Annotated in this window: 52 protein-coding genes (2 of these 52 cut by a window edge); 23 read left to right on the top strand and 29 right to left on the bottom strand. The window is 62.3% G+C overall.

All coding sequences use genetic code 11. The features are described from left to right. The 7 genes from ACQ4MS_RS10635 to ACQ4MS_RS10605 form a co-directional block, all read left to right on the top strand. Nucleotides 1-209 carry the 3' portion of an ABC transporter permease gene (locus ACQ4MS_RS10635; RefSeq protein WP_431099472.1) on the top strand. It extends 886 nt beyond the left edge of the window, so the window shows 209 of its 1,095 coding nt (coding positions 887-1,095); its start codon lies off the left edge, out of view; its stop codon occupies nt 207-209. Further along, nucleotides 206-1,120, top strand: a complete 915-nt coding sequence (gene nikC, locus ACQ4MS_RS10630) for a nickel transporter permease (protein ID WP_431099471.1) — start codon at nt 206-208, stop codon at nt 1,118-1,120. The genes ACQ4MS_RS10635 and nikC overlap by 4 nt, the downstream gene beginning before the upstream one ends. Beyond that, nucleotides 1,117-1,965, top strand: a complete 849-nt coding sequence (locus ACQ4MS_RS10625; protein ID WP_431099470.1) for an ABC transporter ATP-binding protein — start codon at nt 1,117-1,119, stop codon at nt 1,963-1,965. The genes nikC and ACQ4MS_RS10625 overlap by 4 nt, the downstream gene beginning before the upstream one ends. A 23-nt stretch (nt 1,966-1,988) precedes the next feature. Then, nucleotides 1,989-2,750, top strand: a complete 762-nt coding sequence (locus ACQ4MS_RS10620; RefSeq protein ID WP_431099572.1) for an ABC transporter ATP-binding protein — start codon at nt 1,989-1,991, stop codon at nt 2,748-2,750. A gap of 74 nt (nt 2,751-2,824) precedes the next feature. Beyond that, nucleotides 2,825-3,796, top strand: a complete 972-nt coding sequence (locus tag ACQ4MS_RS10615; protein WP_431099469.1) for a dipeptidase — start codon at nt 2,825-2,827, stop codon at nt 3,794-3,796. Nucleotides 3,797-3,823: 27 nt separating this feature from the next. Beyond that, a complete protein-coding gene (locus ACQ4MS_RS10610) occupies nt 3,824-4,270 on the top strand; it encodes an acyl-CoA thioesterase (protein ID WP_431099468.1) in 447 nt (148 codons plus the stop codon). Nucleotides 4,271-4,287: 17 nt separating this feature from the next. Beyond that, entirely contained in the window at nt 4,288-5,208 is a 921-nt protein-coding gene (locus ACQ4MS_RS10605) for an EamA family transporter (RefSeq protein WP_431099467.1), read from the top strand. Nucleotides 5,209-5,223: 15 nt separating this feature from the next. On the opposite strand, the gene ACQ4MS_RS10600 is transcribed toward ACQ4MS_RS10605, so the two are convergent. Further along, the gene (locus ACQ4MS_RS10600) at nt 5,224-6,141 is read right to left on the bottom strand and encodes a LysR substrate-binding domain-containing protein (protein WP_431099466.1); all 918 of its coding nucleotides are present in this window, start codon (nt 6,139-6,141) and stop codon (nt 5,224-5,226) included. A gap of 99 nt (nt 6,142-6,240) precedes the next feature. Here ACQ4MS_RS10600 and ACQ4MS_RS10595 point away from each other — a divergent pair, with 99 nt between their 5' ends. Beyond that, entirely contained in the window at nt 6,241-6,885 is a 645-nt protein-coding gene (locus ACQ4MS_RS10595; RefSeq protein ID WP_431099465.1) for an NAD(P)-dependent oxidoreductase, read from the top strand. 182 nt (nt 6,886-7,067) lie between these two features. Next, entirely contained in the window at nt 7,068-7,346 is a 279-nt protein-coding gene (locus tag ACQ4MS_RS10590; RefSeq protein WP_431099464.1) for a hypothetical protein, read from the top strand. A 75-nt stretch (nt 7,347-7,421) separates the two neighbouring features. Here ACQ4MS_RS10590 and pyrF read toward each other — a convergent pair whose 3' ends face one another. After that, nucleotides 7,422-8,258 carry an orotidine-5'-phosphate decarboxylase gene (pyrF, locus tag ACQ4MS_RS10585; protein ID WP_431099463.1) on the bottom strand — a complete coding sequence of 279 codons (837 nt, stop codon included), beginning with the start codon at nt 8,256-8,258 and terminating at the stop codon, nt 7,422-7,424. A 294-nt stretch (nt 8,259-8,552) separates the two neighbouring features. On the opposite strand from pyrF, the gene ACQ4MS_RS10580 reads away from it, so the two are divergent. Further along, on the top strand, nt 8,553-9,377 hold the full coding sequence (locus ACQ4MS_RS10580; RefSeq protein ID WP_431099462.1) for a cupin-like domain-containing protein: 825 nt from the start codon (nt 8,553-8,555) through the stop codon (nt 9,375-9,377). After that, nucleotides 9,280-10,179, top strand: coding sequence for a hypothetical protein (locus ACQ4MS_RS10575; protein ID WP_431099461.1), 900 nt, complete (start codon nt 9,280-9,282; stop codon nt 10,177-10,179). The genes ACQ4MS_RS10580 and ACQ4MS_RS10575 overlap by 98 nt, the downstream gene beginning before the upstream one ends. 97 nt (nt 10,180-10,276) lie before the next feature. Here ACQ4MS_RS10575 and ACQ4MS_RS10570 read toward each other — a convergent pair whose 3' ends face one another. From ACQ4MS_RS10570 to tsaB, 3 genes are read right to left on the bottom strand one after another with little or no spacing between them, the layout of a single operon-like run. Further along, entirely contained in the window at nt 10,277-11,077 is an 801-nt protein-coding gene (locus ACQ4MS_RS10570; protein WP_431099460.1) for a uracil-DNA glycosylase family protein, read from the bottom strand. Continuing rightward, on the bottom strand, nt 11,074-11,553 hold the full coding sequence (rimI, locus tag ACQ4MS_RS10565) for a ribosomal protein S18-alanine N-acetyltransferase (RefSeq protein WP_431099459.1): 480 nt from the start codon (nt 11,551-11,553) through the stop codon (nt 11,074-11,076). The genes ACQ4MS_RS10570 and rimI overlap by 4 nt, the downstream gene beginning before the upstream one ends. Beyond that, nucleotides 11,550-12,305 (bottom strand): tRNA (adenosine(37)-N6)-threonylcarbamoyltransferase complex dimerization subunit type 1 TsaB, encoded by a 756-nt coding sequence (gene tsaB, locus ACQ4MS_RS10560; protein ID WP_431099458.1) that lies wholly within the window; start codon nt 12,303-12,305, stop codon nt 11,550-11,552. The genes rimI and tsaB overlap by 4 nt, the downstream gene beginning before the upstream one ends. A gap of 166 nt (nt 12,306-12,471) precedes the next feature. Between tsaB and dacB the strand changes: the two genes are divergently transcribed. The 3 genes from dacB to cutA all read left to right on the top strand — a co-directional run bounded on the left by dacB (nt 12,472) and on the right by cutA (nt 14,822). Continuing rightward, nucleotides 12,472-13,992, top strand: coding sequence for a D-alanyl-D-alanine carboxypeptidase/D-alanyl-D-alanine endopeptidase (gene dacB / locus ACQ4MS_RS10555; protein ID WP_431099457.1), 1,521 nt, complete (start codon nt 12,472-12,474; stop codon nt 13,990-13,992). Nucleotides 13,993-13,994: 2 nt separating this feature from the next. Further along, on the top strand, nt 13,995-14,258 hold the full coding sequence (locus ACQ4MS_RS10550; RefSeq protein ID WP_431099456.1) for a SemiSWEET transporter: 264 nt from the start codon (nt 13,995-13,997) through the stop codon (nt 14,256-14,258). Nucleotides 14,259-14,423: 165 nt separating this feature from the next. After that, nucleotides 14,424-14,822, top strand: a complete 399-nt coding sequence (gene cutA / locus ACQ4MS_RS10545; protein ID WP_431099455.1) for a divalent-cation tolerance protein CutA — start codon at nt 14,424-14,426, stop codon at nt 14,820-14,822. Here the strand turns inward: cutA and ACQ4MS_RS10540 are convergent. From ACQ4MS_RS10540 to purE, 5 genes are all read right to left on the bottom strand, one after another. Next, nucleotides 14,819-15,442 carry a LysE family transporter gene (locus tag ACQ4MS_RS10540; RefSeq protein WP_431099454.1) on the bottom strand — a complete coding sequence of 208 codons (624 nt, stop codon included), beginning with the start codon at nt 15,440-15,442 and terminating at the stop codon, nt 14,819-14,821. The two genes, cutA and ACQ4MS_RS10540, sit on opposite strands and share 4 nt — an antisense overlap. Nucleotides 15,443-15,507: 65 nt before the next feature. Continuing rightward, a complete protein-coding gene (locus ACQ4MS_RS10535; RefSeq protein WP_431099453.1) occupies nt 15,508-16,347 on the bottom strand; it encodes a hypothetical protein in 840 nt (279 codons plus the stop codon). Nucleotides 16,348-16,394: 47 nt separating this feature from the next. Continuing rightward, entirely contained in the window at nt 16,395-17,390 is a 996-nt protein-coding gene (locus ACQ4MS_RS10530) for an L-threonylcarbamoyladenylate synthase (RefSeq protein WP_431099452.1), read from the bottom strand. Then, a complete protein-coding gene (locus ACQ4MS_RS10525; protein WP_431099451.1) occupies nt 17,390-18,661 on the bottom strand; it encodes a 5-(carboxyamino)imidazole ribonucleotide synthase in 1,272 nt (423 codons plus the stop codon). The genes ACQ4MS_RS10530 and ACQ4MS_RS10525 overlap by 1 nt, the downstream gene beginning before the upstream one ends. Further along, nucleotides 18,658-19,179 carry a 5-(carboxyamino)imidazole ribonucleotide mutase gene (gene purE / locus ACQ4MS_RS10520; protein WP_431099450.1) on the bottom strand — a complete coding sequence of 174 codons (522 nt, stop codon included), beginning with the start codon at nt 19,177-19,179 and terminating at the stop codon, nt 18,658-18,660. Before purE ends, ACQ4MS_RS10525 begins: the two co-directional genes overlap by 4 nt. A gap of 166 nt (nt 19,180-19,345) precedes the next feature. On the opposite strand from purE, the gene trxA reads away from it, so the two are divergent. Next, on the top strand, nt 19,346-20,245 hold the full coding sequence (trxA, locus tag ACQ4MS_RS10515) for a thioredoxin (protein WP_431099449.1): 900 nt from the start codon (nt 19,346-19,348) through the stop codon (nt 20,243-20,245). 105 nt (nt 20,246-20,350) lie between these two features. Here the strand turns inward: trxA and ACQ4MS_RS10510 are convergent, their stop codons facing one another. The 8 genes from ACQ4MS_RS10510 to def all read right to left on the bottom strand — a co-directional run bounded on the left by ACQ4MS_RS10510 (nt 20,351) and on the right by def (nt 28,783). Beyond that, nucleotides 20,351-21,259: a phosphoribosylaminoimidazolesuccinocarboxamide synthase gene (locus tag ACQ4MS_RS10510; protein WP_431099448.1), complete on the bottom strand. Its 909-nt coding sequence runs from the start codon at nt 21,257-21,259 to the stop codon at nt 20,351-20,353. Between the two features lie 109 nt (nt 21,260-21,368). After that, entirely contained in the window at nt 21,369-22,433 is a 1,065-nt protein-coding gene (fba, locus tag ACQ4MS_RS10505) for a class II fructose-bisphosphate aldolase (RefSeq protein WP_431099447.1), read from the bottom strand. 414 nt (nt 22,434-22,847) lie between these two features. Continuing rightward, nucleotides 22,848-24,281 carry a pyruvate kinase gene (gene pyk / locus ACQ4MS_RS10500; protein ID WP_431099571.1) on the bottom strand — a complete coding sequence of 478 codons (1,434 nt, stop codon included), beginning with the start codon at nt 24,279-24,281 and terminating at the stop codon, nt 22,848-22,850. A 242-nt stretch (nt 24,282-24,523) separates the two neighbouring features. After that, entirely contained in the window at nt 24,524-25,717 is a 1,194-nt protein-coding gene (locus ACQ4MS_RS10495; RefSeq protein ID WP_431099446.1) for a phosphoglycerate kinase, read from the bottom strand. 366 nt (nt 25,718-26,083) lie between these two features. Further along, nucleotides 26,084-26,419 (bottom strand): AzlD domain-containing protein, encoded by a 336-nt coding sequence (locus tag ACQ4MS_RS10490; RefSeq protein WP_431099445.1) that lies wholly within the window; start codon nt 26,417-26,419, stop codon nt 26,084-26,086. Further along, complete coding sequence (locus tag ACQ4MS_RS10485; protein WP_431099444.1) at nt 26,416-27,165, bottom strand: AzlC family ABC transporter permease; 750 nt, start codon at nt 27,163-27,165, stop codon at nt 26,416-26,418. The genes ACQ4MS_RS10490 and ACQ4MS_RS10485 overlap by 4 nt, the downstream gene beginning before the upstream one ends. Before the next feature lie 31 nt (nt 27,166-27,196). Next, a complete protein-coding gene (gene fmt / locus ACQ4MS_RS10480) occupies nt 27,197-28,186 on the bottom strand; it encodes a methionyl-tRNA formyltransferase (protein WP_431099443.1) in 990 nt (329 codons plus the stop codon). 75 nt (nt 28,187-28,261) lie between these two features. Beyond that, on the bottom strand, nt 28,262-28,783 hold the full coding sequence (gene def, locus ACQ4MS_RS10475) for a peptide deformylase (protein WP_431099442.1): 522 nt from the start codon (nt 28,781-28,783) through the stop codon (nt 28,262-28,264). A gap of 216 nt (nt 28,784-28,999) precedes the next feature. Here def and ACQ4MS_RS10470 point away from each other — a divergent pair, with 216 nt between their 5' ends. The 3 genes from ACQ4MS_RS10470 to ACQ4MS_RS10460 all read left to right on the top strand — a co-directional run bounded on the left by ACQ4MS_RS10470 (nt 29,000) and on the right by ACQ4MS_RS10460 (nt 32,041). Then, nucleotides 29,000-30,223, top strand: coding sequence for a LysM peptidoglycan-binding domain-containing protein (locus ACQ4MS_RS10470; protein WP_431099441.1), 1,224 nt, complete (start codon nt 29,000-29,002; stop codon nt 30,221-30,223). Between the two features lie 109 nt (nt 30,224-30,332). Next, nucleotides 30,333-31,469: a DNA-processing protein DprA gene (dprA, locus tag ACQ4MS_RS10465; protein WP_431099440.1), complete on the top strand. Its 1,137-nt coding sequence runs from the start codon at nt 30,333-30,335 to the stop codon at nt 31,467-31,469. 59 nt (nt 31,470-31,528) lie between these two features. Next, nucleotides 31,529-32,041 (top strand): DUF494 domain-containing protein, encoded by a 513-nt coding sequence (locus tag ACQ4MS_RS10460; RefSeq protein ID WP_431099439.1) that lies wholly within the window; start codon nt 31,529-31,531, stop codon nt 32,039-32,041. Nucleotides 32,042-32,098: 57 nt separating this feature from the next. Here ACQ4MS_RS10460 and ACQ4MS_RS10455 read toward each other — a convergent pair whose 3' ends face one another. The 5 genes from ACQ4MS_RS10455 to ACQ4MS_RS10435 all read right to left on the bottom strand — a co-directional run bounded on the left by ACQ4MS_RS10455 (nt 32,099) and on the right by ACQ4MS_RS10435 (nt 41,669). After that, nucleotides 32,099-34,576, bottom strand: coding sequence for a DUF1631 family protein (locus ACQ4MS_RS10455; protein ID WP_431099438.1), 2,478 nt, complete (start codon nt 34,574-34,576; stop codon nt 32,099-32,101). A gap of 28 nt (nt 34,577-34,604) precedes the next feature. Further along, nucleotides 34,605-35,558 carry a protein translocase subunit SecF gene (gene secF, locus ACQ4MS_RS10450; RefSeq protein WP_431099437.1) on the bottom strand — a complete coding sequence of 318 codons (954 nt, stop codon included), beginning with the start codon at nt 35,556-35,558 and terminating at the stop codon, nt 34,605-34,607. Nucleotides 35,559-35,597: 39 nt separating this feature from the next. Further along, the gene (gene secD, locus ACQ4MS_RS10445) at nt 35,598-37,469 is read right to left on the bottom strand and encodes a protein translocase subunit SecD (protein WP_431099436.1); all 1,872 of its coding nucleotides are present in this window, start codon (nt 37,467-37,469) and stop codon (nt 35,598-35,600) included. A gap of 66 nt (nt 37,470-37,535) precedes the next feature. Further along, on the bottom strand, nt 37,536-37,877 hold the full coding sequence (gene yajC / locus ACQ4MS_RS10440) for a preprotein translocase subunit YajC (protein WP_431099435.1): 342 nt from the start codon (nt 37,875-37,877) through the stop codon (nt 37,536-37,538). 225 nt (nt 37,878-38,102) lie between these two features. Further along, nucleotides 38,103-41,669, bottom strand: coding sequence for an indolepyruvate ferredoxin oxidoreductase family protein (locus ACQ4MS_RS10435; protein WP_431099434.1), 3,567 nt, complete (start codon nt 41,667-41,669; stop codon nt 38,103-38,105). A 183-nt stretch (nt 41,670-41,852) separates the two neighbouring features. Between ACQ4MS_RS10435 and ACQ4MS_RS10430 the strand changes: the two genes are divergently transcribed. Both ACQ4MS_RS10430 and ACQ4MS_RS10425 read left to right on the top strand, forming a co-directional pair. Further along, complete coding sequence (locus tag ACQ4MS_RS10430; RefSeq protein ID WP_431099433.1) at nt 41,853-42,338, top strand: Lrp/AsnC family transcriptional regulator; 486 nt, start codon at nt 41,853-41,855, stop codon at nt 42,336-42,338. 136 nt (nt 42,339-42,474) lie between these two features. Beyond that, nucleotides 42,475-43,131: a hypothetical protein gene (locus ACQ4MS_RS10425; RefSeq protein ID WP_431099432.1), complete on the top strand. Its 657-nt coding sequence runs from the start codon at nt 42,475-42,477 to the stop codon at nt 43,129-43,131. A 29-nt stretch (nt 43,132-43,160) separates the two neighbouring features. On the opposite strand, the gene ACQ4MS_RS10420 is transcribed toward ACQ4MS_RS10425, so the two are convergent. The 6 genes from ACQ4MS_RS10420 to ACQ4MS_RS10395 all read right to left on the bottom strand — a co-directional run bounded on the left by ACQ4MS_RS10420 (nt 43,161) and on the right by ACQ4MS_RS10395 (nt 52,663). Continuing rightward, the gene (locus ACQ4MS_RS10420; RefSeq protein WP_431099431.1) at nt 43,161-43,499 is read right to left on the bottom strand and encodes a hypothetical protein; all 339 of its coding nucleotides are present in this window, start codon (nt 43,497-43,499) and stop codon (nt 43,161-43,163) included. 34 nt (nt 43,500-43,533) lie between these two features. Beyond that, the gene (mltA, locus tag ACQ4MS_RS10415; RefSeq protein WP_431099430.1) at nt 43,534-44,790 is read right to left on the bottom strand and encodes a murein transglycosylase A; all 1,257 of its coding nucleotides are present in this window, start codon (nt 44,788-44,790) and stop codon (nt 43,534-43,536) included. A 105-nt stretch (nt 44,791-44,895) separates the two neighbouring features. Beyond that, nucleotides 44,896-45,522 (bottom strand): response regulator transcription factor, encoded by a 627-nt coding sequence (locus ACQ4MS_RS10410; RefSeq protein WP_431099429.1) that lies wholly within the window; start codon nt 45,520-45,522, stop codon nt 44,896-44,898. Between the two features lie 10 nt (nt 45,523-45,532). Next, a complete protein-coding gene (locus tag ACQ4MS_RS10405; RefSeq protein ID WP_431099428.1) occupies nt 45,533-47,626 on the bottom strand; it encodes a two-component system sensor histidine kinase NtrB in 2,094 nt (697 codons plus the stop codon). 10 nt (nt 47,627-47,636) lie between these two features. Next, on the bottom strand, nt 47,637-48,443 hold the full coding sequence (locus ACQ4MS_RS10400; RefSeq protein ID WP_431099427.1) for a carbon-nitrogen hydrolase family protein: 807 nt from the start codon (nt 48,441-48,443) through the stop codon (nt 47,637-47,639). Nucleotides 48,444-48,445: 2 nt separating this feature from the next. Then, nucleotides 48,446-52,663, bottom strand: a complete 4,218-nt coding sequence (locus ACQ4MS_RS10395; protein ID WP_431099570.1) for a YhdP family protein — start codon at nt 52,661-52,663, stop codon at nt 48,446-48,448. A 73-nt stretch (nt 52,664-52,736) separates the two neighbouring features. Between ACQ4MS_RS10395 and glnE the strand changes: the two genes are divergently transcribed. The 3 genes in view from glnE to ACQ4MS_RS10380 are tightly spaced (at most 44 nt apart) and all read left to right on the top strand, a layout consistent with a single transcriptional unit that may run on beyond the window. Next, nucleotides 52,737-55,544: a bifunctional [glutamate--ammonia ligase]-adenylyl-L-tyrosine phosphorylase/[glutamate--ammonia-ligase] adenylyltransferase gene (glnE, locus tag ACQ4MS_RS10390; RefSeq protein ID WP_431099426.1), complete on the top strand. Its 2,808-nt coding sequence runs from the start codon at nt 52,737-52,739 to the stop codon at nt 55,542-55,544. 44 nt (nt 55,545-55,588) lie between these two features. After that, nucleotides 55,589-56,347 (top strand): CerR family C-terminal domain-containing protein, encoded by a 759-nt coding sequence (locus tag ACQ4MS_RS10385; protein WP_431099425.1) that lies wholly within the window; start codon nt 55,589-55,591, stop codon nt 56,345-56,347. After that, a protein-coding gene (locus ACQ4MS_RS10380; protein ID WP_431099424.1) for an efflux transporter outer membrane subunit crosses the window boundary here: on the top strand, nt 56,334-56,408 show its 5' portion. It continues 1,458 nt past the right edge of the window; the window shows 75 of its 1,533 coding nt (coding positions 1-75); it begins with the start codon at nt 56,334-56,336; its stop codon lies beyond the right edge, outside the window. The genes ACQ4MS_RS10385 and ACQ4MS_RS10380 overlap by 14 nt, the downstream gene beginning before the upstream one ends.

Below are 56,408 nucleotides of genomic sequence, written 5' to 3'. Positions count from 1 at the left end.
CGTACGCGGGCTTGCTTGAAGGCTCGGTACTCACGGAAACCGTCTTTGCCTGGCCGGGTCTGGGTCTCTACATCACCAACTCACTGCAGAACGCCGACATGAACGCGGTGCTGGGCGGCACGATTGTCGTGGGGTCGATCTTTGTGGGCTTGAACCTGTTATCCGATGTTCTCTATAAGTTGCTGGACCCGAGGACGCGCATCCGATGACTTCAAAACTTGTATCCCTGCGCGACTGGCTCGGCACCGACAGACCCACTTCGCGCCGCCAGGCATTCATGGGCCGGGTGTACCACGGCTGCCGCGATTTTTCGCGCAACCGGCTGGCCATGCTGGGCCTCTTCATCGTGCTGGGGCTCGTCCTGGTGGCGATCTTTGCCGATGCGCTGGCACCTTATTCGGCCTACTCCGGCGACCTGCGTACCACGCGCTTGCTGCCGCCTTCGTGGGAGCACTGGTTCGGCACCGACGACCAGGGGCGCGACATCCTTTCGCGCATCATCATCGGCTCGCGCATCACGCTGATGGTGGTAGTCCTGGTGGCGGTGCTGGCCGCGCCGCTGGGCCTCATCGTCGGCACCGTGGCAGGCTACGCCGGCGGCTGGGTCGATGCGGTGCTGATGCGCATCACCGACATTTTTCTCGCGTTTCCGCGCCTCATCCTCGCGCTGGCCTTTGTCGCGGCGCTGGGCCCGGGCATCCAGAACGCGGTGATCGCCATTGCCATCACCTCCTGGCCGCCCTATGCGCGCATGGCACGGGCCGAGACATTGACGATACGCCAGACCGACTACATCGCCGCGGTGCGGCTGCTGGGCGCCTCGCCCTGGCGAATCGTGCTCGGGCACATCATGCCGCTGTGCGTGTCGTCGGTGATCGTGCGCGTCACGCTGGACATGGCCGGCATCATCCTCACGGCCGCGGGCCTTGGCTTCCTGGGCCTGGGTGCACAGCCGCCCATGCCGGAGTGGGGCGCGATGATCGCCAACGGGCGTCTCTATGTGCTTGACCAGTGGTGGGTGGCCGCCGCGCCCGGTGCGGCGATTTTTGTCGTGAGCCTGGCCTTTAACCTGCTGGGTGACGGCCTGCGCGATGCGCTGGACCCGAAGGCCGCCAAATGACGGATTCCACTGCGCCCTTGCTCGTCGTTGACGACTTGCGCGTCAGCTTTCCGCGCCGCGACGGCGGCATGACCGAGGCGGTGCGCGGCGTGTCCTTCACGCTCGGCCGCGAGCGACTCGGCATTGTGGGCGAGTCGGGCTCGGGCAAATCACAAACCGGCCGCGCCATCATGGGCCTGACTGCACCGGAAGGCCGCATCACGGCAAAGCGCCTCGAATTCTCCGGCGTGGATTTGCTCAACTGCCCGCCCGCCCAACGCCGCGCGCTGCGCGGAGGCCGCGTGGCCATGGTCCTGCAGGACCCGAAGTTTTCGTTGAACCCGGTCATGACCATAGGCGCGCAGATTGTGGAGACGCTGCAGGCCCATACCCGCGTCTCATCGGCAGAAGCCAAAAAACGCGCGCTCGCCGCACTCGAGTCAGTGCGCATCGACGACCCAGCGCGCGTCTACAAGCTGTATCCGCATGAGGTGTCGGGCGGCATGGGCCAACGCGCGATGATCGCGATGATGCTGATCGCAGACCCCGACCTGCTGATCGCCGACGAGCCCACTTCGGCGCTGGACGTGACGGTGCAGTTGCAGGTGCTGTCCATCCTCGACACGCTGGTGGTCGAGCGCGGCATGGGCCTGATTCTGGTGTCGCACGACCTGCGGCTGGTGTCCACTTTTTGCGACCGGATTCTCGTGATGTACGCTGGCCGCGTGGTGGAAGAACTCGCCGCCGGTGGCCTGGCGAATGCGCAGCATCCGTATACACGCGGCCTGATGGCCTGCCTGCCGCAATTGGGCGCATCGACACACCCGTTGGCCACGTTGGACCGCAAACCGGAGTGGGCGCTGTGAACGCCGCGGCTTCCTCCACGTCGCTGGGCCTGGAGGTGAGCGGCCTGCGCGTGGTGTATGACGGCTTTGTCGCGGTCGCGGATACATCCTTCACCGTGAACCCCGGCGAAAGCTTCGGCATCGTCGGCGAGTCGGGCTCGGGCAAGTCCACCGTGCTGCGCGCCATCTGCGGCCTGGCGCCCCGCACGACAGGTGCTGTCAAATTGCTGGGCCAGGACAGCGCGCCCGGCAGCAAGGCTTTCAGGCGGCAGGTGCAGATGGTGTTCCAGGACCCGTACGGATCGCTGCACCCGCGCCACACGGTAGACCGCATCCTGGCCGAGCCATTGGCCATTCATGGCATCGACGACGCGGAAGTGCGCATCGAACGTGCGCTCGAAGAAGTCGGCCTGGGAACCGGTTTCCGGTTTCGCTACCCGCACCAGCTCTCGGGCGGGCAGCGCCAGCGCATTGCGATTGCGCGCGCCCTGATCCTGGAGCCGCAGATTTTGTTGCTGGACGAACCCACCTCGGCGCTCGATGCTTCGGTGCAGGCGGAGGTGCTCAACCTGCTCGAAGAGCTGCGCCGGCGGCGCGGCCTCACTTTCGTGATGGTGAGCCACGACCTGGCTGTTGTCACGCATCTATGCGAGAGGCTGATGGTGATGCAGCGCGGCCAGACGGTGGAGATGGTGCCTTCAGCTGATCTTGCGGCGCATAAAGTCACCAACGCCTATACGCTGAGCCTGATGGAGGCCTCCACCGGCTTCAAGCGCCGTGCGGCCGAGGCACCGGTCGTCATGTAACCGTTACCGCGCGTGGCTGGCGCGCCGGCAGGCTGCGTGCTTTAATTTCTCCTCTAAACACCGATGCCGTCACCATGATCCACTGGGAAGCCCACGCCTGCCTGCCGCTGCACCCGGCGGCTGATTTCTCGCCGATGGACGACCTGCGCGCCGCGGGCGTCAACTACGTCTCCATCAACGTCGGCATGGACATGAACCCGGTGGCGCAAATCATGTCGGTGATTGCCGCCTTTCGCGCCCGCATCGCGGCCGACCCAAAGCGCTACCGGCTGGTCTCAAGCGTGGCCGAAATCCGCGAAGCCGCGGCGGCAGGCCAGCTCGCCATCGGCTTTGACCTGGAGGGCGCGATGCCGCTGCTGGAGCGGCCCGAGATGGTCGCTCTTTACCACCACCTCGGCGTGCGGCAGATCCACTTCGCCTACAACCGCAACAACAGTGTGGCCGACGGCTGCCACGACGAGGCACGCGGCCTCACGCCGCTGGGCGTACGCATGGTGCAGGCCGTGAATGAGGCAGGCCTCCTGATGGACTGCTCACACACCGGCCGCCGCTGCAGCCTGGACATCATGGCCGCCTCGTCAAAACCCGTGATCTTCAGCCATGCCAACCCGCTGGCGCTGGTCGAACACGGGCGAAACATCACCGACGAGCAGATCAGGGCCTGCGCAGCCACCGGCGGGGTGGTGTGCGTCTCGGGCGTCTCCGCTTTCCTGGGCACCCGCACTCCCACGGCGGACGACATGGCGCGGCACGTGGCTTATGTAGCGAGCCTGGTCGGAGCCCAGCACGCGGGCATAGGCCTGGACATCAGCTTCCGTCAGGACGAACTCAACGACAACCCGCCCGGCGACTACGACCCAACGTACTGGTGGCCCAAAGCGGCGGGCTACGACCGCGCCGTGCAGCGCATGACCTACACGCCGGTCGAGACCTGGAAGCTCCTGCCCGAAGCGCTGCGCCGTGTGGGCATGAGCGCGGCCGAAGTCGAAGGCGTGATGGGTGACAATATGATGCGTGTCGCCGGCGCCGCCTGGCCGAACGACTGAACATTCCGCAACAACCGGTAGTTACCCATGTCCTCCATCACCCTCCGATTCCTGGCCGAACCCAGCACCGTCAATTTCGGCGGAAAAGTACACGGCGGCACCGTCATGAAGTGGATTGACGAGGCCGGCTACGCCTGCGCCACCAGCTGGGCCAAACGTTATTGCGTCACTGTGTCGGTGGGCAGCATCCGCTTTCAGCGCCCCATCATGATTGGTGACCTCGTGGAAGTGCAGGCACGCCTGGCCTACACCGGCAACACCAGCATGAACATCGCCGTGGAAGTGCGCGCCGGCGACATGAAAGTGGGCCAGATGGAAGTCATTACCGAATGCCTGGTGGTGTTTGTCGCGGTGGACCTGGACGGCAAAGCGCTGCCCGTCGAAGCGTGGCAGCCCGAGACACCCGGTGACATCGCACTGGCGCAGCGCGTGAAGTCGCACCTGGATGCCGCTCGCGCCATGCAGCTGGGCTGACTCCGCGTCTTGCACAGATGCAGCCCAATGCCCTGACCGGCCGCGACCTGGCGGCCGCACTGGTGGTGGTCGTCCTGTGGGGCGTCAATTTTGTGGTGATGAAGTTCGCCCTGCGCGACTTCACGCCTTTTCAGCTGGGTACGGCCCGCTACGTGTTTGCGGTCCTGCCGTTGGCCCTGCTGATTCGTCCACCCAAAATCGCCTGGAAATGGATAGTGCTTTACGGCCTCTTTCAGGGCGTGGGCCAGTTCGGTGTCCTGTTTCTTGCGCTCAAGGTAGGCATGACAGCGGCGCTGGCCTCGGTGCTGCAGCAGACCCAGGTGTTCTGGACGGCACTCTTCGGTTTTGTGTTGCTGCATGAGCGCGCCAGCCGGCCGTTGCAGGCAGGCCTGGTGTTGGCCGCCGTGGGCCTGGCCTGTTTTGCACTCAACTACATGGGCACAGATGGCGCCGGCGCCACCACCCCGCTGGGGTTTGTGCTGACGCTGTGCGCAGCGGCGATGTGGGCCATGTCCAACATCGTGGCGCGGCGCGTGCAGCAGACTTACAGTGATTATTCGCCGCTGGCCTTTGTGGTCTGGAGCAGCCTGGTGGCGATACTGCCCTTTGCCGCCCTGTCCTGGGCCTTCGATCCTGCGGCGGTGCGCTGGCACTGGATGGAAGCGCGTGCCTCCAGTTGGGCCGCTGTGGCCTACCTCGGCTGGGCGGCCACCATTTTGGGCTACAGCCTGTGGACCAACCTGCTCAAGCGCCACCCGGCCAACCGCGTCGCGCCCTTCAGCCTGGGTGTGCCGGTCGTCGGCCTGGCCACCGGCATGCTGGTGCTGGGCGAAGTCGTCACGCCCTGGCAGTGGGCCGGCACTGCGCTGGTGGTGGCGGCGCTGGGCTGCGTGATGCTGGGCGGGCTGGTGTTCAGGCCGCGTCCGCAACAGACCTGACGCCTACGAACCTGTTTACGGTCTGGGGTTCTTCCCGCCGCCAAACCAGGCCGCCAGCAGCTCCAGCGTGTGGCGCACCTTGGCCGGCTGCTCGCCGCGCCGCGGCGTCACAGCGTAGACCGGAACATCCGACATGCGCCAGCCCGGCAGTATCGGCAGCAAGCGGCCTTCGGCCATCGCTTTGCGGTCGTCTTCACTCACGCCCATGCTGATGCCCCAGCCGGCCATGGCCAGCGCATGCAGCGCCGTGACCTGCGAGGCCTGCACCCGGCCTTCCAGCCTCAGGGTTTCTCGCTCGCCGGACGGGCCCTGCAGCTCCAGCATGTCCGGGCCGCTGCCATTGGGTTTGCTGGCCAGCCAGTCGTGGCGCAGCAAATCCTGCGGCGCCGCGGGCCAGCCACGTTCGGCCAGGTAGGCCGGCGAAGCGCAGAGCTGGCGCGTCATATCGCCCAGCTTGCGTGCTACCAGGCTGGAGTCGGCAAGCTCGCCCACGCGCACCGCGATATCCACGCGTTCGCCGATCAGGTCAACCAGCTTGTCGTCCAGCAGCAGGCGCAGCGTGAGCCGGGGGTAGCTGCGCAGCGGCGCCAGCGCCGCCGCCAACAGGCCGCCAAAGCCGGCCGGCGCGGCCAGGCGCAGCTCGCCTTCAGGCTCGTCGCGCAGCCGCACCAGCGCCTGCTCCGCCGAGCGCGCAGCCGCCACCATGGCAGCGCAACCGCCGTGGTAGCGCTCACCCGCCTCCGTCAACGTCAGGCGCCGCGTTGACCGGTGCAGCAGGGCCAGGCCGAGCGACTGTTCAAGCTGCCGCAAATGCTGGCTCACAGCTGAAGGTGTCATGTCCAGTTGCCGTGCAGCCGCGGTCAGGGATCCCTTGGCAACCACCTCGGCAAAAATCGCCATGCGCTTGAGCTGGTCCATGGATTTATCACTCATTGATTAGCCCTACTTCATAGTGTTAGCCAATTTTGACCTCTATTCAGCGTGTTGTGAAGCGGGCAAACTACAGGCTTCTTCAATTCCCCAGGAGTTTTCATGAACATCGCATTGATCGGCGCCACAGGTTTTGTCGGTGCGCCCATTCTTTCCGAGCTGCTGAGCCGAGGCCACCAGGTCACGGTGCTGACCCGCAACCTCGGCAAGATCGCACTGCAAAAAAGCCTGACCTTGGCCGCCGCGGACGCGTTGCATGCTGACCAGGTCGCCAGGGCCGTGGCGGGCCACGATGCCGTTATCAGTGCCTACAACCCGGGCTGGAATGAGCCAAAGATTCATGACCTGCACCTGCAGGCCAGCAAAGCCATCGTCGACGGTGTCAAGCAGGCGGGTGTCAAACGCCTGCTTGTGGTGGGCGGCGCTGGCAGCCTGTATGTGGCGCCCGGCCTGCAGCTGGTGGACACGCCCCAATTCCCCGCTGAATACAAGCAGGGTGCGCTGGCAGCACGTGAGGCACTGAACCAGCTCAAGCTCGAAACCTCGCTGGACTGGAGCTTTGTCTCGCCTCCTATTGGCCTGGCGCCTGGCGAACGCACGGGCAAGTACCGCCTGGGGGCAGACGACCTGCTGCCCGGCCAAGGCGACACGCCGGCCGGTATTTCGGTAGCCGACCTCGCCGTGGCCATCGTGGACGAGATCGAGAATGCGCGCCACGTGCGGCGCCGGTTCACGGTTGCCAACTGAGGTCAAATTGGTCCATGGCCCAACCTTTATGGGCGCCAGAAGCTATTAAAAAGATAGCAACCGAAGCGCCCGGCCATGGCCCGGCGGTGGGCCCGGCCGGTGACCGGCATTTGCGGCGATGTCTGACACCGGCCCACGGTGGCCGCGGCTAATGTAGTGGCATGAAAGGATCCCGCACCATCATGTCCACTTCACCTTCCAACCCGCTGTCCCGCCTGCTGCATGACTGCCACGCCTGGGACAAAAGCCGCGACAGCTTTCCCGGCGAGCACTGGCTGGTTTTTGGCGCCGGTGTGGCGTTGCTGCTGGCATCGGGCCGGAGTTCATCACCGCTCAAGCGGGCGCTTGGATCGATGGCTGGAAGTGCGCTGCTTTATCGGGCCGCGAGCGGGCGAGATGGGGTGGCGAAGCTGGTGGCGTATTTGCCTGCTGCAAAGGGGTTGCTTCGTATTGGGCGGTAGGTTGTTCCCAGTGTTCACTTAGACTTGGCACCGCTTTTTTTGCTGAAAACTGCAGGCCTGGCCAAGGTACTCAGCCTATTTCAAGGCTTCGCCCCGAGCCGCCTCCAATACATCCCGAGTCTTCACCGCCTCCCGCCGTGCAGTCTCCGCAAAATCATCCCCGGAAGAAGCGTAAATGATCGCGCGCGATGAGTTCACGATGATGGGCGCCCCGGCGCGCCAACCAGCCTTGACAGTGGCCACCGCATCGCCCCCCTGAGCCCCCACACCGGGAATCAGCAAGGGCAAGCTAGGCGCTACCGAACGTACACGTTCGATCTCAGCCGGGTATGTCGCACCCACGACCAACCCCAACTGTCCATTGAGGTTCCATGGACCTTGCGCCAGCCGCGCCACATGCTCGTACAGCAGCGGCTGGCCTTCAATCGAGGCGAAGCGCTGGTTCTGCAAATCGTCCCCCCCGGGGTTCGAGGTACGGCACAGCAGGAAAGCACCTTTGCCTTCGTACTGCAAATACGGCGCCACCGAATCAAATCCCATGAAGGGCGAAAGTGTCACTGCGTCGGCACCGTAGCGTTCAAACGCTTCCTTCGCATATTGCTCTGCGGTGGAGCCGATGTCGCCGCGCTTGGCGTCCAGGATGATGGGCACGTGCGGCGCGACGCGGCGCATGTGTTCCATCAGGCGTTCGAGCTGGCCTTCGGCGCGGTGGGCGGCGAAGTAGGCGATCTGCGGCTTGAAGGAAATGACCAGGTCGGCGGTGGCATCAACAATCGCCGCGCAGAAATCGTAAATCTTGTTGGCGTCGCCCTTGAGCTTGCCGGGAAATTTGGTGGGCTCCGGGTCTAGGCCGACGCAGAGCATGGAATGGTTCTGGCGTTCTGCCGCGCCCAGCATGTCGAGGAAAGTCATGTCCCATTTTAAGCTCCCACGATCTTCGCAGCTTGCACCGTGCCCTGATGGGGATCCCCCTGTATGCCCAATGCGCGATTGTCTGCAGGACTACCTCGCCAGCGTTCTTACACGACGCAACAAAAAACAGGCGCTGGCGTCATCAACATTTCACAGTGAATTTTTACGATCACCGCATAACAAGTGCTGAGGTCGTGAGGTCGTTGTGAATCTGAGGTCGTTGTGAATTTGCGGATCAATCAAGGCGAGTGCCCGCTAGGGGTACCTCGCTCCAGGCTCGGCGCTGTGCCAGAGATGGTGTCTCCCCAAGGGCATGAATGGATAGGTCATGGCCCCGTCGTTTTGCGGGGCCTGGGGCGCAACTGGGCAGCGCTGGAGCGTTGGACATTTCAGCACCTTGCCCAGGTGGGCGGGGCCAGGCCCGTGACATTGGTGGTGGGGAATCGGGAGAAGTCCAGCACCCGGTTTGTGAAGTCCACACTCGATCGTTATGTGGCACAACTGGAACTCCAGACAGCCGCACAGGACGAGGGCTCGCATATCGGGTACCTCAAGGAGTTCGACCTGCTCAAGGAGATACCCTCATTGCGCCAGGACGTTCGGCAAGACGCGTTGTTTCCGCCGGGCAATATCGTCTCCAGCAGCGCGTGGATTGGGCCGCAGGGTGCGCACACAGGGCTGCACTACGACCTGCTGGACAACCTGGCGGTGCTTACGCGCGGAGTCAAACGTTTTTACCTGGCCCGCCCCGGTACCGTGGAGCACCTGGGTGCGCAGTCGCGGAAGCATGACCGCTGGGCCAAACTGGCAACGGTGGGCATGCGCGACCTGGCGCAAAGCAATGCACCACCAGACGCGCTGTTGGCTGTCGATCTGTATCCGGGTGATGCCATCTATGTGCCTCACGGTTGGTGGCATGAAGTAGTGAATCTGCAAGCCAGCATTTTTCTGAGCGGTTTTTTCGGCAGCAAAGCCCGCACCGCTGGATTGTGGCTGGCCACGGGTGCTGTGCAGCTGATGCATGACCTCCAGCCTTTTGGCACCCGCAATTGTTCCTGCCATGCAGGTGCCGCACACCCGCGACCAGCACCGGAAGTTCCGGGCCATCAATCCCTTTAACACCATCGAGTTTCGTTGCCCCATGACCGCCAAACAGACCATCAAAAAGCGCCGCTACATCACCCGCAACCTGCGTATTGGCGATATTCCGGCCTTGCTGGATCTGGAGCGCAAACAATGGACGCAAGAGCAGCAAGCCACGGCAGAAGACTTTCGATCACGCATTGCCGCGCATCCCGATTTGAGCGGGGGTGCGTTTTGTGCTGAAACGGGTGAATTGCTGGCGTCACTGTTTGGCAAGCCGACCACAGAGGCTGAGTGGGTCAACCCGGGCGATTGGCAAAAAAGTGCCGCGCTGGATGGCAGGGTGACCAAAGACAAATACGCATCACGCTGCCTGTTTGGCATCAGCCTGACCAGCGTGGACGCCGGTGCCGCCTTGCAGCTGATCGCCTTTAACTATCTGTATGCGGTGAAATGCGGTAACCGCGAAGTGTTTTTGGGTTCTCCGATGCCGGGGCTCAAGCGTTATTTGCAACGTAAGCCGGGTGCGTCAGTGGAAGCCTATGCAAGGGCTGCGCGGGCTGGCCTGCCGGTGGACCCGCAACTGCGCTACTACCACGGCAAGGGATTTTGTGAGGTCGTGGCCGTGCGTGAGAACTACTTCCCCCACGAAGCCTCGTGTGATTACGGCGCCATCCTGAAATCCAAAGTGCCGTATCCATGGCTGACACCGCTATTTCGCTGGATGCCCGTATCGGTACTGAGGTCGCTTGCAGCATTGGCCCCGCGCTATGCCATTCCGGAAGACGACGCAGCGTCCGCGCAGGCAGGATCTGCAGTTGAGCCAAAGGCGGCGTAACAGGTTCAACCCGTATTGCGCAGCCAGCCGCGCCGCGGCCAATGCCTGAGAACCTGAAGAACCCGTTCACGGCTTCAGAGAAGCCGCGAAGAGGCTCCTAGTTCGCTGGCGTGGCCGCACGCATGGCCAGGCACAAGTCGTCCCAGGCCTTGCCCTTGTCGGCCGGATTGCGCAGCAAATAAGTGGCGTCGTAGGTCACCACCATCCGGGCGCCATGCAGGGTGTGCAACTGGCCGCGTTGTTTGCCGAAAGCCTCCGTGGACTGCAACATGGCCTGCGCAGCCAGCCGGCCCATGACCAGCACGACATCGGGCTGCGCGCTGGCCACCAGGGCTGGCAGGGCTTCTGGCAGGCTGGTGCCCGGTCCGGAAGCCGCGTGCCTGACCAGCGGTGCCAGCAGCACCATGCCGGCCTTGTGCAGGCGCGCGGCGCGCAACATGTTGTCAAGCAGCTTGCCGGCATCGCCTTCAAAAGGATTGAAAGGCTCCCGCTGCAAAGCGGCAGCCGGTGTTTCGGCGAGCACCAGCCAGCGTGCCCCTTCGGCATGGGCGGCTTCGGCATACAGGGCTTGTACATCGCCCATGCGCCATGCGGCAGCCGTGCCGGATGGGGCAGCCTCGCGCGCCTCGGCCTGTGGGCGAGGCGGCGCAGGCGCGGGTCGCACGGAAGGTGCCGCTGCTCGCGGTGCCGCCGGCGCAGCGGGAACAGCGGGAACAGCGGGAACAGCGGGAACAGCGGATTTTCGATCAAATTCATCTGTAGCCGGAGCTGATATTGGTCCATCAGCTACCAAATTGGTAGCAGCAACCGCTTCAGGCGGAGCAGCAGCCGGCAGCCATACACGCACGCCCATTTCGCGCAACATGGCGCGCTGGCGCTTGTCGAGATCAAGGCTCATAGCGCCAGGCTCATGACGACCGCGTCTTCACGTGTGGAAGGGCCGTTCGGGTAATAGTTGCGGCGCGTGCCGACATGGCGAAAACCGTAGCGCTCGTAAATGGCCTTGGCCCGCACATTGCTGACGCGCACTTCCAGCCACAGCCACTGCGCACCCTGCCCCCGCGACCAGAGCGCCAGCGCGTCCAGCATGACGCGGGCCCACCCCTGGCGCTGGTGTTCCGGGGCCACGGTGATGTTGAGCAGGTGCACCTCGTCCACGCCTTTCATGGCCACGAAGTAGCCCAGCAGTTCAGCATCCGGCGGATTGCCGCCGGTGAGCAGTTGCGCCTGGTAGCCGGCATTGAGCGAGTCGATGAAGTTGCCCTGCGTCCATGGGTTGCCGTAGGCGGTTTTTTCCACCCGCACCACGGCCTCCAGCCATTGGGGCGTCATGGCTTCGAACCTGGCTTCGAGAGGCTTGAGGATGGCGTTCATGGAAGAGGTGGGGCGGCGGCCAGTTTGGCGGCCTTGACCTGGTCGCGCTCTTCGGTGGTAAGCGCTACTTTATCGCGAACATAGAGCGGCAGGGCAAGATCTGCGCTCACGCACAGCCCGGCGGCAGCCAGCTGCGGCGCCAGGCGCAGCATGGCGGCAGCTGTGGGCAGGGCTTCTGCCTGCGCAAACGCAGCGAGGCCAGCCGGCAGGCGCTCTGCGTACACCGCAAAAACGTTGCCTGCGAGCAAGCCAGCCGCTGCATCGGGTACCAGGTTTTCGGGCCGGACCAGTTCGCATTCGCCCAGCGTCTTGCAACACCCACTGCTGAAATCAAAGCCCTGCACATACATCTCGTCCATGCGGGCATCGAGCAGCGCGGTGATGCGCAAAGGCGCCGCGCCATCACCCTGGTGCTGAAAGCGCGCTTCTTCCGCCACAGCCATCAGCGTGTCGACAGGCAGCACGGAAATGCCTGCACCCCCGTTGGCGCCCAGCGCCAGGCCCTGTGCCACGGCGCAGGCTGTGCGCAGCCCGGTAAATGAGCCGGGACCTCGGCCGAACGCGATGGCGTCCAGTTCGCCCAGCGCCAGACCAGATTCGGCCAGCAGCGCCAGGATGGCAGGAATCAGGGTAGTTGAAGCCTGCGCACCGCCCGGGCCGCTGTGCTGCCACACGCGTGCGCCATCGGTCAGCGCCACGGACATGCGGTCGGTACTGGTGTCAAAAGCGAGGAATTTCACAAGTTCAGGCATTAAATCGGGCTCCAGCCCTTGTATATTGTGCGCGAGCAGCTATTAAATTCATAGCAACTCACCGATGTACCGGGGGTAGGGCTGGCGCGCAGCCCCTGATTATCCGCGCCAATGCCAACAAGCCCCTGGAAGCAGGATGAAAGGCTCGTGCCACGATAATCCTTCCATGATCCATGACTTGCTGCGCCCGTGCGCGCCGCGCACGACACGCACCGCGGTGGCGGCCTTGACCGCGATTGCCGCCCTGACCGCCCTGGCCGGCAACAAAGCCTTCGCACAAGCCGCCCGCTTGCCCGCCCCGATTGAAAAAGCCCTCTCGCGTGCCAAGGTGCCGCGTGACGCGGTGTCCATGCTGGTGGTCGACGCCGGTAACGGCAAGCCCGTGCCGCGCCTGAGCTGGCGCATCGACACGCCAATGAACCCAGCCTCCGTCATGAAGGTGGTCACCACGTATTCGGCCCTCGACGCACTGGGCCGCGACTTCACCTGGAAGACCAAGGTGATCCTGGACGGCGGCACATCGGGCGGGCTGCTCAACGGCAACCTGGTGGTGCAGGGCGGCGGCGACCCCAAGCTGGTGGTTGAGCGCCTGCAGGCCCTGCTGGCCCAGGTGCAGGCCGGTGGCGCGCGGGTGATTCGCGGCGACATCGTGCTGGACCGCAGCGCCTTCAGCGTGCCGCCCACCGACCCGGGCGAATTTGACGGCGAGCCGCTGCGGCCCTACAACGCCCGGCCCGATGCACTGCTGATCAACTTCAAGACCCTGGTGATGACTTTCACGCCGGACCTTCCCAGCGGCCGCGCGCTCGTACGCTACGAGCCCCCGCTGGCAGGCGTGCAGGTGGGCGCCAGCGTGCCGATGGTGCGCGTGGCGCGTTGCGGTGACTGGCGCAGCGAACTGCGCGCCAGCGTCGAGAACCCGGTCAACATTGAATTCCTCGGGACCTATTCGTCGGCCTGCGGCGAAAAAATCTGGCCCAGCGCTTATGCCGACCCCGCCAGTTTTGCCGCGCGCGCCATCGAAGGCTCATGGCGGCAACTGGGCGGCCTGCTGACCGGCACGGTGCGTGACGCCACCGCGGCCGAGCTGGCCATGCTGCGCAGCACAGGATCGCTCTCAGGTGAAAAACCCGCCGTGCGGTTTGAACACCAGTCGCCGTCCCTGCTGGAGGTGGTGCGCGACGTCAACAAATACTCGAACAACATCATGGCCCAACACCTTTTTTTGACGCTGGGACTGCAGGGCGGCCTGGGCCAACCCAAAACCGGCACGCTCGAATCGGCTCGCACCGCGCTGGCTGCCTGGTGGCGCAAAAGCCTGCCCGGCACCACACCGCCAGTGATGGACAACGGCTCCGGCCTGAGCCGCAGCGAACGCATCACCGCGGCCAGCCTCTCGGCCCTGCTGCAGCATGCCGCCAGGAGCCCGCTGGCTGCGGACCTGGCCGACTCATTGCCCGTGGCGGGTGTCGATGGCACTCTGCGGGAGCGCGGCAAAAGCGTTGCGGGCCTGGCCTTCCTGAAGACAGGCTCGCTGCGCGATGTGACCGCCATTGCCGGTTATGCCAACGGCAACAGCGGTGCACGTTACATCGTGGTGGGGCTGGTCAACCATCCGAACGCACCAGCCGCGCGCCCGGCGCTCGATGCCCTGCTGGAATGGGCCGTGAAGGACGGCAAACTGTGAACATGAACACGGCAGATATTGTGGGTTTCCTGGCCGCCCTGCTCACCACGGCGAGCTTTGCGCCGCAAGCCTGGCTGACCTTTCGCAGCCGCGACGTGAGCGGTATCTCCCTGGCCATGTACAGCGCCTTCACGATTGGCGTGGCGCTGTGGCTGATCTACGGTGTGCTGGTGGGCGCCTGGCCCATCGTGCTGGCGAACGCGATCACGCTGGGCCTGGCGCTGGCCATCCTGGCCATGAAGCTGGCGTACGGCCGGGACGGCTGAACTCTCGCCGGGAGGCGGGCCAGTTATCCCTCTCGCCTGTGGACAAGGCTGTTGATGGCGGTGGGACTTGTCCACCAGAACGCCAACCGGCGCGGCATTGCGCCACAATGCCCGAAATTTGAGCAGACACCCGCAAACCCCGCAGACTGAACAGGAGCTCACGGCATGTCAACTTTGCATCCATCCGGCGCCGGCCAAACAACGGCTTATTGCGTGGTCCTCACCACCGTTTCAACAGCGCAGCAGGCAGACGATCTGGCGCGCCAGATCATCGAAGCGCGGCTGGGAGCTTGCGTGCAGATCGAAACGATCCGGAGTATTTACCGGTGGCAGGGTGCGTTGTGCGATGAACCAGAGCACCGCCTTTCGATCAAGACGCGGCAAGCGAAGTTTGCGGCGCTGGAGCAATTTATCCGGGTGCGCCACAGCTATGAAACGCCGGAGCTTGTGCAGATTCCCATCACTGCCGGATCGGCAGGCTATCTGCAGTGGCTCGAGGACGAAACGAATGGTGAAACGAGGGAGGACATGCAGGCGAAGCCCCCGGCGCCGGACCTGCGCTAGGACCTTGCTTCACGCACCGAAGCCGCCAGCAAGCCCAGGCCCAGGGTTCCAACCGCTACCGACGCCACACGGTTGGCAACGTTGCGCGTACGCGAGTACGCCGTGCGCACACGTTCACGCGAGAACAGGTAAGCCAGCAGCATGTGCCAGCACAGTGCGTTAAGCACAATCATCGCGACCGCAGCCGTTTGCAGCACGCCACTGGGCTCGGCCGGGAACGAAGCCGCAAAAACGCTGCCGAAAAAAAGCGCCGACTTCGGGTTGGTGATGTTGGTGAGAAAGCCCAGCCGGAACGCCGCCAGGGAAGACACGGTGGGACCGCTGTTGCCGAGTGCGGCGGCGCCTGAGCGCCAGAGCCGGCTCGCAACGTACAGCAGGTACAGGCCGCCGGCCACCTGCAACGCCAGACGCAGCCCGGGGAAAACCTGGAAGACGGCGTTGACCCCCAGCACTGCACACACCGACCAAATGGCAGCCCCGGCCGTCACACCCAGCGCCGCAAACACCGCGCTGCGCGCGCGGTCGCTGGCCGCCAGTTGCGACACCAGCAGCACATTGGCGCCGGGGCTCATCATGGCCGCGACGTGAAGAAACCAGATCGTGATGAGGATGGGGAGCATGGCATTGCCTTGTAATACGAAGAGGTCGCTATGCGTAGCCTACAGGCCCCTTCAAGCTCTGGCAATCACTCGGACTGGTACTTCACCGACTCATACCGCGCCTTGTCGGTCTGCCACTTCGCCACCTCTCCCATCCCCACATACATGCCGCTGGCAAGCAAAAAGGCGTATTCAACCTTGCGGTCATTCGACGGCTCCGCGGTGTAGGCACAGGACACCGCGAGATACTGCCCGCGCATCGAAGAATTCAGGTCCGATGCCGGCAACAGATCGGAGCCCACCTTGCATTTCGCTTGTTCGGTTAGCGTAAATTGTTTGTTGGAACTGTAAACTTGTCCATTCGCTTTGCTCTGTATCTCGGACTCCATTTGAATGCTGAACTCCATGCCCGGTGTGGGCTGGCACAGGTTGGAAGAATCCACCTCAAGCCGCGAAAGCCGGCGGCGCGTGGCCGACTGCAGGGACAAGCTGAAGTTAAGAGGCAAGAATGCGCCTCCGGCAGATGCGGCGGTGGCCATCGCAGAGTTACTCAGGCCCGCTGCTTCGCCAAGCACCGGGACCAGGCCGCAAAGACTCAAAGTCTGGTCGACACTTTTTGAGATCCCCCCCGGCCCCTGAAAGCTGGCAGTGGTTTGGACTTGCAACAGACCATCCTGCCGGAACGAAAAGAGTTGCTGCTGATGGGTATAGGCCAGCATGCCAAAGTTTCCCTTGTTGTCCAAAGTGAGGGTTTTGCTGAAAGAGATTACGCGGGATTGGGCAGGCTCCCGACTTACTTTGGAGGACAGTTCCGGGTAGAGCGCATCAGGAATGACCAAGGGCAAGTCAACCTGAACGTCCCTGCCAGGCGCGGCACAAGCGCCGAGCAGCGCCGTACAAATGATGATGAAGATGACTACTCTCATTGAGATCGTTCTTTCGGTACTGAATATTTGCGCTGATGGGAACAGGATCATCCGGCGGCAGCGCGCCCCAGCCGGTCCCTCACCCCATCCCACTCTTGCGCGGCTGGCGGGTTCTCAATCCAGATCAGCTTGACGCCCTTGGCGTCAAAGTCTCGCAGCACAGCAAAAAGCTGCTGCGCGGTGGCCAGCGCGTCGTCGGGCATGCGGCGGTACAGCACTTTTTCGGACTTGATGCGCACGATGCTGCGCGCGTAAACGGCGATGTGGGCGGCCTCGGCGCCCAGCAAATCGAGCGCAGTCTGAATGGGGCCGGCGTCCATCAAGCGCACCTTGGCGTCGGGTGCGTAGTGCGCTTCCAGCGTGCCGGACGCACGCGGTGTATTACCCACGCCGAGAGCCTGCTGCTCGAATTCTTCCTTGCCCAGGACGGCTTCGCCGCAGGCCGCTTCGAGCTGTGCGCGTGTGAGGACTCCGGGGCGCAGCAACACGGGCCGCCCGCGCGTGCAGTCGACGATGCTGGACTCGATGCCGACATCGCAGGGTCCGCCGTCGAGCACCAGCAGGCTGTCGCCAAACTCCTGCTTCACGTGCTGGGCTGTGGTGGGGCTGACGCGGCCGAAACGGTTGGCGCTGGGGCCGGCCACGCCGGTGTCGCACGCTTTGAGGAAAGCCAGCGCGACGGGGTGCGAGGGGCAGCGCAGGCCGATGGAATCCTGGCCGCCGGCAGCCGCAGCCGCCACGCCCGGCTTACGCGGCAGGATCACCGTGAGCGGCCCGGGCCAGAAGGCTTTCATCAGGCGAGCGGCGAAAGGCGGCACGCTGCTGGCGTAAGCCTCTACCTGCACCGCATCGGCCACATGCACGATGAGCGGATGGTCGGACGGCCTGCCCTTGGCTTCAAAGATGCCGGCGACGGCTTTGTCGCTGGAGGCGTCGGCGCCCAGGCCATATACCGTCTCCGTCGGGAAACCCACCAGCCCGCCGGCCTGGATGCGGCGCGCGGCTTCAAGAATCGCCTCAGCGTCCGTGCCAGGAAGAATCATCAGAGGTAGTCCAGGCCGGGCAAGCCCAGGATGGATGCAGCCTGGCGCGCCGTGGCCGTGACTGAAACGACATCAGGGCCTGTGATGTTGAGATGACCCATCTTTCGGCCTGCGCGGGCTTCGGTTTTGCCGTAAAGGTGCAGGTGCGTGCCGGGCAGCGCCAGCACGGCCTGCCAGTCGGGTGTGCGCATCTTGTCATGGTCATCAAACCATATGTCGCCAAGCAGGTTCAGCATGATGGCCGGTGAATGCTGGCGCGGATGCGGCAGCGGAAGGCCGGCCATGGCATGCACCTGCAGGTCGAACTGCGACACGTCACAGGCATCCATCGTGTAGTGGCCGCTGTTGTGGGGGCGCGGTGCCATTTCATTGACGATGAGCGCACCATCGGCGCTGCCGTCGTTCACCAGGAAAAATTCGACGCAGAGCACACCCACGTAGTCAATGTGCTTTGCTATGGTTTTGGTAGCTGCTTGCGCTCGTTCGGCAAGGGCGGGAGGCATATTTCCTTCATAAGCCTGCGTCACCGCGAGGATGCCGTCGACATGCACGTTCAGCTGGGGCGCAAAGCTCACCACGCTGCCATCCCAGCCGCGCGCCACGATGACCGAGCATTCGGCTTTGAGCGGCAGCATTTTCTCGAGCACGCAGGGCACCTGCTTCAGGCCGGCCCAGGCGGTGGACAGTTCGTCCGTATTCTTGACACGGACCTGGCCCTTGCCGTCGTAGCCCATGCGCGCGGTCTTCAGGATGCCCGGCAGCAACCCAGCCGGCACGGCCTTGAGCTGTTCAGCCGTTTCAATCACGGCGTAGGGCGCGCAGGTAACACCTGCCAGCACAGCGGATTCGGCAGCGCTTGCGGTGAAGTGGGATTTTTCCTCGATGCGGTTTTGCGCGATGGCCACGGCAGCGGCACCCGGCGCCACGGGCCGTCCGGCGGCGAGCGCCTGCAGTGCGCCGGCGGGCACGTTTTCAAATTCAGTTGTGACGGCGGCGCACAGGACGGCCAGCTCGGCCAGGCCTTTTTCATCGCTGTAGCCGGTCTGGATATGGTGGTGGCTTACCAGGCCCGCCGGGCTTTGCGGATCAGGGTCCAGCACCGCCGTGAAGTAGCCCAGGCGCTGCGCGGCATGTACAAACATGCGGCCCAGCTGGCCGCCGCCCATCACGCCGAGCGTAGCGGGCCGGCCGGAAGCGGAGACAGTCCCCGGAAAGACCGGCAGCACCGGCAAACCGGAAGAAGGCGACGGAGGGAAAGAAGAAACGCTCATGCGGGCGGCAGCGTCATGGCGTGCGCGGCAGCGGTCTGCTCTGCACGGAAAGCCTGCAATTGGGCTGCCAGCGCCGGGCTGTGCAGGGCCAGCATGGCCACGGCGAACAGGGCCGCATTGGCCGCGCCGGCGTTGCCGATGGCAAACGTCGCCACCGGAATGCCCTTGGGCATCTGGACAATGCTGTGCAGCGAGTCGACGCCTTGCAGATGTTTGCTGGCCACCGGGACCCCCAGCACCGGCACGGTGGTCTTGGCGGCCAGCATGCCGGGCAGGTGAGCCGCACCGCCGGCGCCGGCGATGATGGCTTGCAGGCCGCGGCCGCCTGCATTTTCCGCATAAGCGAACAGCTCGTCAGGCATGCGGTGGGCCGACACCACACGCGCCTCGTGCGCCACGCCGAACTGCGCGAGGATCTGTACGGCATGCTGCATGGTCTCCCAGTCGCTGCTGGAGCCCATCACCACGCCGACCAGGGGCACAACTCCAGAGCTCGTCGAATTGTTGCTTGTTGTCATTTAGGGGACCTTCGAGGCCGGGTTGCAGGCTGCTTACCCGTAAGTTCTGATTTTAAGGGCAGCTCACCGGTGAGCCGCGCCTTGCGTGCTACGCTCTTGCCTCCCGGGTGCCACACTGCGCCGAACCGGTTGAAAAAACACCCTCACACCCCAACTCTGCCAGACCATGATCGACGTCACCATTGCCAACTTTGAAGCGGAAGTCGTTACCGCGTCCATGACCACACCCGTGCTGATCGACTTCTGGGCGCCATGGTGCGGCCCCTGCAAGTCCCTCGGGCCCATCCTGGAAAAAGTGGAAGTGGAGTATGCCGGCCGCTTCAAGCTGGTCAAGATCGACTCCGACCAGGAGCAGCAGCTGGGCGCCGCCTTTGGCATCCGCAGTATCCCGACCTGCATCCTGATGATGAACGGCCAGCCGGTGGACGGTTTTGCCGGCGCCCTGCCCGAAGGCAAGGTCAAGGAATTCCTGGACAAGCATTTGCCACCGGCTGAAGAGCAGCCCGAAGAGCCCGAGCTGTCGCTCGAAGAAGAAAGCACTGACCCCGCCGCCGTGCTGGAAAAACTCCAGCACGCCGTGGCCGCCAACCCGGCTGACGACAACGCCCGCTTTGACTATGTGAAGCTTTTGCTGCAACTTGGCCGCGAAGACGACGCCAAGGTGGCGTTTGCGCCGGTGATTGCGCAAACCACGGTGGTGCGGCGCTTCGACTCGCTCAAACGCTGGATGGACGCTATGGACTTTGTAGCTTCCGGCGCTCATGGAGCGGGCGCAGCAGCCGGGTTTGACGCAAAAATTGCAGCCAACAAACGCGACTTCGCTGCCCGCTTCGACAAGGCCCGCTGGCTGATGGCGCAGCAACGCTGGACCGAAGCGCTGGACGAGCTGCTGGAAATTTTGATGCGCGACAAATCCTGGAACGAGGACCTGGCGCGCAAGACCTACATCGCTGTGCTCGACGTCATGGAGGCGCCCAAACCCAAGGTGGCTGATGGGCAGATTCCACCGGAAGACCCTGTCGTAGCCACGTACCGGCGCCGACTTTCAAGCGTGGTGTTGAGCTAACTCCCGCCGTTAGCCCCCAATCAGCAGGGGCCGCGGAGCGGGCTTTGCCCGGCCGCAGGCGCCGCCCCCTGCAAGGGGGAGGAGGCGCAGCCTCCATGGGGGTGTTTAATTCTTCAGGCGGGCGAGGGCCTCTTGGTACTTGGCGGCGGTCTTGGTAACCACGTCAGCCGGCAGGTGCGGCGCAGGCGGCGTTTTGTCCCAGGGCTTGCCATTGATGCGCACGGCTTCCAGCCAGTCGCGTACAAACTGTTTGTCGTAGCTCGGCGGATTCAGGCCAGCGGCGTAGGCGGCTTCGTAACCCTCGATCGGCCAGTAGCGCGAGGAGTCGGGGGTCAGCACCTCGTCCATCAGCGTCAGCGTGCCGTCTTCATCCAGGCCGAACTCGAACTTGGTGTCGGCAATGATGATGCCCTTGGTGAGCGCGAAGGCGGCGGCGGTGCTGTAGATCTCGATGCTGATTTTTTTGATCTGCGCGGCGAGCTCGGGGCCGACAACCTTGACCACCTGCTCGTAGCTGATGTTTTCGTCGTGCTCGCCGGCTTCGGCCTTGGCCGCCGGCGTGAAGATAGGTTCAGGCAGCTTGCCGGCGTTTTTGAGGCCCGCGGGCAGCGGCACACCGCACACGGCCTGGCTCTCCTGGTATTCCTTCCAGCCGCTGCCGGCCAGGTAGCCGCGCACCACGGCTTCGACCGGAATGGGTTTCAGGCGTTTGACCAGCATGGAGCGGTTGACGACTTGCGGCACTTCAGCCGGAGTGACCACGCTCTCGGGGGCTTCGCCGGTCAGGTGGTTGGGGCAGATGTGGCCGAGCTTGCCGAACCAAAATAGCGCCATCTGCGTGAGCAGCGCACCTTTGCCGGGGATGGGCTCGCCCAGGATGACGTCGAAGGCGCTGAGCCGGTCGCTGGCCACCATCAGCAGCCTGTCTTTGCCCACGGCGTAGTTGTCGCGCACCTTGCCGCGCGCCAGCAGGGGCAATGATGTCAGGGCAGAGGTATGAAGTGCTTGGGTCATGGTGGGCGGCAACGTAACGGAAGTGAGTCAAAGTAAAAAGCCCGCGCGACTCGCAAGAGTCCGCGGGCTTTGAATTATCGCCAATCCGTGAGGAAGGCTGGCGGGAATTTCAATGAACGACTTGTGCCAGTTCGCCTTTGGCGTACTTGGCGGCCACGACCTGCAGGTTGTCGCCCTTGATCTTGGCGCCCTGGCCTTCGCAGCCGAACTGGATGTAGCGCTGCTTGCAGACCTGCTTGGCGGCTTCGCGTGCAGGCTTGAGCCATTCGCGGGCATCGAACTTCTCGGGGTTTTCCGCCAGGAACTTGCGCACGGCGGCTGTCATGGCCAAACGGATGTCGGTGTCGATGTTGATCTTGCGCACACCATGCTTGATGGCTTCCTGGATTTCCTCGACGGGCACGCCGTAGGTTTCTTTCATGTTGCCGCCGTACTGGCGAATGATGGCCAGCAACTCCTGCGGCACCGAGGAGGAGCCGTGCATCACGAGGTGCGTGCTCGGAATGCGCTTGTGAATTTCCTTGATGCGGTCGATCGCCAGGATATCGCCGGTGGGCTTGCGGGTGAACTTGTAGGCGCCGTGGCTGGTGCCGATGGCGATGGCCAGTGCGTCGATCTGCGTGCGCTTGACGAAGTCAGCGGCCTGCTCGGGGTCGGTCAACAACTGCTCGCGCGTCATGGTGGCGTCGGTGCCGTGGCCGTCTTCCTTGTCGCCCTTCATGGTTTCGAGCGAACCGAGGCAGCCGAGCTCGCCTTCCACCGTCACGCCGTATTTGTGCGCGAGCTGGGAGACTTTCTTCGTCACTTCGACGTTGTATTCATAGCTGGCGATGGTCTTGCCGTCGGCTTCGAGCGAACCGTCCATCATGACCGACGAAAAACCGAGATCGATGGCGCCCTGGCACACATCCGGGTTCTGGCCGTGGTCCTGGTGCATGACCAGCGGGATGTTGGGATACATCTCAATGGCCGCTTCGATCAGGTGCTTGATAAAGGGCTCACCGGCATACTTGCGGGCGCCTGCGCTGGCCTGCAGGATGACGGGCGCGCCGGTCTCTTTGGCGGCTTCCATGACGGCTTGCACCTGCTCAAGGTTGTTGACGTTAAAAGCCGGAATGCCGTAGCCATTGACTGCCGCATGGTCCAGCAGCTCGCGCATAGAAACGAGTGCCATGTGTGATATCCCCAAAAGTTAGAAAACACTGCCAGAAGGCGGGCTCTTCGCGAGGCCCCACACAGTAAAAAAGCTGCCTGGAAACGCCCGTAACCGCGAAGTAACCGAAGCCCTGATTCTAACGTTTACCCGAATAGGGAGGGATGGCCGAACTTGTGTCTGAATGCGTGCGTGTAAGCACCGTTCACCCCCGTCCGGGCTCACTGCGTGTAGCCCGTTCCCCCCTCGAGGGGGCGGCGCCTTGGGCCGGCGAAGCCGGACCCTTGGCCCCCACTGGTCAATACGCCCCGCTAGTTACGCCGCTGACCTCTTCAAGCCAGCATGAGCCGTGGAACCGGCTTGCCGGGCCACAGGCAGGCGCCCCCTCGGGGGGCAGCGACCCACACGCAGTGGGAGAGCGTGGGGGCCATACCTTTAGGCCACCCTGCAGATTTTCAGCATGTTGGTGCCGCCCGGCGCGCCCATGGGCTCGCCGCAGGTAATGGCATAGATGTCGCCGCTTTCGACGATCCCGCGTTTTTTCAAGTGTGCCTCGGCGTCGCCGAGCGCGGTGTCGCGCTCGACGCTCTGGTCCACCAGCAGCGGCCTGACATTGCGGTACAGCGCCATCCTGCGCTGTGTGGCCAGTTTGGGGGTCAGCGCGTAAATCGGGATGTGAATACGGTGGCGGCTCATCCACAGTGCCGTAGAGCCCGAGTCGGTCAGCGCCACAATGGCTTTGCAACCCAGATGATGGGCCGTGAACAAGGCCCCCATGGCAATGGACTGGTCAATACGGTCAAAAGTCATGCCAGTGAAGTCGGCGTCAAGTTTCACGTCCTCGGCTTTTTCGGCTTCAGCGCAGATGTTGGCCATTTCGACAATGGTCTCCAGCGGATAGCGGCCGGCGGCGGTCTCGGCCGAGGTCATGACGGCGTCGGTGCCGTCGAGCACCGCGTTGGCCACGTCGCTGACCTCGGCGCGCGTAGGCACCGGGTTGGTGATCATGGACTCCATCATGTGGGTCGCGGTGATGACCACCTTGTCCAGTTCACGGGCCATGCGGATCATGCGTTTTTGCAGCGCCGGCACGGCGGCATTGCCGACCTCGATGGCCAGGTCGCCGCGCGCGACCATGATGCCGTCGCTGGCCCTGCAGATGGCTTCCAGGTTCGGGATGGCCTCGGCACGCTCAATCTTGGCGATCAGGCCGGGCTTGTGGCGTTGCTCGGCGCCGGCCACATTGCACAGCTGGCGCGCCATTTCCATGTCACTGGCGTTCTGCGGAAAACTCACCGCGACGTAGTCGGCCTGGAAACTCATCGCAGTGCGAATGTCTTCCATGTCCTTGGCCGTCAGCGCCGGCGCCGTCAGCCCACCGCCCTGCTTGTTGATGCCCTTGTTATTGGACAGCACGCCGCCGACTTTAACCGTCGCATGGACCTGCTCGCCCTTCACTTTGTCGACCGTCATGACGATCAAGCCATCGTTGAGCAGCAGGGTGTCGCCGGCCTTGACGTCGCGCGGCAGTTCCTTGTAGTCCAGGCCCACGCCGTTGATGTCACCGAGTTCGGTGCGGGACGCATCGAGCACAAATTTCATGCCCTGCTCAAGCTGGACCTTGCCTTCGGCAAATTTGCCGACGCGGATTTTCGGGCCCTGCAGGTCGGCCATGATGGCGACCTCGCGCCCGGCGCGGGTGGCGGCTTCCCGCACCAGCCTGGCGCGGTCGATGTGGTCTTGCGCCGTGCCGTGGCTGAAGTTCAGCCGCACGCAATTGACGCCGGCACGAATCATCTGCTCCAGCAAGGCCGGATCGCTGGAAGCGGGGCCAAGGGTGGCAACGATTTTGGTGCCGCGGCGCTGCATCTTCATGTGTGTCTCCTGTAATTTAGTTTCCGATTTTCACATGGAAACGGTTACAGGGGCGTTACCAAATGAGGAGCCAGAGGCACCGCAGTGGCAAGGATGCGAGACCGCACAACGCCGCAGAGCAATTGCCGAACGCCTTGGCTCAACACCTCGGCAACCGCCTGTCCGTCAAGTAAAAAAGCCGTCACAAGCCAATAAGAACGAGAGCAAGCAGCTCCCGATAAAGGAGCAGGTCGGGTTCAGCTCACCGCGCGTTTTTGCAGGATTTCGAAGGCCGGCAACGTCTTGCCTTCCAGCACTTCAAGAAAAGCGCCGCCGCCAGTCGAGATGTAACCCACTTGCTTTTCAATGCCGTACTTGGCGATGGCAGCCAGCGTATCGCCGCCGCCGGCAATGGAAAATGCGCTGCTGTTTGCGATGGCGCGCGCAATTCCCTCGGTGCCTTTGGCAAACGCGTCAAATTCAAACACGCCGACCGGCCCGTTCCAGACAATGGTTCCGGCCGCCATGAGCTGTGCGGCAAGCCGCGCAGTAGTTTGGGGGCCAATATCCAGGATGAGATCGTCATCTGCCACATCGGCGGCGGCCTTGACGGTCGCTGCGGCGTCGGCGGCAAAAGTTTTGGCGGTCACCACATCGGTGGGGATGGGTACCTCGGCGCCACGCGCCTTCATGGCGTCAATCACCGCGCGGGCTTCGGCCAGCAGGTCTGGCTCGGCCAGGCTCTTGCCGATGTTGAGCCCCGCAGCCAGCATGAAGGTGTTGGCGATTCCGCCGCCCACGATGAGCTGGTCCACATTGGCGGCCAGTGATTTGAGGATGGTGAGCTTGGTCGACACCTTGCTGCCCGCCACGATGGCGACCAGGGGCCGGCGCGGGCTGGACAGCGCCTTGGAGATCGCGTCCATTTCAGCGGCCAGCAGCGGGCCGGCACTGGCCACCGGCGCGTATTGCGCAATGCCATAGGTGGAAGCCTCGGCGCGGTGCGAGGTGCCAAAAGCGTCATGCACAAACACGTCGCACAGCGCGGCCATCTTGCGCGCCAGCTCTTCGCTGTTTTTCTTCTCGCCCTTGTTGAGGCGGCAGTTTTCCAGCAACACCACCTGGCCTGGTTTGACATCAACGCCGTCCACCCAACCAGGGACGAGCGAAATATCGCGTTTCATCAACTCGCCGAGGCGTCTGGCCACGGGCGCCAGCGAATCTTCAGGCTTGAATTCACCTTCCACGGGACGGCCGAGATGGGAGGTCACCATGACGGCCGCGCCGGCGTCCAGCGCCATCTGGATGCAGGGAATGGACGCGCGGATGCGCGTGTCTTCGGTGATGTTGCCGTTGTCGTCCTGCGGCACGTTGAGGTCGGCACGGATGAACACGCGCTTGCCGGCAACTTTGCCGCTGGCGCACAGGTCGGAGAAACGGATGAAGTTCATGAAAGGCTCACAAAAATGGAAAAGGCTTTGGGCTACTGCACCCAAAGCCTCAAATTGTAGGTTGCCGCACACCCCTGGCCCGTCAGACAAAGCCGGGGATTCCTTCCCATTCAGGCCATGTCAGATTGACCTTGCACAACGACACCCTGCTCCTGTCGCGGGGAACTGAAATTTACGTATCAAATTGACCTCTAGCCCCCATGAAATGGGCGCAAGTAGCTATTAATTCAGTAGCGTCAACACCAAGCGCGATGCGAAGCAAGCCGCACCAAGGCCAGCATGAGCCGTGGAACCGGCTTTGCCGGGCCACAGGCGGACGGCCCCCTCGGGGGGCAGCGCATTACACGAAGTGAAAAGCGTGGGGGCTCACCATCCAAGCCCCATATGCAGTGGCAGGTACACCGCCATGCCAGCCAGGATGGTGCCCAACACGCCGCGGCGCCAGTAATACCAGGCGGTGCCTGCCGCCACGGCAAAGAGGCGTGCATCTTTCCAGGTGGAAATAAGGTGCCCCTGGCTCATCACCATTTCCGGGATGATCACCGCAGCCAGCGCGGCAATGGGCGCATAGTGCAACCCGCGCTGGGCCCAGGACGGCAGGGTCCACGGCTTGTTCGACAGGAAAAAGAACGAGCGGGTGATGACCGTCATCAGCGTCATCCCGGCGATGGTCGCGACGGTCCACAGGTCAGTCTGGTTCATGCGGCGCCCCCTGTTCCGGTTGTGCCTGCGGTGGAAGGTTTGGCCGGTTCCGGTTTTTCCAGCAACAGGCAGACGACGACCGCGGCTGCAATGCCAACCAGGATATTCAGCTTGAGCGGCAAAGCGAAGGTGGCCACCGCAGCGGCACCCGCAACGCCAGCAGACACGATACGCAGCCGGGTGGTGGCCAGCGAACACATGATGCCCAGCAATGCCAGAATACCCGCGAAGCCCAGACCCCAGGACAGGGGAATCGAATTGGCCAGCGCGATGCCCAGCATGCTGGCGCCCACCCAGCTGACCCAGCTCATTGCACAGCTACCGGCCCAATAGGCATCCTGTGCGGCCATGACGGCAGGGTCCGTCGAAGGGTGGGGAAAGCGCTTGGTGAACAACACGTAGTTCAGGTCAGCCATGCCGTAGCCGCTCAGCAGGCGCCGCCAGACACTTTGGTGCATCACATAGGGGCGCAGATGGGCGCTGAACACCATGAAGCGCAGGTTGACGCAAAACGATGTGGCGATGATCACCCACATGGGGGCGCCGGCCACGATCAGGGGAAGCGCGGCCAGTTGCGAACTGCCGGCAAAAACCAGTATCGCCATCAGCAACACCTCGATAAGGCTCATGCCCGACTTGACCATCGCCACACCGGTCATCAGGCCCCAGGCGGCGATACCCGGTGCGACGGTGGCCAGTTCGCGCACCCCGAGCCGGAAGTCTGGATGCCTGAACAATGTTTTCACAAAAATCCCACCCTGTTGTGTCCGGTCATTTTCAGCGTCCCTGTGCAGCGCTGTCCGGCTGAATGAAAACCATGCCGGGTCGGATCTCAAACCCACGCAGAAACTCGGATGCATCCAGCGCCTTGCCGCCGGCTTTCTGGAGCCGGCTCACACGCAGGACACCTTTCCCCGTGCAAATGTCCACGCCTTGAGGCCCTACGGCAAGGACTTCACCAGTCTGAAACCCGGCCGGCCGGCCCTCATCCGGCAGAGCTTCGCCGCGCCAGAACTTGAGCGTCTGCCCATCCACAACACCGGACGCGCCCGGGAAGGGGTCGAATGCCCGGATGCGGCGTTCCAGTGCGGTGGCGCTTTGCGACCAGTCCAGCAGGGCTTCGTGTTTTTCAATTTTGTGCGCGTAGGTGATGCCGGCTTCAGGCTGGGGAACAGCTTCAAGGCTCCCGCAGGCGGCGATCTCCAGCGCCTCAACAATGAGCCTGCCGCCCAGCTGGGCCAGCTTGTCGTGGAGAGAGGCCGTGGTGTCGTTTGGGGCGATGCGCAGCTTTTCGGTCAGGAGCATGCCGCCCGTGTCCAGCCCGGCGTCCATTTGCATGATGGTGACGCCGGTTTCCGGATCACCGGCTTCGATGGCTCGATGGATAGGCGCGGCGCCGCGCCAGCGCGGCAGCAGCGATGCATGGATATTGAGACAACCCAGCCGGGGGGCATCCAGAACCCATTGCGGAAGAATGAGCCCATAGGCGGCCACCACCATGACGTCCGCGTGCGCTGCAGTGATCGCTTCGCGCACCGCGGCTGCATCGTCAGGAAACTTGCTGTCAAGCCGCAGGCTTCGGGGCTGTGCGATGGGTATATGCGAAGTTTCCGCCCACAGCTTGACGGGCGAAGCCTGCAATTTCATGCCGCGGCCCGCAGGGCGGTCGGGCTGGCTTAGTACAAGGGGGATCTCAAAACCGGCGGCATGCAGTTTTTCAAGGGCAACACGGGCGAACTCAGGGGTACCGGCAAAAATGACACGCATGGCGTCCGATTCTAAGGACTCCCAGGGAAATCCCGCGTGCCCGGCACGCGATACAACCGCTGATGTGCTGGCAGGTTAACGAGCCGAGTCCCGCTCCTCGTCCTTCTTTTGCTTGATCATCTTGGTTTTGATACGGTTCCGCTTCAAAGGGGACAGGTATTCCACAAACACCTTGCCCATCAGGTGGTCCATTTCATGCTGGATGCAGACCGCCAGCATGCCTTCGGCGTCGTGCACCTGCAGCTTGCCATCAAGGTCCAGCGCCTGGACCTTGATGGCGGTAGAACGTTCGACGCCGTCATAAATACCGGGCACCGACAGGCAACCTTCGTCACCCACGCGTGTTTCCTCGCTGGCCCAGACAATTTCCGGGTTGATCAGCACCAGTGGCTGACTCCGGTCCTCGCTGACATCAATCACTACCAGGCGCTCATGCACATCCACCTGGGTTGCCGCCAGGCCAATGCCTGCCGCCTCGTGCATGGTTTCAAGCATGTCGTCGACAAGCTTGCGCAGGCGGGCATCAACGGCCGCCACGGGCTTGGCAACCGTGTGCAGGCGGGGATCGGGGTAACGAAGAATGGTTAACTGGCTCATGGGGGAAGGCTGGGCAATGGGTGAGATGTCGCTATTTTCGCCACTTTTCTCTGTTTTTCGGCATCCTGATATTCCCAGAATCGTGTATTCGTTGCTTAATCAAGGGCTTAGGTACAAAATCGTTAGTGATTTATCAAGATATAGACGCGGTTTTTTTGTGGGGCCAAGCCCCAAAAATACCGTATCAGCCCAATAAAAGCGCCGAAGGCCTACAAGATGCAAACAATTTCTGGTCGTTTCAGTCAAATTTCAATAGCCGCCGCAGCTCTTTTGGGCATCTCGGTTGGCCTGCATGCTCAGAACTTCCCCATCACGGCCGATCAGAAAGCCACGGCTACACAGGTGGCCCAGACGGGCGTTCCGCTGGGGGACCTGGCTCCCAATGCGCCCGATACCTATACAGTCAAACGCGGCGACACCTTGTGGGCAATTTCAGGTTTATTCCTCAAAAATGCCTGGCGTTGGCCCGAGCTGTGGGGTATGAACCTCCAGGACATCAGCAACCCACACCGCATTTACCCGGGACAACAGCTCTATCTGGAAAAGTCCAATGGGCGTGCCGTTTTGCGGACCCGCCAGGCCCAGACCGATGGTCCGCCGACGGACACCGTACGTGTTTCTCCACGCACCCGCTTTGAAACACTGGCGGACGCCTCCATTCCCACGCTGGCACCCAACCTGATCGAGCCCTTCCTGAATGAAGCCCTGATTGTTGACGAGGCCATGATTTCCAATGCGCCCCGCATAGTGGCGGCCCAGGAGGGCCGCGTACTGCTTAGCCGCGGAGACCGTGCCTATGCCCGCAGCCAATACGGTGCCGGCAGCACCAATGGCAAGCCCTTGAGCATTGATAAGGGCGAACCGGTCAATTACCGCGTGTTTCGCAACGCAACGCCGCTCAAAGACCCGACTACCAAGGCCATCCTCGGTTATGAAGCGCAATACGTCGGCAAAGCGGAAATTGCACGTGGCGAATCCGTCACGGGAAGTACCGGTAAAGACGGCAAGCCACAATCAGAAATTGTGCCGGCGACGATCGACATCGTTGCTACCAAGGAAGAAATGCGCGTGGGTGACCGGCTATTGGTTGAACCGCCACGTGAGTTGCTGAATTACATACCGCATGCACCTTCTACTACGGTTACAGGACAGATCGTCTCGATTTACGGCAGTGCCGTGACCAACGCCGCGGAGAACCAAGTCGTGGTTATCAATCGCGGCGCCAGGGACGGCCTGGAACGTGGTCACGTCATGGCCATTCTCAAGGATGGCGAACGACTGCAAGACAAAACCGACAGCAGCCGCACACCAATCAAACTGCCCAACGAGCGAAATGGCCTGATGATGGTATTTCGCACTTTTGACGCGCTGTCCTATGCACTGGTTTTGCAAGTGACCGACGGCGTGAAAGTGGGAGACCGTTTCGTCAACCCTAATTAATTGGCGTAAAGCCGCCGCACGACGCTCAACGGACTGAATTGATCGCCATTCGGGATAAGTTCTCGAATTCGTTGAGCCCGCCCCCTTCCTCCCCGACCTTGGCAATCACGTGGAAAAACAAGAGCTCCAGGCCTGGTTGCGCCTGACCCTCTCGACGGGAGTGGGGAATGAGAACTCACGAAAACTGCTAGCCGCATTTGGCTCCGTACAAGCGATTTTTGAGCAAAGTCCGGCAACATTGGAGCAGATGGGTTCCGCAAAACTGGCACGAGCAATCCAGACGAAGCCCCCGAATTTGACGGCCCAGCTGCAAATGACCCTGGACTGGCTTCAGGCCGGTGACGACCGGCGGGTAGTAGCGCTTGGAGATACGGCCTACCCATCAGCCCTGCTCGACATTGCAGATCCCCCTCTGATGCTCTATTTGCTCGGCAAGCAAACTCGCTTGCTGGATGCGCCCTCGAAGCACAGCTCCTCCCATCTCGCCATTGTAGGCAGCCGCAACCCGACGCCGCAGGGTGAAACCAATGCACGGCAATTCGCCAAGACACTCGCCGGCGCGAATCTTTGCATTGTCTCGGGACTGGCCTTGGGCATTGACGGCGCGGCGCATGACGGCGCCATGCAAGCCGGAGGGAATACGATTGCAGTGGTCGGAACCGGTCTTGACCGTGTTTATCCCAAAAAGCACCTCGAACTGGCGCACCGTATTGCCCAACAAGGCATGCTGATCAGCGAATTTCCCCTCGGTACGCCGCCGCTGACCGCGAATTTCCCGAAGCGCAACCGCATCATTTCCGGCCTGTCTCTGGGCACTTTGGTCATCGAAGCTGCGCTGCAATCCGGCTCACTGATTACCGCACGGCTGGCGGCGGAACAGGGCAAGGACGTGTTTGCCATTCCTGGCTCCATCCATTCTCCCCAGTCGCGCGGCTGCCATGCGCTGATCAAGCAAGGGGCCAAGCTGGTGGAAACTGCGCAGGACGTGCTGGAAGAGCTGAACCTTCCCGCGCGGGATACAGCGGAGTGTATGCCGGCAGTCGGGGAAGCCAACCCGTGGCCAGGGTCCTCTTCCTTAGCCGCCCTGACCACCGCGCTGGGATTTGACGTGGTGAGCCTGGATACCCTGCAGGCACGAACCGGAATTGAAACCCCTCTATTGCAAGCGCAGTTGCTTGAACTGGAGCTTGATGGACAGGTTTTCAGATTGCCCGGCGGCTTGTTCCAGCGGCGCGCTGACGCATAAAAGACCGCACATTTTTGCCAGCTTGACAAGCATGCCGCCAACTGCGTTATATTGGATGCATGTTCGAAGTACTTGTGTACGTCTACGAAAATTACTGGCAAGGTGACGCTTGCCCCGAACTTCAGCGGCTTGGCCGCAAATTGACGGCGGCGGGTTTTGAAGCGGAGGAAATCCAGGCGGCCCTTATCTGGCTCGACGGGTTGAATGCCGCCGCTCAAGGTACGCAAATCAGCCTGCCGGCAAGCGCCTCGTCAGATCTCACCGAACCCGGTGCACGCGCTCTCATCCAACCCCAATCTCCGGATAGCCTGCGCGTCTATTCGGTCGCCGAACAGACGCATCTTGGCGCACAGAGCTTGGGATTTGTGAGCTTCCTTGAAGCATCCGGCGTGCTGCCCCCCCATATGCGCGAGATTGTGATTGACCGCGCCATGGCGGCACCAGGCGATCCGGTCACGCTGGATGACCTGAAAATCATCGTGTTGATGGTTTATTGGAGCTTTGGGGAAGAACCCGATGCGCTCGTTCTGGACGAATTGTGTGATGACACCGAAGGTCGCCTGGCCCATTGAGCAGCGCGGCAGTGCAAACATGTTTCTGAGCCGGTATCGGCGATGCAGGACCCGACTTTAGCCGAGTAAACGTTCCGGGTTCGCGTCCAGTTTGGCGAGAGCATCGCGCGTTGCGCGCACCGTAAGTGCTTCCTCTTCCGTGGGCACCAGCAAACCCGACTGCAGATAAGCTGCGAGCCTGCGCGCCTGGATCAGAAAATTGCGGCCATCGGCAGAAGCAAACAGATGCAACTGCTTGCGATCACTGCACCAGGCAAACTGCACATGGCTGATCTTGCCATTGTGGTCCAGGCTGAACCACGTACCGACCTGGAGCTCTCGTGCCCATGCGCGCATGGCTTCCGTAGGCTGGCTGCCGCCGTCGGCAATCACCTCAATATCGGTGGCATCGATACCAATCATGGTGACCAGACTGTCCGTATCCAGAGGCAGGTCACCGACATCCTCGTCGGAAAGATAGTCTTCCAGGTTCATCAGCCGCTTGGCCATGATCTCTACCCGCTCCATGGAAATGGTGTCGGTTTTGGACATGAACGCATCGGCCAGCGTGTCACTGATGACTTTCAGGTGCCCATCCTGATCGGCTACGCCCAAGCCAAGCATCGACATTCCCAAACGCAGCAGCTGCAATAGCTTCGGCAAATCCGCAATCACGCGGGCACGGTCATTGCGGTTGGGTTTGGCGCTTGCGGCCCACACCAGGTCAGCAGCAGCCCGCTTGAGGGTGATGGTTTCCTCGTGCTGCGGGCCATTTTTCATCGCGGCAATTGCCAGCACCTCGGCCCAGACCTTAAACAGGAATTCGCGGATTTCGTCCCGAACCGGCATGTCGTTGAGCATGTTTCGCATCTCAATGGTGTACTGGATCGTCATGGTCTCTTTTTGCTCGACCTGCTGGGCCACACTCACCACGCGGGCTGCACTACCATGTTCCGAAAGGAATTTGGACAAGAACTTTTCAAATTCATCGTAAACCAGCTGGAATACCCTGCGGCCTGTTTCAGGATATTGCTCAATCACCTGGACAATGCGCTTGACTTCCGATTCCATGGCACCACCGGACACCGTGACATCGAAACCCAGCACGCAAGAGCCCATGCGGTCAATCAGCCGGCGTGCAGGATGTTGCAGCGACTCAAAAAACTCGGGTTCGGAAATCGCCACGCGCAACACAGGCATCTGCAGTCGGGCAAACCAGACACGGATCACGGGTGGAATGCGGTCTTCGGCAAGAATGCTCTGAAACATCAACGCCACGATTTCGATCGTCGCTTTTTCGGATGACGTTGAGGCGGCCTGCTTGAGGGTGTTGGTACGCTCCCGCAGGGCACTTGCGGCGTTGTCTACATGCACCTGTCCATAAATCTGACCTTGCGCGTCCGCCAGCAAGGTACGCTCTGCGCCGGTTTCCTCCAGTTTCTGCACGCTCGCCATAGCCTGCGTGAGCTGAGGCGAAGCCTGCGTGGGCCGCGTATCGTCGAAACCCGCAACCTGATTGGACAACAGGCGCTTGAGATGCCCCATCACGCCCTGAGCCCGCATGCGCGCCCTGGCGAGCGGCGTCGTTGCCGTTTGCATGCGCGTTTCATCGTAGACAGCATTGCCTTGTCTGGCAGTACCTGGCTGCGAAGCTGCGCCCGTCCGGTCCATACTGGGGGGGGTCGCGCCGGCCGAGCCCGAACCCGAACGGTCGCCGGCTGCTGGAGAATGCCCCGCTCCTCTGTTCTGGATACGGTGATCCACATCACTGCCTTTACCGGCGCCAAAACTGTGCCCTGCGCCGCCCTCGGCTCCGCCCGTCCTGAATCTCGATTCGCTCCCCGGGTTGTCCCTGCCCGTCGCAGGGGCAACCATCTTTTTGGCGGAGGCACCGGCATCCGCGGCGGAAGGCGTGCGCTTGACCAGTGGCCGCAAATCAATCTCCGCCATCACGCCCTGTTGCACCAAAAACTCATTGGTCGCGTGGTAAGTCTCAAGAAGGTGCGTGCCCATGTCCTGCTGAATGACATCCTGGACAACAAGCCAGACATCCCGCGGCAGCAATGCAAGGCTCCATTGTTCAACCATGTGCTGCGCCAACACTTCCGGACGAAGGATGTCCTGCTTGTGCAATTCAGTAATAGCTTCCAGATTCTGGATGCGCAGCCGGAGGTCGTTCAGCTCCCAGCTCACGAAATCCAGCAAACGAAGCGCAAGTCGGGATGCGAGGATTTTGTCCTCCATCACGTCGTTGCCCATCAATTCAAATTTGCCGCTGTCGGCGAACCTTGAGGGTGAATTTGCTGCAGGAATCGATTGGGCGTTGGTCCAGGCAGTTGTAGTGGCACGAACCCAGATGGTTCCGCTTTTCTGGAAAGCCATCCAGGCGTCCCGCCGGTCCTGCATTTCCCGGACACCGCCAGGCTGATCAACCAAGGCCGTCAGCCGGTTTTGGATGGTTTTCGCCAGGGCTGGCAGCACACGTACAGCACGCTCCACAAACAGCGCACGTGCCTGCTCGACCAGAAGCCTGTTATTTTTGTTACTTGGAGCCACAACCGCCCTAGGATGATTAGGTCATAGCTTACACCGTGGCCCCGGCATTTGGGTCATTGGGATCTTCGTCTTTCTTGGGTGGCCCCTTCACCAGGTCCTCGCGGCGGATACCCAGCCACATCGCAATGGCCGCTGCAACAAACACCGACGAGTAAATCCCGAACAGGATGCCGATGGTCAGCGCCAGGGCAAAGTAAAACAGGGTCGGGCCACCAAAAAGCAACATGGACAGCACCATGATCTGGGTGGAACCATGGGTAATGATGGTGCGGCTGATCGTGGATGTGATCGCGTTGTCGATGATCTCGGTTGTGTTCATCTTCCGATAGCGGCGGAAATTCTCGCGAATCCGGTCAAAAATCACCACCGATTCATTGACCGAGTAACCCAGTACCGCCAGCACCGCGGCCAGCACCGCCAACGAAAACTCCCACTGGAAGAAAGCAAAAAATCCCAGAATGATGACGACGTCATGCAAATTGGCGATGATGGCCGCCACGGCATATTTCCATTCGAAGCGGAAAGCCAGGTAAACCATGATGCCGAACACCACCATGGCGAGAGCTTTCAATCCGTCGTGGGCCAGCTCTTCGCCCACCTGCGGGCCGACAAACTCAGTGCGTCTCAGTGTGACATCCGGATTGGCCGTTTTCAAGGCGGCAAGTACTTTATCGCTCTGCTGGGCCGTGCTGACCCCTTTCTGGGCGGGCAAGCGAATCATCACATCCCGCGAAGTCCCGAAATTCTGGACCTGCACATCGGTCAGGCCCAATCCGGCTACGGTGTCCCGGATTTTTCCGACATCCGCTGCCTGGGTGTAACTTACCTCCATCAAGGTGCCGCCGGTAAATTCCACCGACAGGTGCAGGCCTCGCGAAAATAGGAAAAAAACCGCCAGCGCAAAAGTCGCAAAGCTGACCACATTGAAGATCAGCGCATGCCGCATAAACGGAATGTCGCGCCGGATTTTGAAAAATTCCATCTCGGGTCCTTGGGGAAACTCAGAAAAAGAAAGCCGGGATTACTTCGCAACCGTACCGGAGGTTGCAGGCTTCCACACGGTACCGATCGAAACTGTCTTGAGCTTTTTCTGGCGGCCATACCAGAGGTTAACCAAGCCGCGCGAAAAGAATACCGCAGAGAACATGCTCGTCAGGATACCTATGCAATGCACCACGGCAAAGCCGCGCACGGGACCGGAGCCAAATGCCAACAACGCCAGCCCAGCAATCAGCGTCGAAATATTGGAGTCAAGAATAGTGGCCCAGGCTCGCTCGTACCCCGCATGGATGGCCGCCTGCGGCGACGCCCCATTGCGCAGCTCTTCACGCACACGCTCGTTGATCAGCACATTGGAGTCAATGGCCATACCCAGTGCGAGTGCCATGGCCGCCATGCCGGGCAGCGTCAATGTAGCCTGCAGCATGGACAGCACCGCCACCAGCAGCAGCAGGTTGACAGCAAGCGCCAGACCGGAAAAGAGGCCAAAAAGCATGTAGTAGATCGCCATGAACGCAACGATCACGACGAAACCCCACGACACACTGTGAAAACCCTTGGCAATGTTCTCGGCTCCCAGCGTTGGGCCGATGGTGCGCTCTTCAATAATTTCCATGGGAGCGGCCAGCGAGCCGGCGCGCAACAGCAGCGCCAGGTCGTTCGCCGCATTGATGTTCATCGCGCCGGAGATACTGAACCGCGTACCCAATTCGCCGCGGATGGTCGCCACCGAAATGGCCTGGCCCTTGCCTTTTTCAAACAACAGGATTGCCATCGGCTTGTCCATGTTCTCGCGGCTTGTATCGCGCATGATGCGGCCGCCCTTGGCGTCCAGCGTCAGGGACACATTGGGTTCCTGCTTCTGCGAATCGAAACCGGCCTGGGCGTCCGTCAGGCTCTCGCCAGTCACCAGAATCTGCTTTTTGACGATCACCGGGCCGCCATTGATGTCAGGAAATTTTTCCGAACCAAACGGCACCATACCTCCGGTCATGGCGGCGCGCGCCTCAGCGCTGTCGTCCACCAGGCGCATTTCCAGCGTGGCGGTACGCCCCAAGATGTCCTTGGCCTTGGCGGTGTCCTGCACGCCCGGTAGCTGCACAACGATACGGTCTATGCCTTGCTGCTGGATCACAGGCTCAGCCACGCCCAGCTCATTGATGCGGTTGTGCAAGGTCACCATGTTCTGCTTGAGGGCCTGGTCCTGAATGCGGCGGGCTGCCTCAGGCTTGATCGTGGCCGTCAGCTTGTATTCCGTACCTTCCGGAACCTCAACGGTCTGCAGATCGGGAAACTGGTCTTGAATCAGGGCTTTGGCCGATGTCAGCGTTGAGGAATCACGTACCTTGATGTCAATGGCCTGCCCGCTGCGGGCTATGCCGCCATGGCGGATATTTTTTTCGCGCAAGGACACCCGGAGGTCTCCGGCCAGGGACTCAGCGCGCTTGGTCAGCGCAGCCTGCATGTCCACCTGCAACATGAAGTGCACGCCACCGCGCAAATCAAGCCCCAAATACATGGGAAACGCGTGCAGCGACGTCAGCCAGGCGGGCGAACGGGACAGCAGATTGAGAGCAACCACATAACCGGAGTCCGCCGCATCAGGGGCCAGTGCTTTTTGCACCGCGTCCTTGGCTTTGAGCTGCGTATCAGTATCGCCAAAACGCGCCTTGACGGAATTGCCGTCCAGGGTGATCAAGTCCGCTGCAATGCCGACATCCTTCAATGCCTGCTCTACCTTCGCCATCGTCGTACTGTCTATTTTGACGGTGGACTTGGCACTGGAAACCTGTACCGCGGGGGCTTCGCCGAAAAAGTTGGGAAGCGTGTACAAGGCTGCGATGATGAGCGCAACCACAATAATGGCGTACTTCCAGGCCGGATAACGATTCATGAGAGGGCTGTTCCTGGTGGGCGAATTAACAATCAGGCCTGTCGGCCTTTACAGGCCGCTAAAGCCTTATTTGGCTGGGTTGATGGCGCCCTTGGGCAGCACCTGGATGATCGCGCTGCGCTGCATTTGCACTTCCACACCAGGTGCGAGCTCCAGCGTCAGGTAGGCATCGCCCAGCTTGGTGACTTTGCCCAGCAAGCCGCCTGCGGTGGCGACCTCATCGCCCTTGGCCAACGCTTCAATCATGGCGCGGTGTTCCTTCTGCTTTTTCATCTGCGGACGGATCATCACGAAGTACAGCACCACAAACATCAGCACCAAAGGCAGCATGCCCGTGAGCGAAGACATCATGTCGCCGCCAGCGGCTGCGGCAGGAGCGGTTTGGGCAAAGGCAGAAGAAATGAACACGGCTAACTCCACAACGTAAGTAAAAACACATTGGCGCGCGCACCGTCCAGCACGGACGACGCACAGAGTCCACGATTGTATGCGGCAGGAAAGCCGCAGAAAGGGGTAACTGGCGCGGTTCAGGGGCTTTTCAAGCGCTGCTTCCGCGCAGATTCCCCCAGGCTTCGCAGCGGGAAGGCTCTGGGGCGGAAGAGGGAGGGCCGGAGCATCAAACCGGCCCTGGCCCTAGGCCGCTTTCCGCTGGGCGGTAGATTCCGAGGTACGGAAGGACGCCATCAATTCGGCCCATTGGGGCCGCGCGGCTGCGAGGTGGCGCGCCTTCACGTGGCCGTAGCCCTTGATCATCTCCGGAATACGGGCGATTTCTACCGCCGCGGCATGGTTTTCAGCGGTCAGGCCGACCAACACTTCTTCGATACTGAGCCGGTATTCCTCAATCAGTGCCCGCTCCGTCCGGCGTTCTTCGGTACGGCCAAAAACGTCCAAGGGCGTGCCGCGCAGGCCCTTGAGGCGGGCCAATACCTTGAACGCGCCCAGCATCCAGGGGCCGAACTGCTGCTTTTGAAGTTCGCCCTTGTCGTTTTTGGACGCAACCAAGGGTGGCGCCAGATGGTAGTTGAGCTTGAAGTCGCCTTCAAACATGTTGTTGACCTTGTTCAGGAAACCCGTGTCAGTGTGCAGGCGCGCCACTTCGTACTCGTCTTTGTAAGCCATGAGCTTGAAAAGATAACGGGCGACGGCTTCGGTCAGCAGCGTCTTGCCCAGCGGCGCCTCCGCGGCGCGCACCTTCTCAACGAAGGACTGGTAAGTCTGCGCATAAGCCGCGTTTTGGTAAGCCGTCAGGAAGTCGACCCGCTTGGCCAGCATGTCAGCCAGCGAGGGGCGCTTCACAAATTCGATCACCTGGGCCGCCTTGAACAAGGCCTGCACCGCTGCCAGGTCGTGCGCGCAGCGCCGGCCCCATTCAAATGCGGCCTTGTTGTTGTCAACCTGCACCCCATTGAGTTCGATCGCCCGCATGAGCGCAGCATGCGACAAAGGCACGCGGCCTTTTTGCCAGGTAAAGCCCAGCATCAGCGGGTTGGTATAGATCGAGTCGCCCACCAATTGCACAGCCACCTGCTCCGCATCGAAGCTTCCGAGCAGGTCAGCGCCCACCGCAGACGTCACGGCCGTTTCGCAATTGCCGCCGGGGAACTGCCAGGCAGGGTTGGTCACAAAGGCGGCCGTCGGCGTGCCGTGGGAGTTCATCGCCACATACGTACGGCCGGGCTGCATGACCGTCAGCGTGTATTTGCTGGCCGCGACAATCGGGTCGCAGCCAATCACCAGGTCGGCCTTGGCGGTGTCGACCTTGGTGGTGTAGATGGCTTCCGGCCGGTTGGCGATCTGGATATGGCTCCAGGTCGCGCCGCCTTTTTGTGCCAGGCCGCCTGCATCCTGCGTGACCACGCCCTTGCCTTCAATGTGGGCTGCCATGCCCAGCAACTGGCCGATAGTGATGACGCCGGTGCCGCCGACGCCACCCACCACGATACCCCAGGCGCTTTCAGCGACCGGCAGCACGGGTTCAGGAACCGCGAACAGGCTGTTCGGCGCACCCTTCTTGTCTTTCTTGGGTTTCTTCAATTGCCCGCCTTCAACGGTGACAAAGCTGGGGCAGAAACCCTTCACGCAGGAGTAATCCTTGTTGCAGGTGTTCTGGTTGATGCGGCGTTTGCGGCCGAATTCGGTCTCCAGCGGCTCCACCGAGAGGCAATTCGATTGGACCGAGCAGTCGCCGCAACCTTCACACACCAGTTCGTTGATGACGACGCGCTTTTCCGGGTCGGCCATGGTGCCGCGCTTGCGGCGGCGGCGTTTTTCCGTGGCGCAGGTCTGGTCGTAAATGATGGCCGTTGTGCCCTTGAGCTCACGGAACTCGCGCTGGATGCGGTCCAATTCGTCGCGGTGGTGCACCGTCACGCCGTCCAGCAGCGGCGCGCCGCCGTATTTTTGTGGCTCATCGGTCACGATGACCAGCTTGGCCACGCCTTCGGCGCGAAGGCTTTGCATGATCTGCAGCACCGAGTGGCCTTCAGGCCGTTCGCCGACCTGCTGGCCGCCCGTCATGGCGACCGCGTCGTTGTAAAGAATCTTGTAGGTGATGTTCACGCCGGAGGCGATGGCCTGGCGGATCGCCAGCAATCCACTGTGGAAGTAGGTGCCGTCGCCAAGGTTGGCAAAGATGTGTTCGTCAGTCGTGAAAGCCGCCTGGCCCACCCACGTCACGCCTTCGCCGCCCATCTGGGTGAAGGTGGAGGTGGAACGGTCCATCCAGGTCGCCATGTAGTGACAGCCGATGCCGGCCACCGCGCGTGAGCCTTCGGGCACGCGCGTGCTGGTGTTGTGCGGGCAGCCGCTGCAAAACCAGGGTGCGCGCTCGCCGGTGTCGGCCTTGCCAGCGGCCAGGGCACGCTCTCGTCCTTCGATGACGGCCAGGCGCTCGTCCATGCGGGAGATGATGTCGGCCGGCACGCCCAGCTTCTTCAGGCGCTTGGCAATCGCCTTGGCGATGATCGCGGGCGTCAGGTCGGCCTTGGCGCGCAGCAGCCAGTTGTCGCTCGGGTTGGAACGGCCCCATTCGCCGCCAGACTGGTCGCCTTCGGGTTCGTCGAACTTGCCCAGCACATTGGGTCGCACGTCAGCGCGCCAGTTGTAGAGCTCTTCCTTGATCTGGTATTCAATGACCTGGCGTTTTTCTTCGACCACCAGGATTTCCTGCAGGCCTTCGGCGAACTCACGCGTGATGGTGGCCTCCAGCGGCCAGACCACGTTGACCTTGTGCAGGCGTATGCCCAGTTGGTGACAAGTTTCTTCATCGAGTCCCAGATCGGCGAGCGCCTGCCGCGTGTCGTTGAAGGCCTTGCCGCTGGCGATCAGGCCGAAGCGGTCTTTGGGGCCGGCGATGACGTTGTAGTTGAGCTTGTTGGCGCGGATGTAAGCCAGCGCCGCGTACCATTTGTAGTCCATCAGCCGGGCTTCCTGCTCCAGCGGCGCGTCGGGCCAGCGGATGTGCAGGCCGCCGGGCGGCATCTCGAAGTCTTCCGGAATGATGATTTTCACGCGGTCCGGATCGACCAGGACGGAGCTGGACGATTCGACGACTTCCTGGATGGTTTTCATGCCCGACCAGACGCCGGAAAAACGGCTCATGGCAAACGCGTGCAGGCCCATGTCCAGGATGTCCTGCACGTTCGACGGGAAGAACACCGGCAGGCCGCAGGCCTTGAAGATGTGGTCGCTCTGGTGGGCAGCGGTGGAGCTCTTGGACACATGGTCGTCGCCGGCGATGGCGATCACGCCGCCGTGTTTGGCGGTGCCCGCCATGTTCGCGTGCTTGAAGACGTCCGAGCACCGGTCCACGCCCGGGCCCTTGCCGTACCAGATGCCGAACACGCCGTCGAATTTTTTGCTTTGCGGATACAGGTCCAGCTGCTGCGTGCCCCAGACGGCCGTGGCGCCCAGCTCTTCATTGACGCCAGGCTGGAACACGATGTTTTGCGCGGCCAGGTGCTTTTTGGCGGCCCATAGGGCCTGGTCATAACCGCCCAGCGGCGAGCCGCGGTAGCCGCTGACAAAACCGGCCGTATTCAGCCCCTCGATGGCATCACGTGTGCGCTGAAGCATCGGCAGCCGGACCAGCGCCTGGACGCCGCTCATGAAGGCGCGGCCATGGTCCAGGCTGTACTTATCGTCCAAGGTGACGGTTTCCAGGGCCTTGCGGATGTGTTCGGGTAGGGGCGCGTTCATGTTCGTGGGTCTCCAGGACTGTTTTTAGTACCGCCTTGTGGGCAGGCTGGCAGGAGGGTCACACCCGGATAGGGTGCGCCTCTAGTTGCATTCAAAGTGTATGCCGCCAGCCCAGATATGTCTTTGCTTTGTTTGCCCGATTTAGGCCACTTCCAGAAAGAATCTTGCTGCAGAATGGCACATATGGAAACATTAGATAAGTTTGACATCGCCATCCTGAATGAGTTGCAACTCGACGCGCGGTTGACCAACACGGAACTCGCTTCGCGCGTCGGGTTGTCGGCCGCGCCGTGCTGGCGGCGGGTGCGGGCGCTGGAGGAAAGCGGTTTTATCACCGGCTACCGGGCAGAGATTAACCGCCACAAAATCGGGTTGGGTGTGCTGGCTTTTGTGCGGTTGGACGCCGACCGCAACAGCGGCGACGCCACACGCCAGCTGGAAGAAGCCATCAAAAAGCTGCCTGAGATCGTTTCCTGCCACTACATCAGCGGCACCGGCACCTTTGAACTGCAAGTGGTGGCGCAAGACCTGGAAGCGTTCAGCAAGTTTGCGCTGCAAAACCTGATCAACCTGCCCAATGTGAAAGACCTGCACACCAGCTTTTCACTTGGGGAGGTCAAGGCGAGCAGCGCACTGCCGCTCGGGCACCTGACTCGGGCTGCAGCTTAAAATTCAAGCAAATAGTGCTCGCCACCCTTTATTAACGAGCACAACCAGCTATTGATTTGATAGCATTGAACCCCTCGCGGCGCACAACGAGGGACGTACGAAAGAGTTGCAAAAACAACACCTCAAGGAGCCCCGCATGAAACCGATTTCCAGCCCCGCCTATCTCGTTTTGATGCTTTTCATGGCCTTGGCGCCCGCCCTGCAAGCGCAACCAGCTATCAATTCAGGAGCAAATCCGGAACCGCTACCCATGCGCAACCTGCAGATCGAAGTGCGGCAGGCCGGCAGCAGCCTGCGCTCCCAGAGCGCCCTGGGCGCGCAGGGCGGTGTCGTGCTGCAACCGGGCCGTTCGGGCCTCAATGGCCAGATCACAGCCCAGGACAACCAGCGCAGCGATTCACGCGACCTGGTGCAGCGCGTGCTGGTGCTCAATGGCCGCAACGCCAACATCAACCTGGGCAACAGCCAGCCTCTGCGGCTGGTGCAGGCACGCCAGGCCGGCACCGTGTTCATCGAGGCCAACAGCGGCTTTTCAGCCAGGCCCACCTGGTACGGCGGCGACAGCGTGGAGCTGGAACTGGCCGCGGGGCAGGCCAGCCGCACAGGCTCGTCGCCGCAGGCTCCCCTGTCCTCCTCGTCCACCAGCACCTCGCTGACTGTTCGCCTCGGGGAATGGGTCACCGTGGCTGAATCGGACGATGCGGGCGCCGCCAGCAGCAGCGGTATCACTGACAGCCGGCAATCCACCCGCCGGGACGGTATGAGGGTCGAAGTCCGCCTTTCGGTGCGCTAAAGAGGAAGGTTTCTGAGCGGCTCCAGGAGTCAATCACGCACGCAGCGCGCCGTTAACGGCAGCAGCGGATAACGCAGAACCGCCTCACGGCCGCTGGCGCCGAGACCAAACTCAGCGCGCATTCGCGGATTGGCATAAACCGCCTGCTGCGGCCCCTGCCCACCGGCATCGCGAAACAACAGGTCCGAGCCGTTGGCGCCATCCAGCACGGCAGTGTCGTCCACAAACCTCACCTTGAAGTCAACGCCGTGTTCGCAGCGGTAGTGCGCGGTGCCTGATGGCCCATAGCCCGCCGCGCAGCCTGTCAAGATAAGCACGCCGGCCAAGGCTGCCAGGGCCGCGAAAGGTCTGGCCAAATGTTTTTCCATGGGATCTCCTTCTGGATTCCTGAAGTTCCAGGGCTCACTTCGGCCAGAGCACCCAGAGCCGTAGCGGCTGGTTCACACGCGCGGCCAGCAGGCCGGCTTCCGGGCCGGTTCCTGCAAAGTAGTCCGCCCTGACGGCCCCCACGATGGCGCTGCCGGTGTCCTGCGCCAGAACCAGCTTCTGCAGATTGAGCGCGCCGCCGCGGGACGCCAGCCAAACCGGCGTGCCGTAAGGAATGCTTCCCGGATCCACGGCAATCGAGCGGCCCGGTGTCAGCGCCACACCCTGTGCACCTTTGGGGCCAAAGGCGGTATCCAGCTCACTCAGGGGCTGTTCCTGGAAGAAGGTATAGCGCGGATTGCTCCAGAGCATCTGCTGCGCACGCTGCGGATTTTTCGCAACCCAGGCCTTGGTGGATTCCACCCAGGGCGCCGTCATGCGGCCTTCGCCCTGCTCCAGCAGCCATTGGGTCACGCTTCGAAACGGTTGCTCGTTCGTGCCCGCATACGCTACGCGCACGACGCGCTGCGACCCATCGGCTTCGGTGATGTTCAGCCGGCCCGAGCCTTGTATGTGCAGCGACATCGCCTCCACCGGGTCAGCCAGCCAGGCGATTTCCCGGCCCTTCAATGCCGCCTTGGCCTCGGGCAAGGTATCGATCTCTTGCCGTGAAAACCACGGCTTGCGGCTGCCCAGTGAGGCGGGAGGGCGGTACAACGGCACCTCATAACCCGCGCCAGGCTGCCGGCTGGCCTTGAGCACTGGTTCGTAATAGCTGGTGAGCAGCCCATCGGCCGCGCCTTGCGAACTCTCCACCCGGTAGGGCTGCAAACGCTTGACCATCCAGTTGCGCTGCTCATCTGCAGACGCAATGCTGAGGCGCCTTATGTCGCCGCACAGGGACGCAAAAGCGGGTCCGGGGCGCTCACAGCTCTTGAGCCAGGCATTCCAGGCCTCAAACAGCGTGTCTTCTTCAAAACCAGGCAGCTCGGCCCAGCGCACCGCCACCCAGCGGCTTTTCCCTTGCACCATGGGTGCTGGCAACGGGCCGCTATCACCGGCGCGGGTGCCCGGCGCCACGGGATCCCCGGCCGGGGCGGATGAAGGCGGCAAGGGCGGACTGGCGCAGGAGGCGAGCAACGTCACCATGGCGATAATTGGCACAAGCCGCATTGAGCGCGCTGAGCATATTGACGATAACGAAGGCATAGCAGCCTTCTTTGAAATCCAAGGAAATGTCATGGCCCTACTTTTGCTCGAAGCCCTGGGGGCGTTACTGCTGCTGGTCTTCATTGTGTGGTGGACGATGTTCTCGGGCCGTAAAAATGGCGAATTAAAGGAATCAGACCATTCAGAGACCCCCGCAGAGCCCGGAAAAAAATAAGCCTGGCGCTGCAGCTACAGGTTGCGCAGCAGGTTGGCCAGCTCCACGGCCGACTTGACGCCCATTTTGTCAAAAACCCGGGCACGGTGAACCTCCACTGTGCGTACGCTGATATCAAGCTGGTCAGCCACGAGCTTGTTGGGCAGCCCGCCCACTACCAGCTTCATCACATCTCGCTCACGGTCGGTCAAGCCATTCAACCGCGCCTGCAAGCCGGTGGACTCGCTGTGCTGGGCCAGCGCCCCGGCTGAATGGTTAAGGGCCTGTTCGATGCGGTCTACCAGCGCATTGTCTGAAAAAGGCTTCTCGCAGAAGTCAAAAGCGCCGCGCTTGACAGCGTCAACCGCGGTAGGCACATCCGCGTGGCCCGTCAGAAAAATCACCGGCAAGGTCGGCAGCAAGCCATAGGCAATCAGTTTCTCGAACATGGCCAGCCCGCTCAGGCCGGCCATGCGCACGTCCAGCAGTACACAGGAGGGCGACTGGACCGTGAATTGCCGGGACACCCGGGCATCAAATGCCTCGGCACTGTCGAAGGTTTCACTCAGCAGGCGGCGCGAGCGCAGCAACCACGCCAGCGCATCGCGTACGCTGGCATCGTCGTCAACGATATACACCGTGGCATTTTGAATAGGTTCCATGCTGCGTCCTTCAGGCTGCGTGGGGCCCTGCATCATGCGGCTGCGCCGCCGGCAGGGTGAAACTGAAAATCGTACCGCGTGGCTGGGCGGGCTCAAACCCGAGGAAGCCGCCGTGCTGTTCAATCACGGTGCGGCACAGGCTCAAGCCCAGCCCCATCCCCTCTTCCTTGGTGGTGAAAAACGGCGTGAAAAGTTGTTCGGCCACTTCGACGGAAATACCTTCGCCGCAATCCGCCACCGAAAACTCGACCCAGCGACTCTGCGCATTCGATGCCGCCGGCCTGATACGCAGTGTCAATACCTTCTCCCGAGGAGAAGGCTCGGCCGCCCCGGCTTCAAAGGCCGCGGCCTGCATGGCTTGCATGCCGTTGCGTGAAAGATTGAGCAGCACCTGTTCGACCATGGTGCGATCACACAGCACAGGCGCGCAGGTTTCGTCCACCTCAATCGCCACTGTCACGCCGAGCTTGCGGGCCTGAAGGGTCACCAGCGGCATGATGGCATCCAGCAGGGCGCGAGGCTCCACAGCTTCGCGCACCTGGTCGCGCCGCCTCACAAAATCGTGCACGCTCTTGATGACCTTTCCCGCGCGTTCGGCTTGCTCGGCGATGCGGCGCATCGCAAGCTGCAGGTCTTCCGACAGCGGCGCCGAAGCGGGGCCCACACTCGCTGCGAGCGGCTGGTCGTAGTCCATCCGGTCCTGCAGGAGATTGATCGAGCCGGTGGCGTAGCTTGAGATGGCAGCCAACGGCTGGTTGAGTTCATGGCTGAGCAGCGAGGCCATCTCTCCGACCATCGCCAGCCGGGCGGTTGCCTGCAGGCGATCCTGGCTGGCACGGGAAATCTCCTCCACACGGCGCTGCTCGCTGACGTCCAGAATCGCACTCATCCAGCCGGTGTGCTTGCCCACGGCATTGATCAGCGGGGCCTCCATGATCAACACGGGGAACCGTGTGCCGTCGCGCCGCATGAACACCGACTCATGGCCTTCCCGGGGCAAGCTGTTCCCCGCCAGCCGGATTTCCTGGCGCTGCTGGTAGACGCCGGCCAGTTCGGGCGGCCAGTAGGGAGAAGGAAAGCTCTGGTTAAGCAAATCCTTGGCATCCACGCCAACCATTTTGCAGAACGCCGGATTCACATAGGTGATACGCCCTTGCAGGTCGCGCGCGCGCAGGCCCGTCAGCACGGAATCCTCCATGGCCTTGCGAAAAGCCAGGGCTTCGCCGAGGTCATGCTCGACTTTCAGCCTGCGGCGCATGTCCCTTGCAAGCAGGTACAACACGGCAAGCAAGGCCAGCGACATGGCCGTCACCAATGCGGTAAGCACATTGGGGAAAAGTGCCGGTGTGCCCAGCCGGCTTTCCATCCTGACCACGAGCGTATTGCCGGGCAGGTCCAGCAGCTGCTGCGCAATATAGATCCGGCTGCCGCGAGAAGGCATGCCTTGCAGCGCCAGGCGTGTGCCGTCCGCCTCAGTAAAAGACAGGCCAATGCCCCGGGCGAGCTGGCGGCCGACCAGTTCTCCCAACATGTCCTGCAGCGAATAGGTGATCACGCTATACCCCGTAAGGCGCCCCGCCACCATGATGGGCAGGCACATGTCGAGCACCTCCAACCCCAGGCCGTCGCGCTGCGGCATGAAATAGCTGGTGGAGTAGGCCGCACCACTCAGGCGCCCGGCTGTCGTGCAGGTCAGGCCTACGTCGGTTTGCAAACTGCCGCGTCCGAGCAGCTCAAACACCGAAGTGCGATAAGGCGTCTCCACAAACCCGAGCACATCGAGCGTTTCGTTACGCCACTCAAGCCGCATGATTTCGCGGCGCTCACGCAGCAGATCGGCCGCAGAGGCATGCCACGACTCCGGCGTGCGGTCGCCTGACTGGAGCGCCTGCAGGGTTTGGATGTTGCGAGTCAACCCTGAGCGGATATCGGTTACCGCTTCCGTTGCGTCATGCTCCAGGCGGCTTTGCACCATGCTGGACTCATACCGCCCCGCCAGCCAGACCAGGGTGCCCAGCAAGGCCAGCACCAATACCACCAGCAACGCCCACAGAGACCAGCGCCGGCTGGCACGGCTGACGCCTTTTGCAAACGGAAACCTCACGCCGCCAGCCTCATAAGAAGCGGTGATTCAGCGCGGGCAAACGATTTCGCACGCCTTCCGTATGGGCATTCAGGATGTCCCCCAGGACAACGCCCGCGCCTTCCGCCTGCTGGGCCACAACCACACCCCAGGGATCCACCAGCATGCTATGGCCCCAGGTACGGCGGCCGTTCTCATGCGTGCCGCCCTGCGCCGCCGCAATCACATAGGCCTGGTTTTCAATGGCGCGGGCGCGCAGAAGCACCTCCCAGTGAGCCTGCCCGGTGGTGTAGGTAAACGCGCTCGGCACCAGCAGCACATCGGCTTTCAAGGCACGGTAGAGCTCCGGGAAACGCAGGTCATAACAAATGGTCATGCCAACGGTGTACACGTGGCCATCGCGGGAAGCCAGGTCAAACCGGACGGGCTGCGCACCGGGCTCCAGCACGCGCCTTTCGTCGTAGTCTTCCTGACCCTGCGTAAAGCGGAAAAGGTGAATCTTGTCGTACCGTGCGGCGCACTGGCCCGTCGGCGCGTAGGCCAGCGAACAATTGCGCGCGCGCAGCGGATCAGAAGTTGCCATGGGCAGCGTGCCGCCCACAATCCACAAGCCGAGTTCACGCGCCGACTGGCTCAGGAAGTCCTGTATCAAGCCCGCTCCAAGGTTTTCCTGAACTTTCAGCTTGTCGGTGTCCTTCACGCCCATGACGCAGAAATATTCCGGCAACACGGCCAGTTCGGCATCCTGGGCGGCAGCCTGTTCAAGCAGTTGGCGCGCCGCAGCCAGGTTGTCCTGCACGCGTGTGCCTGAAACCATCTGAATGGCAGCAATCTTCATGGTTAACGAGCCTCCTGAACAGGCTCTGCTGCAGCCTGTGCCTTGCGGTCCACTTTGGTGATTTTCGGGTCAGACCAGGTTCCATCAATATGGAATTCCTGCGTTGCCGCCTGCATCAATGGCCGGCGCAGGAACATCTGGGCGAGAAAGCTGCCCAGGCCGATCGCCGGGTTGATGGCCGTGGCAATCAAGGAAGCCGTTCCAGCGTTGATTTCCGGCACCACGACTGCTTTGATGCTCTGTGTCTCCCTGGCAATATCGGCACTGCCTTCCATCAGGACGGCGGCGCTCACGCCTTTCATCTGCAGGTTATTGGTGTAGGCCACTCCCTGGTTGATGTTGACGTCCCCGCGAACAAAGTCAAAAGCAAAGCCTTCGGAAAAAACGTCCCGAAAATCCAGGGTCAACCGCCTGGGCAAAGATTGCAGGCTCAACACTCCCAGCAGTTTGGCGATACCGGGGTCGGCCTTGACGAACTGTCCCGACTCCACATTGATGTTGAACTGCCCGCTCATGCTCGGGTAGTCCAGGCTGAGGGGAGACCCCATCCAGGCGACCTGGCCTTCGAGCTTGCCCTTGCCGCGGCGAATGACTTCGCCCATGCCGAAGCGTTTGAGCAGTTCACCCGAATCGGCGATGTCCAGCTTGAAGTTCATGACCGTGCGGCGGCGCTCCGACAGCGTCCGCGCGGTGCGCGGCGCACCCGCCGCAACGCCCTGGGCATTGATCGCCACCCAGTTACCTGTAGCCGTCAGCACAGCTTCGGGAAGGATGACATTGAACTTGTTCAGGCGCCATTCGCGCACCCCATCGCGGGCGGCGGCAGACGCGCCACGGTTGACGGCGTCGATCTCGACGCGTCCCAGTTTTTTTCCGCGCAGCTCCAGGTCTTCCACCACGACGTCCAACGCGGGAATGCTGGCGGGCTGCTCGTTCAGGATGGCCTCGACTTCACTGGCCGTACCCGGCGCCAGACTCAGGCGGGAAAGCCGCGCGTAGACGCGCCCGGCACCTATGCCGCCGGGCTGGCGGAATTCGATATACCCGTTGAGTTCCGTTGCATCGATGTTTGCACGCCAGGTCAGGCCTTCACGAGAGCCGCCCACCACCACATTGTTCAGCTTGCGACCTTCCACCACCAGTTCCCTGGCCCGAATGGCCATCACCGTCGGCAGGTAGCTCATGGCCGCGTCTGCGGCGGCGCGATTGAGCGCAGCGGAAGAAGCCGCCGACGGGCCCGCCTGGAGCGCACCGCCGACCGTGGAATCTCCCAGCAATTTCTGCCAGGCATCAAGATCCACCTGCGCCAGGTTGATGTTGGCCGCCACACCGCCTTCCTGCAGAGGTACGGTCTCGCCTGGCTCAAGCCCCACGCCGATGCCGCCGCGTATCACGCGGGGCTCGGCGCCGCTCAGGTCGCGGACATAAACGAGGGACGCTATGCGTCCGATCGAGACCGAAAGCTGGTCTTCCAGCTTTTGCCCGGGGACCATGGAAGCTTGCAGCAGGGCATTCTCGAAGCGCAGCGGCAGGACCGCTTCTGCCGTCTTGCCCAAGGGCGCGGGCAGGCTCAACGCCATGCCCTGCAGGCTGCTGGAGATAGCCAATTCCGGCATGCCGCGGCGAAACCCGAGTGTCGCCGTGTAGGGCGTGCTCCCATTGGCATTTTGTGCCATGCGCGCCAGCGGCCCCAGTTCCCCGGCCTGGCGCAACCCTTCCGCGGTGACATTGCCTTGCGCCTTGAAGGTCGCAATGGTTTCCGTCTCGGCGCTGCCCGTGGCGCGCGGCTGTGATCGCAGGCCACCGTCAAAGCGAACATCACCGCCCAGCAGCCGTGCCTGACCACCGGCAACAGAAAAGCCTTTTTCGCTGATGTTCACCACACCCTTGAGTTTTGCCAGCATGGGGGCGGCCGCTGCGAACTGCACATCGTTGCCAGGCAGCGTGACAGTGCCTTCGACACGGGATTTGTCAATCGAGTGGATGGGCAATTCCAGACGGAAGCGGTAGTCGCCCGCGCCGCTTGCCTTGGTCGCAGCCAGCGCGTGGCTGGTCATGCCGCCCACCGGCGACTGGTTGACGAAGCCCAGCGCGTCGCTCAGCGCCCCCTTGAGACCAACATTCACGTGAACCGTCGAGTTATGGGTGAGGTCGGGGATGCGCGCATCGCCCTTGATCAGCTGCAGGCCCGGCAGACCGGCGACCTTGCCGGTGGCGCCATTCACCTCCAGCGATGCGCGGTCGAAAACCAGTTCGCCGCTGAGCTCTGTCAGGGCCGGCCAAGGCGCAGCACCTGAAGGTTGTATGGTTTTAGGCACATAGGCGAAGTGTCCGTTTCGGATGTTGGCGGACACCCGGAATTCACCTTGTGCCGGATTGGTAAAGGGCAGGTGCGCGAGAGGACCCTTGACCTTGAACTTCACATCGCTGACCTCGCCCTGCACCACTGCGTCGCGCACGTAGTGGCGCACTGGGCCGGGCAGCACCAGCGGCAGGTAGCGATGCACCCGTTCACCGTCGCCCCGGCTCAGAACCCCCTGCAAATCCAGCACGCCAGGAAACCGGCGGTCGGGCGCGCCCGCCGCGGGCGCGTGGCCGGCCACGTCCTCGGTGCGCCAGGTGGCTTGCGCTTCGCCTTGGGCATCCGCGTTGGCAAAGCGCAGGTTGCGCAGTTGCGCCTCGATTTTGCGGCCCGAGAATTTCCATTGAGTGTCGACCGAAAGCTGTTCAAAGGGCACAACCGGATCCTCAAATACGCCCGGCAGATCGAGCGCACCGTTGGTGATTTTCACTTTGGCCTGCCCGCCCTCGTGCGTCAGGTCAAAGTCGATCGAGGCGCCGCTGATACCGGGTCGGCCCGTCCTGGCGTGCGTAGCCGCGGCAGATGCCTGTGACGGCGCCGAGGCCGCCGGCAGGGCGGCGATGGCCAGGCCGGCAACCCTTCCCTTCGCGGCGTAAGTTGAGGGTGCGTCGACTGGCCCCTGCCAGCGCGCCACGACAGCCTCCACCAGTCCCTTGGGCGCGAAGGAGACGATCAGGGCGTGTGCGGCAGCATCCAGCGGGAGGCGGTTGGCAATTTGCGCGAGCGCGGCAAGATCGAGTTTGTCCGCCTTCAATTCGGTGTGCTGCGGCACGCCAGCCTCGTCTCCGGTATGCACCAGCGCCACATTGCCGCCCGGCCACTGCAGGCCATCACGGGTTCGAAAGCGCAAGCCCTCCGTGTTGAAATCAAAGCCGTTGGCGCGTTGCCCGCCGCCAATACGCCCTGCGACGGAGTCGAAGCCCAGCGGTTGCAGCTTCGCGCCGAACCGGGCATCCACGTCCTGCAGCGCTACGTCAGCCGTCCCGCCGGTGATCCGCCCCTTGTTGACATCCGCCCAGGCGCGAAGCGCGCCATTTCCGCGCATCAGCTCCACGCCCAACGTGTCCGTGTTGACGTATTGCCTGATGCGCGAGGCATCTACCCGGCCGAACTCGGCAAACAGTTGCCCCGTCCAGGCGTCAAGATCACCCGCGTTGCTGGACAACAAGGATTGCCGGAATATGCCCCGAACAGTGAACCTGTCACCCCATTCCGCAGGGGGCGTGGCATCCAGGCGTATGAGATGCCGGCGCCGTGCATTGCGCATGACCCAGTCAACCTGCGTCAACGCCAGCGGCGGCGCCTGACGCATTTCGTCCGTCCAGCGTACGGTGCCGTTCCGTATGACAAACTCGGTCTGGGAGAAGAACCAGTCGGCAGCGGCACTCTGGCCGCCCGCGCGGTCCTGCGAAACGTCCAGCCCGCCCACGTAGATTTTGCCGTCCGCAGCACGGCGGATATCCAGCTCGGGTTTGTCGATATAAAGCTGCTCGAAACCGAGCCCCCAGATCGAAGAGGCGGACAAGGCGCCAAGAATTACCGGCAGCCGCACTGCCTCGCGCCCTTGTGCATCGAGGAGGGTCACATCGCGCAGTTCGAATGAGGGGATCATCCCCCTGGTATGAGCGTTGATTCCGCCAATGCGAACAGGCACCCCCAGAGCCTTGCTGGCCTCTATTTCCAGGCGCGGACGGAACTCCCCGATTCGCGGCACAATCCAGCCATGCAGCAGGAACCAGGTCAGGCCGAAGAGTACCCAGGCCGTGGCAACTAGCCATAGCAACACGCGCATGGCAAGGGCAAGCCATCGCAGTCGTTGCGGCGGCAAGGTAGGCAGGCTGGGGATCGTTGGCTCCATTGACATGAGAATTATGACCGCCGGGGCCAGCGTTCGCCCGGCGGCGAACCATGAAGTTTTGTGAAGTAGTGTGATGACCGTCGCCCCAATCGCCCGAACTGATACCCTCCTCGCCGCCGGGCCGGCCGCGTCGGACTATTCACGGTTCGTGCAGCGCATCCGCCGCCGTTATGCCGGTCAGCTCCCCCTCCTGTCTGGCGGTGCGCCCGTTCGCGCCAGCATGCAGGACGCACTGGACGCGTTATTGGCGCAGGGCATGGCGACTGGTGCGGCGCTTCGGGTGCTTCGCCAGCTGGTCATGGAAAGGCTGGTGGTGCTCGACTGTGACGGCACCTTTGAAAACCAGGCACCGCTTGCGGTAGTTACCCGCGCCATGACCGAGCTGGCCGAACTGGCCCTTGACGTTGCCATGCAGGAGTCCGGGGCCGAACTGGACAAACTGCATGGCGCGCCCATGACTCCCGACGGGGAACGTGCCCGCATGTGGATTGTGGGCATGGGCAAACTGGGGGCGCGCGAACTCAACGTTTCCAGTGACATCGACCTCATTTATGTCTACGACCAGGACGGCGAAACCAGCGGGCGCAGCGACGGCCGCGGGCAGATATCAAACCACGAATACTTTGCACACCAGGTCAAAGCCGTCTTCAGCCTGATAGGCGACGCCACTGAACACGGGTTTGTGTTTCGGGTGGATTTGGCACTCCGGCCCAACGGGAACTCCGGTCCTGCCGCTATTTCTCTCAGTGCCCTGGAAGAGTATTTCCAGGCACAGGGCCGTGAATGGGAACGCTTCGCCTGGCTCAAGAGCCGGGTGGTGGCGCCGCTTGAATGCGTGCAGGACGGCTCAGCCCAAGCCCTGCGCGGCTCTGTGCTACCCTTCGTATTCAGGCGCTACCTGGACTACAACGTCTTCGATGCGCTGCGCATCCTGCACCGGCAGATTCGCGAGCATGCCGCCAAGCGCTGCGCCGGTCACCCTGAACGGGCGAACGATGTCAAGATGTCGCGCGGCGGCATTCGTGAAATTGAATTCACCGTGCAATTGCTACAGGTCGTGCGCGGCGGACAATTTCCCGAGCTGCGCACCCGTCCCACTGTCGATGCCTTGCAACGCGTGGCGCGCGCAGGGCTGATGCTGCAGGAAACCGCCGACGCGCTGGCGCGGGCCTATGACTTTCTTCGCCGGGTGGAGCATCGCATCCAGTACCTGGATGACCAGCAGACCCACGTCCTGCCGACTCGCGACGATGATTTGGCATGGATCGCACAAACGCTGGGCTACAGCAATTGCTGCCCTTTCCTGAGTGAGCTCGATACCCACCGGGAGCTGGTGGCCGGGGAGTTCGACAAACTGCTGGGCGGCAAGCCCGACTGCAAAGGTTGCGGCAAGACAGCCAAGCCCGCCCCGCAGCAACTCGAAGACCTGCTGGAGCAATTGTCGGAACAATGGCCCGAACAGTTCCGCACCCGTCTGGCGCTGTGGCGCCAGCATCCCCGGGTGCTGGCTTTGCGCGAAGACTCCCGCGTGCGCCTGGCGCGTCTGGTACAGCGTACCGCCGCCTGGCTGGCGGAAGGCACGGTCACCGAGGAAGCGGCCGTGCGCATCATTGACTGGATAGAACCACTCCTGAGGCGGGAGAGCTACCTGGCGCTGCTGTTGGAGAGGCCGGCGGTGCACGAACGCCTGTTGCGCCTGCTGGGGGCTGCCAAATGGCCCGCGCGTTATCTGCTGCAACACCCCGGCGTCATTGACGAGCTAGCCAGCGACGAATTGCTCAAGGAGCGCTTTGACGGCGCGTCCTTCGCGCGGGACCTGCAGCAGCGGCTGGCCGCGCTCAGAAGTACCGGAGAAGACGACGAGGAAACCTGCCTGAACCTGCTGCGCCGCGCCCACCATGCGGAAGTGTTCCGCACTTTGGCACGCGACCTGGAAGGCGTACTCACAGTCGAGCAGGTGGCCGACGATTTGACGGCGCTCGCCGAAGCCGTGCTGAACCTCACCACCGACTGGTGCTGGCAGCGCCTCAGGAACCGGCATCGCGAAACGCCGCAGTTCGCCATCATCGCCTATGGCAAGCTGGGCGGCAAAGAGCTGGGTTACGGCAGCGATCTCGATATCGTGTTCGTCTATGAGGACGATGATGAACGGGCGCCCGAAGTCTATGCGGCGTTTGTGCGCAAGCTGATTAACTGGTTGACCATCAAGACCGGTGAAGGCGATCTGTTTGAAATCGACACCGCCTTGCGCCCCAATGGCAATTCAGGGTTGCTGGTCACCAGTTTCGAGGCCTATACCCGCTACCAGCAGCAGCGCGGCAGCAATACCGCATGGACCTGGGAACATCAGGCCATGACGCGTGCGCGCTTCCTGCTGGGTGACGAGTCCTTGCGGATGCGGTTTGACCAGGTCCGGGAGACGGTCATTACGGCGGCGCGCGACATTGTTGCACTGCGCAATGAAATTGTGGCCATGCGCGAGAAAGTGCGCGACGCCCATCCGATCAAGAGCATTCATGCGCCACAGGCTTCAGGCGGCTCGCCTTCGCTCAAGGCAGAGAAATTTGATGTCAAGCACAGCGCGGGTGGCATGGTGGATGCCGAGTTCGCCGTCCAGTTCCTCGTGCTTTCCCAATCAGCCTTGCACCCGGAACTGAGGGACAACGTCGGCAACATTTCACTGCTGCTGCGCGCAGAAACTGCCGGTTTGCTTCCGGCCGGCGTGGGCCAGCGGGCGGCGAGTGCCTACCGCGAACTGCGGCGGGTCCAGCATCGGGCGCGGCTCAACGAAGAGCCGACCCAGGTCAACCCTCCTGTGCTGGAGGCGGAGCGCGCAGCGATCCAGCAGCTGTGGGTCGCCACCTTCAAATCAAACGAATGATTTAATTCAATCAGTTGTTTGATTATGTGCTCTAATGCGGGCACATGACATCCGCCCAGCCTACCCACGCGCTTTCGCGCTCTGCCAAGCCAGAAGGCGAAAGCCGAAAACAACGCTCCGATGGCGCCCATGCCAGAGCGCATTTGCTGCTCGCGGCACTCAGGCTATTTTCCGAAAAAGGGTTTGCAAAAACCTCGATTCGCGATATCGCCCATGCTGCGGGAGCCAACGTGGCCGCGATCAGCTATTACTTTGGCGACAAAGCCGGTCTGTACCAGGCCGTTTTCACCGAACCGTTGGGCAGCGCGCGCGATGACATTGCGCTGTACAACCAGCCCCACTTCACTTTGCGGCAATCCCTTGAGGGTTTTTTTTCGAGCTTCCTGGAACCCTTGCGCCAAGGTGAGCTGGTGCAGTTGTGCATGAAGCTGCACTTTCGCGAGATGCTGGAACCAACCGGTCTGTGGGCAGAAGAAATTGACCAGGGCATCAAGCCGGCACATGCCGCGCTGGTCAACGTGCTTTGCCGCCACCTGGGGCTCACCAAAGCCGACGATGAAGTGCACAGGCTGGCGTTCTCCATCACCGGGCTGGCGCTTCAGACGTTCCTCAGCCGCGAGGTCGTGGAAGTGATCAGGCCCCAGCTGTTCGGAACACCTGAGGCCCTGGAGCAATGGGCCGTCAGCCTTGTCGCGTATTCCGAAGCCATGGTGGGCGTCGAAATGGCACGCCGAAATCCTCTTCCCGACTTTCCCGCGGCTGTCATGCCGCGATTGACAACAGCACATCATGATAAAAACTGACTCGGGAAGCCGACGCTTCCGCTTGCCGGCTGTGGGACCGCTGTTCGGCGCATGCGCGCTG

It is taken from the genome of Polaromonas aquatica, assembly GCF_050626995.1.
Taxonomy (GTDB): domain Bacteria; phylum Pseudomonadota; class Gammaproteobacteria; order Burkholderiales; family Burkholderiaceae_C; genus Polaromonas; species Polaromonas aquatica_A.
This window is presented reverse-complemented; position numbering and strand designations above follow the sequence as displayed.

Bases quoted from the DNA above. Each gene is read 5' to 3' on its own strand.
- ACQ4MS_RS10610 (WP_431099468.1), top strand. From the start codon at position 3,824: ATGTCCTCCATCACCCTCCGATTCCTGGCCGAACCCAGCACCGTCAAT.
- nikC (WP_431099471.1), top strand. From the start codon at position 206: ATGACTTCAAAACTTGTATCCCTGCGCGACTGGCTCGGCACCGACAGA.
- ACQ4MS_RS10525 (WP_431099451.1), bottom strand. From the start codon at position 18,661: ATGAGCGTTTCTTCTTTCCCTCCGTCGCCTTCTTCCGGTTTGCCGGTG.
- ACQ4MS_RS10470 (WP_431099441.1), top strand. From the start codon at position 29,000: ATGCAAACAATTTCTGGTCGTTTCAGTCAAATTTCAATAGCCGCCGCA.
- ACQ4MS_RS10495 (WP_431099446.1), bottom strand. From the start codon at position 25,717: ATGAACTTCATCCGTTTCTCCGACCTGTGCGCCAGCGGCAAAGTTGCC.
- secD (WP_431099436.1), bottom strand. From the start codon at position 37,469: ATGAATCGTTATCCGGCCTGGAAGTACGCCATTATTGTGGTTGCGCTC.
- ACQ4MS_RS10600 (WP_431099466.1), bottom strand. From the start codon at position 6,141: ATGAGTGATAAATCCATGGACCAGCTCAAGCGCATGGCGATTTTTGCC.
- secF (WP_431099437.1), bottom strand. From the start codon at position 35,558: ATGGAATTTTTCAAAATCCGGCGCGACATTCCGTTTATGCGGCATGCG.
- ACQ4MS_RS10410 (WP_431099429.1), bottom strand. From the start codon at position 45,522: ATGGAACCTATTCAAAATGCCACGGTGTATATCGTTGACGACGATGCC.
- ACQ4MS_RS10575 (WP_431099461.1), top strand. From the start codon at position 9,280: ATGACCTCCAGCCTTTTGGCACCCGCAATTGTTCCTGCCATGCAGGTG.
- ACQ4MS_RS10490 (WP_431099445.1), bottom strand. From the start codon at position 26,419: ATGAACCAGACTGACCTGTGGACCGTCGCGACCATCGCCGGGATGACG.
- ACQ4MS_RS10625 (WP_431099470.1), top strand. From the start codon at position 1,117: ATGACGGATTCCACTGCGCCCTTGCTCGTCGTTGACGACTTGCGCGTC.
- dacB (WP_431099457.1), top strand. From the start codon at position 12,472: ATGATCCATGACTTGCTGCGCCCGTGCGCGCCGCGCACGACACGCACC.
- ACQ4MS_RS10530 (WP_431099452.1), bottom strand. From the start codon at position 17,390: ATGATTCTTCCTGGCACGGACGCTGAGGCGATTCTTGAAGCCGCGCGC.
- ACQ4MS_RS10535 (WP_431099453.1), bottom strand. From the start codon at position 16,347: ATGAGAGTAGTCATCTTCATCATCATTTGTACGGCGCTGCTCGGCGCT.
- ACQ4MS_RS10540 (WP_431099454.1), bottom strand. From the start codon at position 15,442: ATGCTCCCCATCCTCATCACGATCTGGTTTCTTCACGTCGCGGCCATG.
- rimI (WP_431099459.1), bottom strand. From the start codon at position 11,553: ATGAACGCCATCCTCAAGCCTCTCGAAGCCAGGTTCGAAGCCATGACG.
- cutA (WP_431099455.1), top strand. From the start codon at position 14,424: ATGTCAACTTTGCATCCATCCGGCGCCGGCCAAACAACGGCTTATTGC.
- ACQ4MS_RS10385 (WP_431099425.1), top strand. From the start codon at position 55,589: ATGACATCCGCCCAGCCTACCCACGCGCTTTCGCGCTCTGCCAAGCCA.
- ACQ4MS_RS10550 (WP_431099456.1), top strand. From the start codon at position 13,995: ATGAACACGGCAGATATTGTGGGTTTCCTGGCCGCCCTGCTCACCACG.
- ACQ4MS_RS10420 (WP_431099431.1), bottom strand. From the start codon at position 43,499: ATGGAAAAACATTTGGCCAGACCTTTCGCGGCCCTGGCAGCCTTGGCC.
- ACQ4MS_RS10425 (WP_431099432.1), top strand. From the start codon at position 42,475: ATGAAACCGATTTCCAGCCCCGCCTATCTCGTTTTGATGCTTTTCATG.
- ACQ4MS_RS10395 (WP_431099570.1), bottom strand. From the start codon at position 52,663: ATGGAGCCAACGATCCCCAGCCTGCCTACCTTGCCGCCGCAACGACTG.
- pyrF (WP_431099463.1), bottom strand. From the start codon at position 8,258: ATGACTTTCCTCGACATGCTGGGCGCGGCAGAACGCCAGAACCATTCC.
- tsaB (WP_431099458.1), bottom strand. From the start codon at position 12,305: ATGCCTGAACTTGTGAAATTCCTCGCTTTTGACACCAGTACCGACCGC.
- ACQ4MS_RS10510 (WP_431099448.1), bottom strand. From the start codon at position 21,259: ATGACCCAAGCACTTCATACCTCTGCCCTGACATCATTGCCCCTGCTG.
- purE (WP_431099450.1), bottom strand. From the start codon at position 19,179: ATGACAACAAGCAACAATTCGACGAGCTCTGGAGTTGTGCCCCTGGTC.
- trxA (WP_431099449.1), top strand. From the start codon at position 19,346: ATGATCGACGTCACCATTGCCAACTTTGAAGCGGAAGTCGTTACCGCG.
- def (WP_431099442.1), bottom strand. From the start codon at position 28,783: ATGAGCCAGTTAACCATTCTTCGTTACCCCGATCCCCGCCTGCACACG.
- ACQ4MS_RS10400 (WP_431099427.1), bottom strand. From the start codon at position 48,443: ATGAAGATTGCTGCCATTCAGATGGTTTCAGGCACACGCGTGCAGGAC.
- ACQ4MS_RS10595 (WP_431099465.1), top strand. From the start codon at position 6,241: ATGAACATCGCATTGATCGGCGCCACAGGTTTTGTCGGTGCGCCCATT.
- ACQ4MS_RS10615 (WP_431099469.1), top strand. From the start codon at position 2,825: ATGATCCACTGGGAAGCCCACGCCTGCCTGCCGCTGCACCCGGCGGCT.
- pyk (WP_431099571.1), bottom strand. From the start codon at position 24,281: ATGCAGCGCCGCGGCACCAAAATCGTTGCCACCCTTGGCCCCGCTTCC.
- mltA (WP_431099430.1), bottom strand. From the start codon at position 44,790: ATGAAGACCAGCAGCAGTAACGCCCCCAGGGCTTCGAGCAAAAGTAGG.
- ACQ4MS_RS10590 (WP_431099464.1), top strand. From the start codon at position 7,068: ATGTCCACTTCACCTTCCAACCCGCTGTCCCGCCTGCTGCATGACTGC.
- ACQ4MS_RS10460 (WP_431099439.1), top strand. From the start codon at position 31,529: ATGTTCGAAGTACTTGTGTACGTCTACGAAAATTACTGGCAAGGTGAC.
- ACQ4MS_RS10430 (WP_431099433.1), top strand. From the start codon at position 41,853: ATGGAAACATTAGATAAGTTTGACATCGCCATCCTGAATGAGTTGCAA.
- ACQ4MS_RS10435 (WP_431099434.1), bottom strand. From the start codon at position 41,669: ATGAACGCGCCCCTACCCGAACACATCCGCAAGGCCCTGGAAACCGTC.
- ACQ4MS_RS10570 (WP_431099460.1), bottom strand. From the start codon at position 11,077: ATGAGCCTTGATCTCGACAAGCGCCAGCGCGCCATGTTGCGCGAAATG.
- ACQ4MS_RS10605 (WP_431099467.1), top strand. From the start codon at position 4,288: ATGCAGCCCAATGCCCTGACCGGCCGCGACCTGGCGGCCGCACTGGTG.
- fmt (WP_431099443.1), bottom strand. From the start codon at position 28,186: ATGCGTGTCATTTTTGCCGGTACCCCTGAGTTCGCCCGTGTTGCCCTT.
- fba (WP_431099447.1), bottom strand. From the start codon at position 22,433: ATGGCACTCGTTTCTATGCGCGAGCTGCTGGACCATGCGGCAGTCAAT.
- glnE (WP_431099426.1), top strand. From the start codon at position 52,737: ATGACCGTCGCCCCAATCGCCCGAACTGATACCCTCCTCGCCGCCGGG.
- ACQ4MS_RS10580 (WP_431099462.1), top strand. From the start codon at position 8,553: ATGGTGTCTCCCCAAGGGCATGAATGGATAGGTCATGGCCCCGTCGTT.